General features: G+C 63.0%; 57 protein-coding genes, 1 tRNA gene and 2 pseudogenes (1 of these 60 cut by a window edge). 34 read left to right on the forward strand and 26 right to left on the reverse strand.

What is annotated here, in order from left to right; all coding sequences use genetic code 11:
- Together KBY99_RS06855 and KBY99_RS06860 are read left to right on the forward strand one after the other, a co-directional pair.
- Positions 1-275: pseudogene (locus KBY99_RS06855) on the forward strand (photosystem II q(b) protein); the annotation flags it as partial.
- Positions 276-447: 172 nt separating this feature from the next.
- Positions 448-1056 (forward strand): AAA family ATPase, encoded by a 609-nt coding sequence (locus KBY99_RS06860; protein WP_254998194.1) that lies wholly within the window; start codon positions 448-450, stop codon positions 1054-1056.
- 46 nt (positions 1057-1102) lie between these two features.
- Here KBY99_RS06860 and KBY99_RS06865 read toward each other — a convergent pair.
- A tRNA-Thr gene (locus KBY99_RS06865) sits at positions 1103-1174 on the reverse strand.
- A gap of 51 nt (positions 1175-1225) precedes the next feature.
- Here KBY99_RS06865 and KBY99_RS06870 point away from each other — a divergent pair.
- Positions 1226-1480 carry a DUF3493 domain-containing protein gene (locus KBY99_RS06870; protein ID WP_254937322.1) on the forward strand — a complete coding sequence of 85 codons (255 nt, stop codon included), beginning with the start codon at positions 1226-1228 and terminating at the stop codon, positions 1478-1480.
- On the opposite strand, the gene KBY99_RS06875 is transcribed toward KBY99_RS06870, so the two are convergent.
- From KBY99_RS06875 to KBY99_RS06900, 6 genes are all read right to left on the reverse strand, one after another.
- A complete protein-coding gene (locus tag KBY99_RS06875) occupies positions 1397-2164 on the reverse strand; it encodes a low-complexity tail membrane protein (protein WP_254998195.1) in 768 nt (255 codons plus the stop codon). The two genes, KBY99_RS06870 and KBY99_RS06875, sit on opposite strands and share 84 nt — an antisense overlap.
- A 5-nt stretch (positions 2165-2169) precedes the next feature.
- The gene (gene infB / locus KBY99_RS06880; RefSeq protein WP_254998196.1) at positions 2170-5574 is read right to left on the reverse strand and encodes a translation initiation factor IF-2; all 3405 of its coding nucleotides are present in this window, start codon (positions 5572-5574) and stop codon (positions 2170-2172) included.
- A gap of 83 nt (positions 5575-5657) precedes the next feature.
- A complete protein-coding gene (locus KBY99_RS06885) occupies positions 5658-5936 on the reverse strand; it encodes a YlxR family protein (protein WP_106502372.1) in 279 nt (92 codons plus the stop codon).
- Entirely contained in the window at positions 5933-7321 is a 1389-nt protein-coding gene (nusA, locus tag KBY99_RS06890) for a transcription termination factor NusA (RefSeq protein ID WP_254998198.1), read from the reverse strand. Before nusA ends, KBY99_RS06885 begins: the two co-directional genes overlap by 4 nt.
- Positions 7322-7352: 31 nt before the next feature.
- Complete coding sequence (gene rimP, locus KBY99_RS06895; protein WP_254998201.1) at positions 7353-7826, reverse strand: ribosome maturation factor RimP; 474 nt, start codon at positions 7824-7826, stop codon at positions 7353-7355.
- A 183-nt stretch (positions 7827-8009) separates the two neighbouring features.
- Entirely contained in the window at positions 8010-8288 is a 279-nt protein-coding gene (locus KBY99_RS06900; RefSeq protein WP_254998204.1) for a hypothetical protein, read from the reverse strand.
- Positions 8289-8388: 100 nt separating this feature from the next.
- On the opposite strand from KBY99_RS06900, the gene KBY99_RS06905 reads away from it, so the two are divergent.
- Positions 8389-9564, forward strand: coding sequence for a trypsin-like peptidase domain-containing protein (locus KBY99_RS06905; protein WP_409996542.1), 1176 nt, complete (start codon positions 8389-8391; stop codon positions 9562-9564).
- A 36-nt stretch (positions 9565-9600) separates the two neighbouring features.
- Positions 9601-10314: a ribose-5-phosphate isomerase RpiA gene (gene rpiA, locus KBY99_RS06910; protein ID WP_254940942.1), complete on the forward strand. Its 714-nt coding sequence runs from the start codon at positions 9601-9603 to the stop codon at positions 10312-10314.
- Between the two features lie 3 nt (positions 10315-10317).
- Here the strand turns inward: rpiA and KBY99_RS06915 are convergent, their stop codons facing one another.
- Positions 10318-10779, reverse strand: coding sequence for a secondary thiamine-phosphate synthase enzyme YjbQ (locus tag KBY99_RS06915; RefSeq protein ID WP_254998205.1), 462 nt, complete (start codon positions 10777-10779; stop codon positions 10318-10320).
- A gap of 21 nt (positions 10780-10800) precedes the next feature.
- A complete protein-coding gene (hisD, locus tag KBY99_RS06920) occupies positions 10801-12117 on the reverse strand; it encodes a histidinol dehydrogenase (protein WP_409996543.1) in 1317 nt (438 codons plus the stop codon).
- 120 nt (positions 12118-12237) lie between these two features.
- Between hisD and rpsT the strand changes: the two genes are divergently transcribed.
- The 7 genes from rpsT to rlmN all read left to right on the forward strand — a co-directional run bounded on the left by rpsT (position 12238) and on the right by rlmN (position 24319).
- On the forward strand, positions 12238-12546 hold the full coding sequence (gene rpsT / locus KBY99_RS06925) for a 30S ribosomal protein S20 (protein ID WP_254998207.1): 309 nt from the start codon (positions 12238-12240) through the stop codon (positions 12544-12546).
- Between the two features lie 47 nt (positions 12547-12593).
- The gene (locus KBY99_RS06930) at positions 12594-13385 is read left to right on the forward strand and encodes a TatD family hydrolase (protein ID WP_254998208.1); all 792 of its coding nucleotides are present in this window, start codon (positions 12594-12596) and stop codon (positions 13383-13385) included.
- 212 nt (positions 13386-13597) lie between these two features.
- Entirely contained in the window at positions 13598-16888 is a 3291-nt protein-coding gene (gene rpoB, locus KBY99_RS06935) for a DNA-directed RNA polymerase subunit beta (protein WP_254940945.1), read from the forward strand.
- Between the two features lie 83 nt (positions 16889-16971).
- Positions 16972-18876 carry a DNA-directed RNA polymerase subunit gamma gene (locus tag KBY99_RS06940; protein ID WP_254940946.1) on the forward strand — a complete coding sequence of 635 codons (1905 nt, stop codon included), beginning with the start codon at positions 16972-16974 and terminating at the stop codon, positions 18874-18876.
- A gap of 70 nt (positions 18877-18946) precedes the next feature.
- Positions 18947-23062 carry a DNA-directed RNA polymerase subunit beta' gene (locus KBY99_RS06945; protein WP_254998209.1) on the forward strand — a complete coding sequence of 1372 codons (4116 nt, stop codon included), beginning with the start codon at positions 18947-18949 and terminating at the stop codon, positions 23060-23062.
- Entirely contained in the window at positions 23055-23228 is a 174-nt protein-coding gene (locus tag KBY99_RS06950; RefSeq protein WP_254940948.1) for a chlorophyll a/b-binding protein, read from the forward strand. Before KBY99_RS06945 ends, KBY99_RS06950 begins: the two co-directional genes overlap by 8 nt.
- Positions 23229-23269: 41 nt before the next feature.
- The gene (gene rlmN / locus KBY99_RS06955) at positions 23270-24319 is read left to right on the forward strand and encodes a 23S rRNA (adenine(2503)-C(2))-methyltransferase RlmN (protein ID WP_254998409.1); all 1050 of its coding nucleotides are present in this window, start codon (positions 23270-23272) and stop codon (positions 24317-24319) included.
- Positions 24320-24331: 12 nt separating this feature from the next.
- On the opposite strand, the gene KBY99_RS06960 is transcribed toward rlmN, so the two are convergent.
- The gene (locus KBY99_RS06960) at positions 24332-25603 is read right to left on the reverse strand and encodes an AmpG family muropeptide MFS transporter (protein ID WP_254998211.1); all 1272 of its coding nucleotides are present in this window, start codon (positions 25601-25603) and stop codon (positions 24332-24334) included.
- Between the two features lie 67 nt (positions 25604-25670).
- Here KBY99_RS06960 and KBY99_RS06965 point away from each other — a divergent pair, with 67 nt between their 5' ends.
- The 5 genes from KBY99_RS06965 to KBY99_RS06985 all read left to right on the forward strand — a co-directional run bounded on the left by KBY99_RS06965 (position 25671) and on the right by KBY99_RS06985 (position 27730).
- Positions 25671-25796, forward strand: a complete 126-nt coding sequence (locus KBY99_RS06965) for a hypothetical protein (RefSeq protein ID WP_254931229.1) — start codon at positions 25671-25673, stop codon at positions 25794-25796.
- Between the two features lie 96 nt (positions 25797-25892).
- Positions 25893-26648, forward strand: coding sequence for a HEAT repeat domain-containing protein (locus KBY99_RS06970; protein ID WP_254941030.1), 756 nt, complete (start codon positions 25893-25895; stop codon positions 26646-26648).
- Between the two features lie 49 nt (positions 26649-26697).
- Positions 26698-26901: a DUF2997 domain-containing protein gene (locus tag KBY99_RS06975; RefSeq protein WP_254998214.1), complete on the forward strand. Its 204-nt coding sequence runs from the start codon at positions 26698-26700 to the stop codon at positions 26899-26901.
- Positions 26902-26924: 23 nt separating this feature from the next.
- Complete coding sequence (locus KBY99_RS06980; RefSeq protein ID WP_254998216.1) at positions 26925-27314, forward strand: DUF1257 domain-containing protein; 390 nt, start codon at positions 26925-26927, stop codon at positions 27312-27314.
- A gap of 20 nt (positions 27315-27334) precedes the next feature.
- The gene (locus KBY99_RS06985) at positions 27335-27730 is read left to right on the forward strand and encodes a ferredoxin (protein WP_254998218.1); all 396 of its coding nucleotides are present in this window, start codon (positions 27335-27337) and stop codon (positions 27728-27730) included.
- Here KBY99_RS06985 and rsmG read toward each other — a convergent pair.
- Positions 27696-28445: a 16S rRNA (guanine(527)-N(7))-methyltransferase RsmG gene (gene rsmG, locus KBY99_RS06990; protein WP_254998220.1), complete on the reverse strand. Its 750-nt coding sequence runs from the start codon at positions 28443-28445 to the stop codon at positions 27696-27698. The two genes, KBY99_RS06985 and rsmG, sit on opposite strands and share 35 nt — an antisense overlap.
- A gap of 68 nt (positions 28446-28513) precedes the next feature.
- Here rsmG and KBY99_RS06995 point away from each other — a divergent pair, with 68 nt between their 5' ends.
- Together KBY99_RS06995 and KBY99_RS07000 are read left to right on the forward strand one after the other, a co-directional pair.
- Entirely contained in the window at positions 28514-28975 is a 462-nt protein-coding gene (locus KBY99_RS06995; RefSeq protein ID WP_254998223.1) for a J domain-containing protein, read from the forward strand.
- Positions 28972-29238 carry a DUF3143 domain-containing protein gene (locus tag KBY99_RS07000; protein ID WP_106502354.1) on the forward strand — a complete coding sequence of 89 codons (267 nt, stop codon included), beginning with the start codon at positions 28972-28974 and terminating at the stop codon, positions 29236-29238. Before KBY99_RS06995 ends, KBY99_RS07000 begins: the two co-directional genes overlap by 4 nt.
- Here KBY99_RS07000 and KBY99_RS07005 read toward each other — a convergent pair.
- From KBY99_RS07005 to KBY99_RS07025, 5 genes are all read right to left on the reverse strand, one after another.
- Positions 29235-29390 carry a hypothetical protein gene (locus tag KBY99_RS07005; protein ID WP_254998224.1) on the reverse strand — a complete coding sequence of 52 codons (156 nt, stop codon included), beginning with the start codon at positions 29388-29390 and terminating at the stop codon, positions 29235-29237. The two genes, KBY99_RS07000 and KBY99_RS07005, sit on opposite strands and share 4 nt — an antisense overlap.
- On the reverse strand, positions 29387-30061 hold the full coding sequence (gene bioD / locus KBY99_RS07010) for a dethiobiotin synthase (protein ID WP_254998225.1): 675 nt from the start codon (positions 30059-30061) through the stop codon (positions 29387-29389). Before bioD ends, KBY99_RS07005 begins: the two co-directional genes overlap by 4 nt.
- Entirely contained in the window at positions 30058-30795 is a 738-nt protein-coding gene (locus KBY99_RS07015) for a methyltransferase domain-containing protein (RefSeq protein ID WP_254998226.1), read from the reverse strand. Before KBY99_RS07015 ends, bioD begins: the two co-directional genes overlap by 4 nt.
- An 83-nt stretch (positions 30796-30878) precedes the next feature.
- Positions 30879-31562 carry an alpha/beta fold hydrolase gene (locus tag KBY99_RS07020; RefSeq protein ID WP_254998228.1) on the reverse strand — a complete coding sequence of 228 codons (684 nt, stop codon included), beginning with the start codon at positions 31560-31562 and terminating at the stop codon, positions 30879-30881.
- Entirely contained in the window at positions 31553-32710 is a 1158-nt protein-coding gene (locus tag KBY99_RS07025; RefSeq protein WP_409996546.1) for an aminotransferase class I/II-fold pyridoxal phosphate-dependent enzyme, read from the reverse strand. Before KBY99_RS07025 ends, KBY99_RS07020 begins: the two co-directional genes overlap by 10 nt.
- 191 nt (positions 32711-32901) lie before the next feature.
- On the opposite strand from KBY99_RS07025, the gene KBY99_RS07030 reads away from it, so the two are divergent.
- The 3 genes from KBY99_RS07030 to KBY99_RS07040 are packed head-to-tail and all read left to right on the forward strand — an operon-like array spanning position 32902 to position 36553.
- On the forward strand, positions 32902-35658 hold the full coding sequence (locus KBY99_RS07030; RefSeq protein WP_254998230.1) for a DEAD/DEAH box helicase: 2757 nt from the start codon (positions 32902-32904) through the stop codon (positions 35656-35658).
- 22 nt (positions 35659-35680) lie between these two features.
- On the forward strand, positions 35681-36121 hold the full coding sequence (locus tag KBY99_RS07035) for a 23S rRNA (pseudouridine(1915)-N(3))-methyltransferase RlmH (RefSeq protein WP_254941032.1): 441 nt from the start codon (positions 35681-35683) through the stop codon (positions 36119-36121).
- A gap of 27 nt (positions 36122-36148) precedes the next feature.
- Entirely contained in the window at positions 36149-36553 is a 405-nt protein-coding gene (locus KBY99_RS07040) for an OsmC family protein (protein ID WP_254998231.1), read from the forward strand.
- A gap of 13 nt (positions 36554-36566) precedes the next feature.
- On the opposite strand, the gene purB is transcribed toward KBY99_RS07040, so the two are convergent.
- Together purB and KBY99_RS07050 are read right to left on the reverse strand one after the other, a co-directional pair.
- Complete coding sequence (purB, locus tag KBY99_RS07045; protein ID WP_254998232.1) at positions 36567-37862, reverse strand: adenylosuccinate lyase; 1296 nt, start codon at positions 37860-37862, stop codon at positions 36567-36569.
- Between the two features lie 44 nt (positions 37863-37906).
- Positions 37907-38119, reverse strand: coding sequence for a hypothetical protein (locus tag KBY99_RS07050; protein ID WP_254959861.1), 213 nt, complete (start codon positions 38117-38119; stop codon positions 37907-37909).
- A 113-nt stretch (positions 38120-38232) separates the two neighbouring features.
- Between KBY99_RS07050 and KBY99_RS07055 the strand changes: the two genes are divergently transcribed.
- The gene (locus KBY99_RS07055) at positions 38233-39186 is read left to right on the forward strand and encodes a TlyA family RNA methyltransferase (RefSeq protein ID WP_254998234.1); all 954 of its coding nucleotides are present in this window, start codon (positions 38233-38235) and stop codon (positions 39184-39186) included.
- 22 nt (positions 39187-39208) lie between these two features.
- On the opposite strand, the gene KBY99_RS07060 is transcribed toward KBY99_RS07055, so the two are convergent.
- A complete protein-coding gene (locus KBY99_RS07060; protein ID WP_106502346.1) occupies positions 39209-39547 on the reverse strand; it encodes a P-II family nitrogen regulator in 339 nt (112 codons plus the stop codon).
- Between the two features lie 186 nt (positions 39548-39733).
- On the opposite strand from KBY99_RS07060, the gene queF reads away from it, so the two are divergent.
- Positions 39734-40159, forward strand: coding sequence for a preQ(1) synthase (queF, locus tag KBY99_RS07065; RefSeq protein WP_254940965.1), 426 nt, complete (start codon positions 39734-39736; stop codon positions 40157-40159).
- Here queF and KBY99_RS07070 read toward each other — a convergent pair.
- The 7 genes and pseudogenes from KBY99_RS07070 to KBY99_RS07100 form a co-directional block, all read right to left on the reverse strand.
- Positions 40156-41454, reverse strand: a complete 1299-nt coding sequence (locus KBY99_RS07070) for a cytochrome c biogenesis protein ResB (RefSeq protein ID WP_254998410.1) — start codon at positions 41452-41454, stop codon at positions 40156-40158. The two genes, queF and KBY99_RS07070, sit on opposite strands and share 4 nt — an antisense overlap.
- Positions 41451-42188: a cytochrome c biogenesis protein CcdA gene (locus KBY99_RS07075; protein WP_254998235.1), complete on the reverse strand. Its 738-nt coding sequence runs from the start codon at positions 42186-42188 to the stop codon at positions 41451-41453. Before KBY99_RS07075 ends, KBY99_RS07070 begins: the two co-directional genes overlap by 4 nt.
- 9 nt (positions 42189-42197) lie before the next feature.
- Complete coding sequence (locus tag KBY99_RS07080) at positions 42198-43340, reverse strand: FtsW/RodA/SpoVE family cell cycle protein (RefSeq protein ID WP_254998411.1); 1143 nt, start codon at positions 43338-43340, stop codon at positions 42198-42200.
- A gap of 212 nt (positions 43341-43552) precedes the next feature.
- Positions 43553-43753: a phycobilisome linker polypeptide gene (locus KBY99_RS07085; RefSeq protein ID WP_106502342.1), complete on the reverse strand. Its 201-nt coding sequence runs from the start codon at positions 43751-43753 to the stop codon at positions 43553-43555.
- A 33-nt stretch (positions 43754-43786) separates the two neighbouring features.
- Positions 43787-44275, reverse strand: coding sequence for an allophycocyanin subunit beta (gene apcB / locus KBY99_RS07090; RefSeq protein WP_106502341.1), 489 nt, complete (start codon positions 44273-44275; stop codon positions 43787-43789).
- Between the two features lie 42 nt (positions 44276-44317).
- Positions 44318-44803, reverse strand: coding sequence for an allophycocyanin (locus KBY99_RS07095; protein ID WP_106502340.1), 486 nt, complete (start codon positions 44801-44803; stop codon positions 44318-44320).
- Positions 44804-45196: 393 nt separating this feature from the next.
- A pseudogene (locus KBY99_RS07100) lies at positions 45197-47518 on the reverse strand (phycobilisome rod-core linker polypeptide); the annotation flags it as partial.
- 198 nt (positions 47519-47716) lie between these two features.
- Here KBY99_RS07100 and KBY99_RS07105 point away from each other — a divergent pair.
- The 10 genes from KBY99_RS07105 to KBY99_RS07150 all read left to right on the forward strand — a co-directional run.
- Complete coding sequence (locus KBY99_RS07105) at positions 47717-48889, forward strand: class I SAM-dependent methyltransferase (RefSeq protein WP_254998412.1); 1173 nt, start codon at positions 47717-47719, stop codon at positions 48887-48889.
- 59 nt (positions 48890-48948) lie between these two features.
- Positions 48949-49431 (forward strand): ATP synthase subunit I, encoded by a 483-nt coding sequence (locus KBY99_RS07110; RefSeq protein ID WP_254937413.1) that lies wholly within the window; start codon positions 48949-48951, stop codon positions 49429-49431.
- 54 nt (positions 49432-49485) lie between these two features.
- Positions 49486-50205: a F0F1 ATP synthase subunit A gene (gene atpB / locus KBY99_RS07115; RefSeq protein ID WP_396093617.1), complete on the forward strand. Its 720-nt coding sequence runs from the start codon at positions 49486-49488 to the stop codon at positions 50203-50205.
- A gap of 159 nt (positions 50206-50364) precedes the next feature.
- Positions 50365-50613, forward strand: coding sequence for an ATP synthase F0 subunit C (gene atpE, locus KBY99_RS07120; RefSeq protein ID WP_106502337.1), 249 nt, complete (start codon positions 50365-50367; stop codon positions 50611-50613).
- 99 nt (positions 50614-50712) lie between these two features.
- Entirely contained in the window at positions 50713-51183 is a 471-nt protein-coding gene (locus KBY99_RS07125; protein WP_254937414.1) for a F0F1 ATP synthase subunit B', read from the forward strand.
- On the forward strand, positions 51180-51704 hold the full coding sequence (locus KBY99_RS07130) for a F0F1 ATP synthase subunit B (RefSeq protein WP_106502335.1): 525 nt from the start codon (positions 51180-51182) through the stop codon (positions 51702-51704). Before KBY99_RS07125 ends, KBY99_RS07130 begins: the two co-directional genes overlap by 4 nt.
- Complete coding sequence (atpH, locus tag KBY99_RS07135; RefSeq protein ID WP_254998237.1) at positions 51704-52252, forward strand: ATP synthase F1 subunit delta; 549 nt, start codon at positions 51704-51706, stop codon at positions 52250-52252. The genes KBY99_RS07130 and atpH overlap by 1 nt, the downstream gene beginning before the upstream one ends.
- A gap of 102 nt (positions 52253-52354) precedes the next feature.
- Positions 52355-53872: a F0F1 ATP synthase subunit alpha gene (gene atpA / locus KBY99_RS07140; protein WP_254937417.1), complete on the forward strand. Its 1518-nt coding sequence runs from the start codon at positions 52355-52357 to the stop codon at positions 53870-53872.
- Positions 53873-53887: 15 nt separating this feature from the next.
- A complete protein-coding gene (locus KBY99_RS07145) occupies positions 53888-54841 on the forward strand; it encodes a F0F1 ATP synthase subunit gamma (RefSeq protein ID WP_254998239.1) in 954 nt (317 codons plus the stop codon).
- A 14-nt stretch (positions 54842-54855) separates the two neighbouring features.
- Positions 54856-54982 carry the start of a TIGR02466 family protein gene (locus KBY99_RS07150; protein WP_254998242.1) on the forward strand. Its footprint extends 566 nt past the window's final position, so only the first 127 of its 693 coding nucleotides appear in the window; the start codon lies at positions 54856-54858; its stop codon lies off the right edge, out of view.

The raw sequence follows: 54982 nt of genomic DNA on the forward strand, positions 1-54982 counted from the left end.
GTAGCCTCCACTTCTTCCTGGCTGCCTGGCCCGTGGTTGGCATCTGGTTCACCGCCCTTGGCGTGAGCACGATGGCCTTCAACCTGAACGGTTTCAACTTCAACCAGTCGATCCTCGACGGCCAAGGTCGTGTGGTGAACACCTGGGCAGACGTTCTGAACCGCGCTGGTCTGGGTATGGAAGTAATGCACGAGCGCAACGCTCACAACTTCCCGCTTGACCTGGCTGCTGCTACTGCCACCCCCGTGGCACTGACCGCACCTGCAATCGGTTGATAGTCAATAGCCCAGCTACGGCTGGGACATAACGAAATCCCAAAAGCTCCCTCTCACGAGGGAGCTTTTTTATTGCCTGGGTGGTGGGCTTGGTGGGCAGGATGAATATCAACCGCAAATAGGAAAAACATCAGAGCAGCCCCTACGCTGAAGGCGCAAGTTGGCGCCGGCCATGCGGATTGCTATTTCTGGATCCCATTCCCTCGGGAAGTCCACGGTCGTAAATGATTGGGTTGCGCTTAATGGCGACTACATGCGCGAGGAGGAGCCATATCGAGTTCTTAGCTTGCGGGGTCCCTATGAGATTCTTTTTCGCGATGCCTCCACGCGATTGCATAACGGGATTCAGCTTTACTACAGCATTAGCCGTCTTAATCGCTATTCCACGCCTGCCCAACAGGTCATCTTTGACAGGGCACCAGTTGATTACATTGCCTATTCCCAGTACACGGCAAACCAGCGTTCGACTGATATTGATGACGACTTCGTCCAGTCAATGGTCTCTGCGGTAAGGGAATCTTTAGATCGTCTTGATATCTTGGCCTTCGTGCCTCAGTCTGATGATTGGCCGGTGGCCATGGAGGATGACGGTATTCGTCCGGTCGATCATTTCTACCGCGACGAGGTAGACGCTATTTTTAAGCAGATTTATCGAGATGGTCGTTTTGATATTTTGCCGAAAAAGAGCCCGCCGTTGTTAATTGAGCTGGTGGGCTCGCCCGAGCACCGTTTGCTGCAGTTGGCCCAGGCGGTTGAACAAGTGCAGGTCGAAACCCGCTGACGATAATGAGCTGTGCTCAGGCTGTCACTATTAATTTTATTTCTTAAGCCGGTGATCGGATTTGAACCGACGACCTACTGATTACGAATCAGTTGCTCTACCCCTGAGCTACACCGGCAGCTCAATGAAATTAGCATTCAGGGGTTGGCCTTGATTGGACGGGTAAGTGATGGGATCCAAGCCAGATTCAATTGATCCCGCCCTTAAGGCGAGGTTGCTCCAAGAAGCTCGTACCCCCTGGCGTGGTCTGCGGCGCGGTCTCTGGGTGGCCTTGGCCGCTTCTGGTGCTGTGGGGTTAGCCACGATGGCAATGCGATTGGCAAGCGGAGCTGAAGTTGCCTCAACTGACCTGCTGATCCAGGTCGGTGCTCTCAGCTTGTTCGGCAGTCTCTTCTGGTTGGATCGCAACCGTGCCGGCGATTGAAGAAGCTTCAGGTTGGACGAGAGCCTCTGCAGCTGGAGCAGCAGGCAAGTCGTCAATTACCGGTTTGGCTGGTGCTGCCTGTCTAGCAGTCGGCTGGGTTGTCAGAAGCGGGTTCAGCAGCAACAGGGGCAGCCCTAGGGACATTCGCTGGCTGACGAGCTGCTGCAGGCTCAGGGGTGGATGCTCAGGGATCGTGGCTGGGTTGCGGATTAGCAGGGCGCTTGCCTGGATCAGTTGTTGCCACTGCCAGGTGATTACCCCTAACAGGGGGCATGCCACTAGCAGACCCACGAAGCGAGGGCTGGCGGCCAGTGGGGAGAGCGGCGTAGCTAGGGCGGCGTGCTGGTCTATCCACCAAAAAAGGGGCAGCAGGGCTGCAGCGCCAGCTGCCATCAGAAGCTTGAGCACCAGGCTGCTCTGCAGTGCCGCCAAGCTGAGCTGGGCCCCGCTCCTGGCTTTGATTGGTACCTTGATTACCAGCAAAGAGCAAACGTCGGCTGGGCGCTGCCAGAGCAGGATGGCTGGCCCTAGGGCGCCGATTGCCCAGGCCAGTAACCGCTCCAGCCCAGGCAGGGGGCCAGGATCAGCACCCGCCAGCACAAGTACCAACCCCAAAAGCTCCAGTGGCAAGGCCCCAAGGGCTACCAGCTGGAGCCAGAGCAGGGGCTCGCTGCGGGGGTTCACGGAGGTCAGATGGTGAGGGTTCGGCGCTGGGTGGCCAGTTTGAACGCCTCCACCCGATCCCCTTCCTGCCAGCCGGTGTAGCGGTCGGTGCCGATGCCGCACTCGAAGCCGGTGGCAACTTCCTTGACGTCGTCCTTGTTGCGACGCAGGGAGTCGAGGTCGCCCTCGAACACCTTCTCCTTGCCGCGCCACACCCGCACTTTGCAGTTGCGTTGCAGCTTGCCGCTGGTCACATAGCAACCAGCCACGGCACTGCGGCCAATGGTGAATACGGCGCGCACCTCGGCTTCTCCGAGGGACTCCTCCACCAACTCCGGCTCCAGCAGGCCTTCCATAGCCATCTGGATGTCTTCCAGCAGCTTGTAGATGACGTCGTAGTCGCGCACGTCGACGCCGGTGGCATCGGAGGCGCGTTTGGCGCCAGGGGCCATGGAGGTGTTGAAGCCAACGATCACGGCGCCGGAGGCGGCGGCTAGATCGACGTCGGTTTCGGTGATCTCGCCCGGTGCGGAGAGCAGAACCCGCACCTGCACCTCGCCCTGAGGGAGCTGCTCCAGGGAGCCGAGAATTGCTTCCACGGAGCCCTGCACGTCAGCTTTGAGGATCAAGTTGAGTTCCTTGAGCTCGCCCTCGCTGGCCTGGCCCGACATCGAGGCTAGGGAAACCCGGCGTGAAGCCATTTGCTGGGCAAGACGGGTGGCCCGTGCCTCGTTGGCGCGGTCGCCCACCACCGAGCGGGCGGTCTTCTCGTCGGGATAGACCTCAAATTCGTCGCCAGCGGTTGGGACTTCGCTGAAGCCGAGGGCTTCAACGGCATAGGAAGGACCTGCCTCCTTAACCCTCTTGCCGGTGTCATCCACCATGGCTCGCACCTTGCCCAGTACCGGGCCGGCCGCCAGCACGTCACCAGCTTTCAGGGTGCCGTTCTGAATCAGCAAGGTGGCAACAGGACCCTTGGCCTTGTCGAGGTGAGCCTCGATCACGGTGCCCCGAGCCATGCGGTCCGGGTTGGCCTGAAGGTCTTCCACCTCGGTGACCAGCAGGATCATCTCCAGCAATTTGTCGACGTTCTCACCCCTGAGGGCGCTCACAGGCACCATCACCGTGTCGCCACCCCAGTCTTCAGCCACAAGTTCGAGGCCGGAGAGCTCCTGTTTGACCCGGTCGGGGGAGGCTCCTTCCTTGTCGATCTTGTTGATCGCCACCACGATCGGCACCTTGGCGGCCCGGGCATGGCTTATGGCTTCCAGGGTTTGGGGCCGAACACCATCATCGGCTGCCACCACCAGCACAGCCACGTCTGTGACCTTGGTGCCGCGGGCCCGCATGGCAGTGAATGCCTCGTGGCCAGGGGTGTCCAGGAAGGTGATCTTGCGTTGTTCGCCTGCGTGGGGGATCTCCACTTGATAGGCGCCGATGTGCTGGGTGATGCCGCCGGCTTCGCCCGCTGCCACCCTGGTTTTGCGGATTGCGTCCAGCAGGCTGGTCTTGCCGTGGTCGACGTGGCCCATCACGGTCACCACGGGTGGGCGACGGATCAGGTGGGCGCGATCGCTTTCCTCGATCATCTCGACCGTCTTGGCGGCCGCTGCCTCGACGTCGTCTTCGAGTACCGGTACGCCGAATTCCTCGGCCACCGCTTCGATTGTGGAGAGATCAAGGCTCTGGGTCACCGTGGCGATGACGCCCTTGAAGAAGAGGCTCTTGATGATCTCGGAGCTTTCCACGCCGAGCTTTTCGGCCAGCTCCTGCACGGTGAGGTTGCCCTCCGGCACGATCAGCATTTCGGGCCGAACGGCCTTGGCCTCGCGGGTTGCCCGCAGTTCCATGGCCCGGCGGCGCTGCCTCTGGCGGGTGGTTTCCTTCTTGCGCTTGCGCATCGCCGCCATGGGTTTGGCGGCAGGGGCGGGTGCGGTGCGTGGCTTGGCCGGGCGGGCCAGGCTGGCCTGCAACACATAGGCCTCCTGTTCACCGGCGTAGCCACCGGTTTCAGCCGTGAGCGCATCATCGTTTTCGCCGATGATGTGAACCTTGGTGCGCTGCTTTTGCGGCGTGCGGCTGCGCAGGGCCTCCAGTTTGGCGCTGTCGTCCCAGTCAGGGCGACGGGGGCGTCCGGCTGCACCAGCGGGAGTTGGCGCCCGGAATCCAGGCCTTCTGGGGGCTGCTGGCGGGGTTGCGCTAGGTCGCACCAGTTCCGGGGTGCCGCCTGGGCTGCTGGGTGCACCTGCTGGGGCTTCACTGCGGTCGCCGGGGCGCCGCGGCGGCGGAGCTGTGGGGCGCCCGGAGGGCTTCTGGAGCTGCATCAGCTCGCCAGGAGCCATTGGCTTGCGCATGCCGGCAGGCATACCCGGACGGCCAGGTGCAGCCGGGCGACCGGGAGCTCCCAGGCCAGTAGGTGCTCCAGGGGCTGCGCTATCGCGGCGAATCGGCTTGCCGACAAGCTCCAATGGGGTTGGGCCAGGACGGCCCCCAGCTCCAGGCTGGCCGGGACGGGTTGGAGCTGGCACGCCAGCGCGTTGGGGGCTGGCGGGACGCTGACTCAGGGGCGCCCTGCCTGCAGGCGGAGCCGGGCGGCTGCTGGTGGTGCCCGCAGGGGTGCTGATGGGCCTACCCACCAGCTGGGGCTTGCCGGGCGCTGGCCGCATCGGCAATTCCGGTTTGCGGCTCGCAGCTGGTGCCGGGGCTGCAGGGGCCGGGCGGGACGGGGCTGGGGTTGCGGGGCGAGCTGGTTTGGATGCAATCACCACAGGCTTGCTGGGCGCAGCGGGCTTGCTGGGTGAGGCAGGCTTGCTGGGTGAGGCAGCGGCGGGCCTGGCTGGTGCCGGCGGCTTGCTAGGTGCCGGTGGCTTGCTCACCAAAATGGGCTTGCTGGCAGCCGCCGGCTGTTTGACAGCTTCTGGTGCTTTTACAAGCTCAGGCTGTTTTGCAGCCTCTGGCTGCTTAGAGACCAGCTGAGGTTTGGCGACGACTTGCGGCTTGGCAACCACTAGTGGCTTGGAGGCCAGGGGTGGCTTGCTTGCCAAGGGCGGCTTGTTTGGCTGGGCTGGCTTACCCGCAGGAGCTGCGGCAGGACGGGCCGGTGGCATGACCGGCTTGGCTGCCGCCGGAGCGACCGGCCGGGGGCTGGTGGCTGGCTGGGGAGGGGCGGGCGATGCGACAGGGACGGTCTCAGCCTTTTTGACTGAGAGGATCGCTTTCGGTGGAGCTGCAGAGGCCGGCGCCGCCGCCTTGCTGCCGTTCGAGCCGTCCTCGATCAAGGAGCGAATCCGTGTCGCTTCGTCGTCGCTGATAGAGCTGCTATGGCTCTTTGCCGCAACCCCCAGCTTCTCGGCGGCGTCGAGCACGTCCTTGTTCTCCAGGCCTAAGTCCCGGGACAGCTCATAAATTCTGACTTTGCCGCTGCTGGTCATTCAGGTCTCCATGGGTCGGGGCCCAAGGGCCGCCATGCGGGGCCGAGGGGCACACCAGGCCGCACGCGCGCTGCGGCCAATGTTCATCTTGCCTCAGAGGCGAGATCGGCGCCTGGGGTCAGGCGCTTTTCCAGCGTTTCGACAATTGCATCTGCAACCTGGCAGCGCAGGGCCCGCTGCAGACGCTTACGTCGTTTCGCCTCTTCTAGACACGCCTGGTTGGGGCAGAGATAGGCCGAGCGGCCCATGCCCTGATCCAACCCGAGTCCCCCTTCGGCCAGCCGAATTACCCGCCAAAGCTGCTGGCGATCCAGCAGCGCGCGGCAGGCAACGCAGCGCCGAAGCACGGCACGGCGACTCACCGGGCCTCTGCCTCGGTTGCCTGGGGCGCCTCCTCTGGAGCGGGCTCATATTCGGCCTCGGCCACCTCCTCTTCCTCGTAGTAACCGGCTTCGTCTTCTGGCAGCGGATATAGCTCCCGCAGACGGGCATCCTCCTCGGCCCGGGCGGCCTGTTCGATTTCGAGGCGGGCTTCGGCTTCGGCCTGAAGAGCCTCCTCCTCTTGCCGCTGGGCAATCAGCTCAGCTACCACCGCATCTTCCGAGGCCTGGTCGTATTCGCCGGCGTTTTTGATGTCGAGCTTCCAGCCGGTAAGTCGGGCGGCTAGACGCACGTTCTGGCCTTCGCGGCCAATGGCGAGGCTGAGCTGATCGGAGGGAACAAGCACGTGGGCGTGCTGGCCTTCAGGGTCGACCAGGCGCACCATCTCAACCCTTGCCGGGCTGAGGGAGTTGGCGATGTACTGGCCCGGGTCGGGCGACCAGCGAATCACGTCAATTTTCTCGCCACGCAGCTCGTTGACCACTTGCTGAATGCGGGAGCCGCGGGCTCCAATGCAGGCACCCACTGGATCAACTTCGCGCTCCACTGAGTCGACTGCCACCTTTGTGCGCGGGCCGACTGAGCGGGAAGGGGGATTGGCTTCCCTGGCTACTGCGACGATTCGGACTGAACCCTCCTGGATCTCGGGAACTTCATTTTCGAACAAATAGACCACTAGGCCCGCGTTGGAGCGACTCACGAATAGCTGGGGGCCGCGCCGCGCCACCTCGCTCACTTCCTTGAGGAACACTTTGAAGGTGGCATTTGCCCTGTAGTTGTCGTTCGGTAGCTGGTCGCGGCGGGGCAGCTCGGCCTCGACCTCGGGACGACCCAGGCCAGAACTCACGGCCATGATCACGCTTTGGCGCTCGAAGCGGATCACCCGAGCGGTGAGCACGGGGTCTTCCAGGTCGGCGAACTCCTCCTGGATCATGCGGCGCTGCTGGTCACGCAGCTTCTGAGCCAACACCTGCTTGGTGGTGGCGGCGGCCATGCGGCCGAATTCTTCTTTCTCCGGGGTGACATCAAGCACCACCGTGTCGCCGATCTGGGCGTCATCGGCAACCTGCTGCACTTCGGCAAGGGCGATCTGGTGGTCTTCGCTCTCAACTTCCTCAACAATTATCTTCGAGGCCAGAACTCGGTAGCCCTCCTCCTCCAGGTCCAGGCCCACATCGAAGTTGGAGAAGTAGTCCTCTTCGAAGGGGTCTTCGCTGATCCCGAGGTAGAGGGTGCGGCGGTAGCGCTCGTAGCCCTTGAGCAGGGCTTCCCGCAGGGCCGCCTCCACCACGGCGGGCGCAAGTTTCTTCTCGTCGCTGATGTCCTCGATCAGGTTATTCAGACCGGGGAGCAGAACCAGGGCCATGGATCAGGGGTGAGAAATGGTCAGGAAAAAATCAGTCGGACTCGGATGGGGTGACCAGGCAGACGCTGATCACGGAGTCTCGGGGGATGCGCTGAGTGCGGCCGCGGATGTTGATGTGAACATCCGTCGCATCGCGCTCTAGGAGGAGCCCTTCGCGCCGCACGTCGAGCCCTTGGTTGTCACGGCAGAGCACGACAACGGGAAATCCGCGAAATGAGCGGAAATCCCGATCGTCGCGCAGGTCGTCGCTGACGCCAGGGCTGCTGACCTCCAGCACATAAGCATCACCAAGCAGCTCGGCTGCCTCGATCGCCTCGGCCAGCGGTGCACTAAGGGAAGCGCACTCATCGAGGTTTATGTCACTGCCATCAGCTCGCTGCACCAGCACCTGCACCGTCATGGGGATGCGATGGGTGAAGACATGCACTCCTTTGAGCTCAAAGCCAGTAGCAACCACAGCCGCTTGGGCTAGGCGCTCCAGGTCGGGCAGGAGAGGGTGGGGCAATGGGGCGGGGAAGCTGGGGGCAGGCGGCCCGCCGGCTTGTGCAGTACTAAAACTGCCCTGCAAACCACAGCTGTTCAGTAAAAAACTGAACCCTTAGCGAAGCGCTGAATGCTCAGCGAGGCGCCAAACCGTGACTAGGGGGTATGCCCGCCGGGCAAGCATTCACCCTAGGGGATGGACGGCTCAGGGGCCAGGTGCCGCCGCCGGCGGTATTTCGATGATCGGGGCTTCGGCGAAGTAGTCGCTTTGTTGGACGGTGCCCCTTTGGCTGGCGTCCTGATTTAGGCACTGGGCCTGCTGCTCGCCGGTGCGCAGGTATTGGCATACCCGTGCCCAGAGCTTTGCCCGGGTGCCGGGGCCTCCCTGGCTGAAGTGGACTAAGTCGTTGCCGCCAACCATGCCCTGGATTTCCACCTCGCAAAGGCTGCATCGCTGACGCGTGCCGGGGGGAATTTCTGCCATTGCCGCTGTGCGATCTCGATTCAATTTAGGCCGTTGCAACAGCCTGCCTGCCCCTATCCCCATTCCCTGCCGTCTTGATGGGCTCCCTAGCCTCATAGCCATGCTTCAAAGAATGTCGATGAATTGGGTGTTGGGGGCGAGCTTGTCCCTAGTCAGGCTGGTTTGGACGGTCGGCCTCGGCCTAGTCCTGGGACTTGGATCTTTCAGCGCTCCTGCCCTAGCTCTGGACCCTGCGGTCGATCCCATTGCACAGGCCATTCCCCACAGCTTTGTGGCCGAGGCAGCTCGGGCAGTGGCGCCAGCGGTGGTGCGGATCGACACCGAGCGCGAGGTGGCTCGCCAAGCCTTTGATCCCGCCCTGCTCGATCCTTTGCTGCGCGATCTATTCGGCGATCCCTCCGGCAGCATGCGAGAGCGGGGGCAGGGGTCTGGCGTCGTAATCGATGCAGCCAAGGGCCTGGTGCTCACTAACGCCCACGTGGTCGATCAGGTCGACAGCGTCGAGGTCACCTTGGCCGATGGGCGCCATGTGGACGGTGCGGTGGTGGGCGCCGATTCGGTTACCGATCTAGCCGTGGTCAAAATCTCCGGCCCGCGGGATTTGCGCTCCGCCCGCCTGGGTGACTCCGAGGCCCTGGAGGTGGGCGATTGGGCCATTGCCATGGGCAGCCCCTATGGACTTGAGCGCACCGTGACCCTGGGCATCGTTTCTAGCCTGCACCGCAACATCAACAGCCTCGGTTTCTCCGACAAGCGGCTCGATCTGATCCAAACCGATGCGGCCATCAATCCAGGCAATTCAGGTGGTCCGCTGATCAACGCCAGTGGCGAGGTGATCGGTATCAATACCCTTGTGCGCTCTGGACCAGGCGCAGGGTTGGGATTTGCGATCCCTATCAACTTGGCCCGAGGTGTGGCCAGCCAGCTCAGCAGCGGCGGCCAGGTGATCCACCCCTATCTGGGCTTGCAGCTGGTGCCGCTCACTGCCCGCCGCGCTCGGGACAACAATCGTGATCCCGAGGCTCTGCTGCAGCTGCCAGAGCGGGATGGTGCCTTAGTGCAACGGGTGCTGCCCGCTAGTCCGGCGGAAACGGCTGGCCTGCGCCGTGGTGACCTGGTGGTGGCTGTGGCAGACCAGCCCGTGCCTGATCCGGCCAGCCTGCTGGAGCGTGTTGAGCGCAGCAGCGTTGGCGAGCCCCTGGCGCTCACGGTGGTTCGGGGTCAACGCGAACTCAGCCTGATGATCAAGCCGGCGGCCTTGCCCCACTCCGGTTGAGCACTGCTACGGTCGCGGCCGATTCAGGAATATTTGATGTCGGATCTGCAGGACCGGATGAAGCAGGCAGTGGCTGCTGCGGCCACTGAGCAGATCCAGAGCGGCATGGTGGTCGGTCTGGGTTCTGGCTCTACCGCAGCCCTAATGATCCAGGCCCTCGGCGCCAAGCTCAAAAGCGGTGAACTCAGCGATGTGGTGGGTGTCACCACCTCCTTCCAAGGCGAGGTGCTGGCAGCTGAGCTCGGCATTCCGCTCAAGAGCCTTAATGCAATTGAGCGCATCGATCTTGCAATTGATGGCGCAGATGAGGTGGATCCCGCTTTTCAATTGATCAAGGGCGGTGGTGCCTGCCACGTTCAGGAGAAATTGGTAGCAGTGCGGGCCGAGCGCTTTGTGGTGGTGGTGGATTCCACCAAGCTCGTCGACACCTTGAATCTCAGCTTTCTGTTGCCCGTAGAGGTCCTGCCTGGTGCCTGGCGTCAGGTGCAGGCCCAGCTAGCAGCGATGGGTGGCGATGCCCAGTTGCGCATGGCCGTAAAGAAGGCGGGTCCGGTGGTCACCGACCAGGGCAATCTCGTGTTGGATGTGAAATTCGCCGCAGGCATCAGCGATCCGGCGGAATTAGAGGCGGCGATCAACAACTTGCCGGGCGTGTTGGAGAACGGCCTATTCGTGAACATCACCGACCAGGTGCTGGTGGGCGAGATCGTGGACGGCGAACCCCGGGTGCGTGATCTGGTCAAGCGCTGAGGCTCAGCCCCCAACCCCGCTCCCGTCTCCGCACAGCTGCAGCAGCACCTGGCGCTGACGGGGGCCATCCAATTCCACCAGCAGCACGGCCTGGTAGCGGCCCAGGCCCAAGCGGCCGTCCACGACCGGCAGGGTGAGGTGGTTGCCCAGCTTCAGGGCGATCAGGTGGGCATGGGCGTTGCGCGGTTCATCGGCGGGAATGCCCGGCCGCAGATGCAGGTCGTTGTGGGCGTAAGCCCGGTTGGGGGGCGTCAGGGCCAGGAAATGGCGCTCGATGTCGCCCAGCAACCGTTCCTCGGCCTCGTTCACTACCAGGGCGGTGGTGGTGTGCTGGCCGGCGGCCACCAGCAGACCATTGCGGATCCCGGTGGCATCCACGAAGGCTTGCAGGTCGGCGCTGATGTCGTCGCAGCTGATGTTGGCCGTGGTGGTGCGTTCCAGCCGGGTGGAGTGAAACGTCACCATGGCGAGGCAAACTCCCCCATCTCAGTTCAGCCTGCGCTTGACGGACTCGGCGTGACTGTGGAGCCCCTCGCTTTCGGCCAGGGTGATCACCGCGGACCCGGTGGCCTCCAGGGCCTCCCGGTTAAAGCGGATCAGGCTGGTGTGGCGCATAAAGGTCTCCACGCTCAGGGCCCCGGCGAAGCGGGCCGTGCCCGCGGTGGGCAGGGTGTGGTTGGGGCCCGCTAGGTAGTCGCCGACGGCCTCGGGGGTGTATGGACCCATAAAGATGGCGCCGGCGTGCTGGATTTGTTCGGCCAGGATTTCGGGGTCTTCCACCAGCAGCTCCAGATGTTCGGGGGCGAAGCAGTCGCTGAGTTGGGCGGCGCGGCCAAGGCTGTCGCAGAGCACGATCAGCCCCCAGTCGTTGAGGGCGGTGCGGGTGATTTCAGCCCTGGGGTGGTTTTCAAGCTGGGCCTCCAGGGCTGCTGGCATGGCGGCGGCCAGCTCCGGGCTGGTGGTCAGCAGGATGGCGGCGGCCAGGGGGTCGTGCTCGGCCTGGGCCAGCAGGTCGGCGGCTACTTGGTCTGCCCTGGCGCTGTGGTCGGCGATCACCAGCACCTCACTGGGGCCTGCCAGGGAATCGATTGCCACGCGGCCGTAGACCGCCTTTTTGGCCAGGGTCACGTAGAGGTTGCCAGGGCCGCTGATCACGTCGACCCGGGGAATGGTGGCGGTACCGAAGGCAAGGGCGCCGATCGCCTGGGCGCCCCCAACCCGATACACCTCCTCGACCCCGGCCAGGTGGGCGGCCGCCAGCACGGTTTCATGGGGCTCGCCGCCGGGGCCTGGGGGTGTCACCATCACGAGCCGCTGCACCCCGGCTACCCGTGCCGGCACCGCATTCATCAGCACGGTGCTGGGGTACGAAGCCCGTCCCCCAGGCACGTAAATGCCGGCCCGCTGCACCGGCCGCCAGCGCCGGCCCAACAGTTCGCCATGGGGACCGGTGACGGCCAGGTCGGTCGGCAGTTGATGCTGGTGGAAAGCGAGGATTCGCTGGTGCGCCAGGCGCAGGGCGTCCTTAAGGGACTCCGGTGTGGCTTGCCAGGCGTCAGCCAGCCGCTGTGGCGGAATCCGCAGGGGATCGGGGCGCACGCCATCAAAGCGTTCGGTGAGCTCCATCAGGGCGGCATCGCCTTCCGCTTGCACCCTGGAGAGGATCTCCTCGACCCGAACCATCTCTTCGCGCAGGCGCCCGCCACTGGTGCGTTCAGCGATGGTTGCCAGTCGATCAGCGGCGGCGTTTGAACCGTCATCGCGCAGGCAGCTGATCGATAGGGCAACAGGCGTTGCGACCACGGATTGGCTCAGGGTTACGAGATTGTCAAGTTAGGCCGGCACAGCTCTTGCAGGCGGTGAGGGTCCTTAGGAGGGCCTGGCGTTAGGATCTACCTTCTCTGATCCAGCGTCCGTCCGCCTGTGGCCAATAACACCTCATCGAAGAAGCGCATTGAGGTTGCCGAGCGCAACCGTCTTCGCAACCGCACCTACAAGTCGGCCCTGCGCACCCTGATGAAGCGCTGCTTCACCGCTTGCAGCGCCTACTCCCAGACCCCTGGTGAAGACGCCAAGACAGCTGTTCAAACCACCATGAACGCTGCTTTCAGCAAGATTGATAAGGCTGTGAAGGTGGGTGTGCTTCACCGCAACACTGGAGCCCACCAGAAGTCGCGCATCAGTGCTGCTGTGAAGCAGGTGACCGCGCCGGCCGCAGCCGCCCAAGCCTGAACCAGGTCCCGTCCGTGATTGCCTCGCCAGCATCGACCGAATCGGGTTTGCCCGTTTTGGTTGACAGCCACTGCCACATCGTTTTTCGCAATTTCGACGACGATCTGGAGGAAGTGGCCCAGCGCTGGCGCGATGCTGGAGTTCGTTCCCTGGTGCATGCCTGCGTTGAGCCTGGAGAAATTCCAGCGATTCGCGCCTTGGCAGATCGTTTTGAGGAGTTGCGCTATTCCGTAGGGGTCCATCCGCTCGATACCGAGCATTGGCAGCCCGAAACGCCAGAGATTTTGCGTCAAGCCGCCCAGGCTGATAACCGGGTTGTGGCGATCGGAGAACTCGGCCTCGATCTGTTCCGTGAGCAGAATCTGGCTGCCCAGCTGGCCATGCTCGAGCCCCAGCTTGATTTGGCAGTAGAGCTGGACCTGCCTGTGATCGTCCACTGCCGCGACGCGGCAGAGCCGATGTTGACCTTGCTGAGGCAACGGGCCTCCCTAGGAGGCTGCCCTCGCGGGGTGATGCATTGCTGGGGCGGAGATCCTGGAGAGATGGCTGGTTTCTTAGAGCTCGGTTTCTTCATCAGCTTTAGCGGCACGGTGACTTTTCCCAAGGCGGAAGCCACCCATGCCTGCGCCCGCCAGGTGCCTGCCGATCGCTACCTAGTGGAAACCGATTGCCCCTTCTTGGCGCCGGTGCCCCGCCGCGGCAAGCGCAACGAACCGGCTTTTGTGGCGGCGGTGGCAGCCCGGGTCGCCGATTTGCGTGGGCAAACCCTCACAGAAGTGGCTAATACCAGCAGTTCCAACGCGGCGAGGCTGTTCGGACTGCCACTTCACAATGTATGATGTTTTATTGGTCTGGAAGCGGAAGCGCTGCTTGTTGTCGACGTCTGCATTCTTGAAGCGACCCCGTTGAGCATGCCCCCGCGGGCAGCCGTTCCCTACGAGGGGAGCGGCTGTTCGTGTGGGCGGTTGCGGAGCATTCAAGTCAGCGCCAATCGGCATCAGGTGCGTTCCACTGCCCAGTCCTTATCCACCCGTTCCTGCAGGTTCACCGCATGAGCAGCGCGATCCAGGTCGCCAAGACCGCCACTTACCTCCCCGATTTGGTGGAGGTGCAGCGCGCGAGCTTCAAATGGTTCCTGGAGAAGGGCCTGATCGAAGAGCTCGAGAGCTTTTCGCCGATTACTGACTACACCGGCAAGCTTGAGCTGCACTTCATCGGTAGCGAGTACCGCCTGAAGCGCCCGCGTCACGACGTTGAAGAAGCAAAGCGTCGTGACGCGACCTTTGCATCCCAGATGTATGTCACCTGTCGCCTGGTTAATAAGGAGACAGGGGAGATCAAGGAGCAAGAGGTTTTCATTGGCGAGCTGCCCTTGATGACCGAGCGAGGCACCTTCATCATCAACGGTGCCGAGCGGGTGATCGTCAACCAGATTGTGCGTTCACCTGGCGTCTATTTCAAGGACGAGCAGGATAAAAACGGCCGTAAAACCTTCAATGCCAGCCTGATCCCCAACCGGGGTGCCTGGTTGAAGTTTGAAACTGATAAAAACGACCTGCTGCACGTTCGTGTCGACAAGACTCGCAAGATCAACGCCCACGTGTTAATGCGTGCTATCGGCCTGTCTGACAACGACGTGCTCGATAAACTTCGCCATCCCGAGTATTACCAGAAGTCGATCGAGTCGGCCAACGACGAGGGCATTTCTTCCGAAGATCAAGCTCTCCTTGAGCTCTACAAAAAGCTGCGTCCAGGTGAGCCTCCCTCTGTCAGCGGTGGCCAGACCCTGCTGCACAGCCGCTTCTTCGATGCCAAGCGCTACGACCTAGGTCGCGTCGGTCGTTACAAGATCAATAAAAAGCTGCGCCTCACCATCCCCGATGCGGTGCGCACCCTCACCCCTGAGGACGTGCTCAGCACCATCGACTACTTGATCAATCTCGAGCTCGATGTGGGCGGCGCCAGCCTCGATGACATCGACCACCTCGGCAATCGCCGGGTGCGCTCAGTGGGAGAGCTGCTGCAAAACCAGGTGCGGGTCGGTCTCAACCGCCTCGAGCGCATCATCAAAGAGCGCATGACGGTCGGTGAAACCGAATCGCTTACCCCTGCCCAGCTGGTGAACCCCAAGCCCCTAGTGGCGGCGATCAAGGAGTTCTTTGGCTCCAGCCAGCTGAGTCAGTTCATGGACCAGACCAACCCGCTGGCGGAGCTAACCCACAAGCGCCGGATCAGCGCCTTGGGCCCAGGCGGTTTGACCCGCGAACGGGCCGGCTTTGCGGTTCGCGACATCCACCCTTCCCACTACGGGCGCATCTGCCCGATCGAGACACCGGAAGGACCAAATGCAGGCTTGATTGGCTCCCTGGCTACCCACGCCCGAGTAAATGAGTACGGCTTCATCGAGACGCCGTTCTGGAGGGTGGAAGAGGGCATCGTCCATAAGACCGGTGATCCCATCTACATTTCTGCTGATCTCGAGGATGAGTGCCGCGTAGCCCCTGGCGACGTGCCCACCAATTCCGATGGCTACATCACCGCAGATCTGGTGCCCGTGCGCTATCGCCAGGACTTTGAGAAGGTGCCCCCTGAGCAGGTCGATTACGTCCAGCTTTCGCCGGTGCAGGTGATCTCGGTAGCTACCTCCTTGATCCCCTTCCTGGAGCATGACGACGCCAACCGGGCCCTAATGGGATCGAACATGCAGCGCCAGGCCGTGCCCCTGCTGCGGCCAGAGCGTCCCTTGGTGGGTACCGGTCTGGAAACCCAGGTGGCCCGCGACTCCGGCATGGTGCCGATCACCCGGGTCAATGGCACGGTCACCTTTGTCGATGCCACAGCCATCGTGATTCGCGATGAGCAGGGCACCGACCATGTGCACCACCTACAGAAGTACCAACGCTCCAACCAGGACACCTGCCTCAACCAGCGTCCAATCGTCCGTCAGGGCGATCCGGTGATTGCTGGTCAAGTGCTGGCCGATGGTTCTGCCTGCGAGGGCGGCGAGATCGCCCTGGGGCAAAACGTGCTGATCGCCTACATGCCCTGGGAGGGCTACAACTATGAGGACGCGATCCTGCTGAGCGATCGTCTCGTGCATGACGATCTATACACCTCGGTTCACATCGAGAAGTACGAGATCGAAGCCCGTCAAACCAAGCTTGGGCCTGAGGAGATCACGCGGGAGATCCCTAATGTGGCCGAGGAGAGCCTGGGCCACCTCGACGAGATGGGAATTATCCGCATCGGCGCCTACGTCGAGAGCGGCGACATCCTGGTAGGCAAGGTGACCCCCAAGGGTGAATCCGACCAACCCCCCGAAGAGAAGCTGCTGCGTGCAATCTTCGGCGAGAAGGCCCGCGACGTGCGTGACAACTCCCTGCGAGTGCCTGGCACTGAAAGGGGTCGGGTTGTTGACGTGCGCATTTACACCCGCGAGCAGGGCGACGAACTGCCGCCCGGCGCCAACATGGTTGTGCGGGTCTATGTGGCCCAGCGCCGCAAGATTCAGGTTGGCGACAAGATGGCCGGCCGCCACGGCAACAAAGGCATCATCAGCCGGATCCTGCCCCAGCAGGACATGCCCTACCTGCCCGATGGCACCCCCATCGATATCGTGCTCAACCCCCTAGGAGTACCGAGCCGCATGAATGTGGGCCAGGTGTTCGAGTGCCTGATGGGTTGGGCGTCTTCCCATCTCGACTGCCGGGTCAAGGTGGTGCCATTTGACGAGATGCACGGCGCTGAAAAGTCGAAACAGACCGTGCAGGCTTACCTCGAGGAAGCTGCCAAATTGCCCGGCAAGGAATGGGTCTACAACCCCGATAACCCAGGCAAGATTCAGTTGATCGACGGCCGCAGCGGTGAGCCTTTTGACCAGCCCGTGACTGTTGGGTACGCCCACATCCTCAAGCTGGTTCACCTGGTGGACGACAAGATCCACGCCCGCTCCACCGGCCCCTACTCCCTGGTTACCCAGCAGCCCCTGGGCGGCAAGGCCCAGCAGGGCGGCCAGCGTCTCGGTGAGATGGAGGTCTGGGCTCTTGAGGCCTATGGCGCCGCCTACACCCTCCAGGAACTGCTCACCGTCAAGTCCGATGACATGCAGGGCCGCAACGAGGCCCTCAACGCCATCGTTAAAGGCAAGCCGATTCCCCGTCCTGGCACGCCGGAGTCGTTCAAGGTGCTGATGCGCGAGCTTCAGTCGCTGGGTCTAGACATCGCCGTCTATACCGACGCCGGCGAAGAAGTGGATCTGATGCAGGACGTCAACCCCCGCCGCAGTACCCCCAGCCGCCCCACCTACGAATCCCTCGGCGTCGCGGACTATGACGACGACTGATCGCTGATTGATCGCGGACCGCTCCTCCAGCGGGCGAAGCCGTGCCTCCCATTCCTTTCTCGATCTCCGCGAGCTGCAAGCCGATGTCCAACAGCAACCTCCGCACTGAAAACCACTTCGACTACGTCAAGATCACCTTGGCGTCGCCGGAGCGGATCATGCAGTGGGGGCAGCGCACGCTGCCCAACGGTCAAGTGGTGGGTGAGGTAACCAAGCCCGAAACCATCAATTACCGCACGCTGAAGCCCGAGATGGACGGGCTCTTCTGCGAGAAGATCTTTGGCCCCTCCAAGGACTGGGAGTGCCACTGCGGCAAGTACAAAAGGGTGCGCCACCGCGGCATCGTCTGCGAGCGCTGTGGTGTGGAGGTGACGGAGAGCCGGGTGCGCCGTCACCGCATGGGTTTCATCAAGCTGGCTGCCCCCGTATCCCACGTTTGGTATCTCAAGGGCATTCCCAGCTATGTAGCGATCCTGCTCGACATGCCTCTGCGGGATGTGGAGCAGATTGTTTACTTCAACTGCTACGTGGTGCTCGACCCGGGCGACCACAAGGACCTCACCTACAAGCAACTTCTTACGGAAGATGAGTGGTTGGAGATCGAGGACCAGATCTACGCCGAGGATTCGGATATTGAGAATGAGCCCGTAGTGGGCATCGGCGCCGAGGCTTTGAAGCAACTGCTGGAAGATCTTGAACTCAACGAGACCGCCGAGCAGCTGCGTGGGGACATTGCCGCCAGCAAGGGGCAAAAGCGCGCCAAGCTAATCAAGCGTCTGCGCGTGATAGACAACTTCATCGCCACTGGTGCCCGTCCCGACTGGATGGTGCTCGATGTGATCCCGGTGATTCCGCCCGACCTGCGCCCGATGGTGCAGCTTGATGGCGGCCGCTTCGCCACCTCAGACCTCAACGATCTCTACCGCCGCGTCATCAACCGGAACAACCGGTTGGCCCGTTTGCAGGAGATCCTCGCTCCTGAAATCATCGTTCGCAACGAGAAGCGGATGCTGCAGGAGGCGGTAGACGCCCTAATCGACAACGGCCGCCGTGGTCGCACCGTGGTGGGGGCCAACAACCGAGCTCTGAAGTCGCTGAGCGACATCATCGAGGGCAAGCAGGGCCGCTTCCGTCAAAACCTTCTTGGTAAGCGGGTCGACTACTCCGGTCGTTCCGTGATCGTGGTGGGTCCGAAGCTGAAGATGCACCAGTGCGGCCTGCCTAAGGAGATGGCGATCGAGTTGTTCCAGCCGTTCGTGATTCATCGCCTGATCCGCCAGAACATCGTCAACAACATCAAGGCCGCTAAGAAGTTGATTCAGCGCGCCGACGATGAAGTGATGCAGGTGCTTCAGGAGGTGATCGAAGGTCACCCGATCCTGCTGAACCGGGCTCCGACCCTGCACCGTCTTGGCATCCAGGCCTTTGAGCCGAAACTTGTTGATGGTCGCGCCATCCAGTTACATCCACTGGTGTGTCCGGCCTTTAACGCCGACTTTGACGGTGACCAGATGGCCGTGCACGTGCCGCTGGCGATCGAAGCTCAAACTGAGGCCCGCATGTTGATGCTGGCGAGCAACAACATCCTTTCGCCCGCCACTGGCGAGCCGATCATCACCCCGTCCCAGGACATGGTTCTTGGCGCTTACTACCTCACGGCCGAAAAGCCTGGAGCCATCAAGCCTGAATTTGGCGACCGGGCCAATACCTTCGCCAACCTCGACGATGTGATCGATGCCTTTGAGGAGAAGCACCTTCACCTCCACGATTGGATCTGGGTGCGTTTCAACGGCGAGGTGGAGAACGACGACGAGGACAAGCAGCCCCAAAAAGAAGAAACCCTCAGCGACGGCACTCGCATCGAGCAGTGGCTGTTCCGTCGCGATCGCTTTGATGAAGATGGTGCCCTTATCAGCCGCTACCTGCTCACCACCGTGGGTCGCGTAGTGATCAACCACACGATCATCGACGCCGTGGCTGCGACCTGACGGCCGTTCCGGATTCAATGTTCCGGGTTTCCGTTTTCCTTCCTCTTACGACTATCAACTGCGCGCAGCCATGACAGCCACACCTGCTAAGAAAACCACCAAGAAGAGCGCCAAGAAGGCCGCCGAGGCAGCCGCTCTCGAAATTGCTGCTGCTGCAGCACTAAAGGCGAGCAAGGCGCTTAGCAAGCAGGCGCCACCCTTCCGCAACCGCATCATCGACAAGAAGGCGCTGCGCAATCTGGTCGCTTGGGCCTACAAGCACCACGGCACGGCTGCTACGGCCTCACTGGCTGATGAGCTCAAGGATCTCGGCTTCCACTACGCCACCCAGGCAGCCGTTTCGATCTCCGTCGACGATCTGCGCATCCCTGGTGACAAAGCTGCCCTGCTGGCTGAAGCCGAGGAGCAGATCACTGAAACCGAAGAGCGCTACCGACTTGGCGAGATCACCGAGGTTGAACGTCACACCAAGGTGATCGACACCTGGACCGAAACCAACGAACGGCTCGTGGCTGCGGTTCGCCGCAACTTCAACGAGAACGATCCACTCAACTCGGTTTGGATGATGGCCAACTCCGGCGCCCGGGGCAATATGTCCCAGGTGCGCCAGCTAGTGGGCATGCGCGGCTTGATGGCCAACCCCCAGGGGGAAATCATTGACTTGCCGATTCGCACAAACTTCCGTGAGGGTCTGACGGTCACTGAATACGTGATCTCCTCCTACGGCGCCCGCAAGGGTTTGGTGGACACCGCCCTTCGTACAGCAGACTCCGGCTACCTCACCCGTCGCTTGGTAGACGTAGCCCAGGACGTGATCGTGCGGGAAGACGACTGCGGTACAACCCGCAGCATTCCTATCGATGCCGATGAGAAAGGCAGGTTTGGTTCCAGGTTGATCGGTCGCTTAGCAGCCGAGCCCGTGGTGGCAGAGGACGGCGAAATCATTGTTGATCGCGACGGTGAGATCGATCCGATCCTGGCGCGCCGGATCGAGGCAGGTGCTGTGAAAACGGTGAAGGTGCGTTCGCCGCTTACCTGCGAGGCCTCCCGCTCGGTGTGCCGTAAGTGCTACGGCTGGGCCCTAGCCCACAACCAGCTGGTTGATCTGGGCGAAGCCGTCGGCATCGTCGCTGCCCAGTCGATCGGTGAACCCGGCACCCAGCTGACGATGCGGACCTTCCACACCGGTGGTGTGTCCACGGCCGAATCCGGCGTGGTGCGCTCATTGGTAGATGGAACGGTCGAATTCGGGCCCAAGGCTCGGGTGCGCCCCTTCCGCACCCCCCACGGTGTGGAGGCCCAGCTAGCCGAAACAGACTTCACCCTCAGCGTTAAGCCCACGGGTAAGGGCAAGCTGCAAAAGCTCGATATTGTTAGCGGCTCGATCCTGTTTGTCGCTGATGGCGACACCGTGCCCGGAGATACGATCCTGGCCCAGATCGCTGCTGGCGTGACGGTTAAAAAGAGCATTGAGAAGGCCACCAAGGACGTGATCTGCGACCTGGCCGGTCAGGTTCGTTACGAGGATGCGATCCAGCCCAAGGAGGTCACCGACCGCCAGGGCAACATCACCCTTAAGGCCCAGCGCCTGGGCCGGATGTGGGTGTTCAGCGGAGACGTTTACAACCTGCCCCCCAACGCCCTGCCCGTGGTGGGCGGCAACAAGCCCGTCACCACCGGGGAAGTGCTGGCCGAAAGCCGCTTGGTGAGCGAGTACGGCGGCGCCGTGCGCCTGCGCGACAGCGCCGGTGACTCCCGCGAGGTACAGATTGTTACCTCCAGTCTCACCCTCAAAGATTGCAAGTTGGTTGGTGAATCCACCCACTCTGGCGAGATCTGGCACCTCGAGGGCAAGGACAACATCCGCTACCGCCTCAATACCGCTCCGGGCAGCAAGATCGCTAACGGTGAGGTGATCGCGGAGCTCGCCGACGACCGCTTCCGCACCCAGACCGGAGGCACCGTCAAGTTTGCCCCTGGCCTTTCGATCAAGAAAGCCCGTAGCGCCAAGAACGGCTACGAGGTGAGCAAGGGCGGCACCCTGCTGTGGATCCCCCAGGAAACCCACGAGATCAACAAGGATATCTCCCTGTTGATGATTGAGGACGGCCAGTGGATTGAGGCCGGCACCGAGGTGGTGAAGGACATCTTCAGCCAGACCGCAGGCATCGTCACGGTGACCCAGAAGAACGACATTCTTCGGGAAATCATTGTGCGCTCAGGCACTCTGCACCTGGTTTCCGATAGCAAAACCATCAGCAAATTCGCTGACGGCAAGATGGTTACCCCTGGCGAGGAGATCTCCAAGGGTCTTAAGGCAGAGGCGATTCTGTTTGTTGAGTCAGTTGAAACCCCCGACGGTGGGGCCCTGCTGCTGCGTCCCGTTGAGGAGTACGCCATCCCGGATGCTGCCCACCTGCCCGAATTGGGCGCGGTTAAGCAGTCTGGCGGCCCCTCTTTGAATCTCAAGGCCACCCAACGCCTGGCCTTTAAGGACGGCGAGCTGATCAAGAGCGTTGATGGAGTGGAGCTGCTGCGCACCCAGCTGATCCTGGAAACCATCGACACCACTCCCCAGATGACGGTGGATGTGGAAGCGGTGTCTGATAAGCGGGCTAAGACGATCGAGCGACTGCAGCTCACGATTTTGGAAACCCTGCTTGTGCGTCGCGACACCCTCTCCGATGCCAGCCACGGCTCCACCCACACCGATCTCCAGGTGGAAGACGGCATTGCTGTGAAGCGCGGCGATGTGGTGGCCACCACCCAAATCCTCTGCAAGGAGGATGGAGTGGTTCAGCTGCCTGATCTGGTCGATGGCGAGCCGATTCGCCGTTTGATCGTGGAGCGTGATGGCGACACCCGCAACATCGAGCTTGGTTCGGCCAAGTGTGAGGTTGGGGTTGACCAGCGCATCGTCGATGGGGACCGGCTGGCGGAAGGGGTCGAAGCCCCTTGCTGTGGTCAGGTGGAGGCCATCAACGGCAGCACCCTCACGATTCGCCTCGGTCGCCCCTACATGGTTTCGCCCGACTCCGTGCTGCACGTTCGCGACGGTGAGTTGGTGCAGCGCGGTGACGCCCTAGCACTGCTGGTGTTCGAACGTCAAAAGACAGGCGACATCGTGCAGGGTCTGCCCCGTATCGAGGAGCTGCTGGAGGCCCGCCGTCCGCGGGAATCCACAATTCTCTGCCGCAAGAGTGGCACCGTGCAGATCAAGCAGGGTGATGACGATGACTCCATAACCGTCTCGGTTATCGAGCACGACGATGCCATCACCGAGTACCCAATCCTGTTGGGTCGCAACGTGATGGTGAGTGATAGCCAGCAGGTGCACGCCGGTGAATCGCTCACCGACGGCCCGATCAATCCCCACGAGTTGCTGGAGTGCTTCTTCGAAGATCTGCGCAGCCGCAAGCCCACCATGGACGCGGCCCAGGAGGCGATCTCCAAGTTGCAGTTCCGGATGGTCACGGAGGTGCAGAACGTCTACAAGAGCCAGGGAGTTGCTATTAGCGACAAGCACATCGAAGTGATCGTGCGCCAGATGACCAGCAAGGTGCGCATCGAGGATGCCGGGGACACCACCCTGCTGCCCGGTGAGCTAATCGAGCTGCGTCAAGTGGAGCAGGTCAATAGCGCCATGGCAATCACCGGTGGCGCACCCGCCGAGTTCACACCGGTGCTGCTTGGTATCACCAAGGCTTCGCTCAACACCGACAGCTTCATCTCGGCTGCCTCCTTCCAGGAGACCACCCGGGTGCTGACTGAGGCGGCTATTGAAGGCAAGAGCGACTGGCTGCGCGGTCTCAAGGAGAACGTGATCATCGGCCGCCTGATCCCTGCTGGTACTGGCTTCAGCGGCTTCGAAGAGGAGCTGCGGGCAGAGGCGGGCCCCCATCCCGACATCCTCGAAGAGGAGGCCATGGGCTATCGCCGTATGCAGAACCTGCGTCCCGATTACACAGTCGAGATGCCTGCCCCGGCGGCGTCGATGGCCGTGCTGGATGATCCCTCCGATGAGGATCTTGAGGCAACTCGCAGCCGTCATGGCATCGAAGCCAGCGCCAGCGGCACGGCAGCATTTACCAGGCCATCCGTTGAGGAGGGTCTGGAGGAGGAGCTGATCGCTGATCCCGCTGCCCTCGAGGGCCTACAGGAAGAGGGTCTGCTCACCGATGAGTGATTCCGTCCGCACCAGCCTTAATACGCCGGTTCCCCAGCGCCGGTTGCCCCGCTTTGGCTTCCACACCCACACCGAGCTGCTCAATGGCCGCATGGCCATGCTCGGTTTTATTGCCCTGCTGGTGGCGGAGTGGAAGCTGGGCCACGGCTTGCTGATCTGGCCTTGAGCACATCGCCCGCTGCGCCGCTAGCCACTCCCCTGCTGGGGATGGGTTTGCCGGCCCTGGAGCAGTGGGCTGTTGGCCATGGTCAAGCCGCCTTCCGCGGCCGTCAGCTGCACGATTGGCTTTACGCCAAGGGAGCCCGCAGCCTCGATCAGGTAACGGTGCTGCCAAAGGCTTTCCGGGACCAGCTGGCCGGCCAGCCCCCCAGTGGTGCCTCCGACTGGATCGGTCGCTCGCGGGAGCTGCACCGCAGCGTCGCCCGCGATGGCACCACAAAACTATTGCTGGGTACTCACGACGGCCTCAGCCTCGAGACCGTGGGCATCCCCGCCGAAGGCAGGCTCACGGTTTGTGTGAGCAGCCAGGTGGGCTGCCCGATGGCCTGTCGCTTTTGCGCCACCGGTAAAGGGGGGCTGCAGCGCTCCCTGGCGGTGCACGAGATCGTTGATCAGGTGCTGAGCGTGCGTGAGGTGATGGACCAGCGCCCCAGTCACGTGGTGTTTATGGGTATGGGTGAGCCCCTGCTCAACAGCGAGGCGGTGCTGGCAGCGATCGATTGCCTCTGCACCGATCTCGGTATGGCCCAGCGCCAGATCACCGTGAGCACCGTGGGGGTGCCCAAAAGCCTGCCCACCTTGGCGGAGCAGGCCCTAGAGCGGCTGGGTCGGGCCCAGTTCACCTTGGCGGTGAGCCTGCATGCCCCTGACCAGCAGCTACGGGAGGAGCTGATCCCCACGGCCCATGCCTATCCCCTGGAGGCGTTGCTGGCCGATTGCCGCCACTACGTTGAGCTCACCGGCCGGCGGGTGAGTTTTGAATACATCCTGCTAGGCGGGCTAAACGACCAGCCCCGCCATGCGGAGGCCCTTTCGCGGCTCCTGCGTGGCTTCCAGAGTCATGTGAATCTGATCGCTTACAACCCAATTGCCGAGGAGGAATTCCAGCGTCCGGCGCCTGGCGCAGTGGAAGCGTTTCGACAGGCCCTGATCGATCGCCACGTGGCTGTAAGTGTGCGGGCTAGCCGCGGCCTCGATGCCGATGCAGCTTGCGGCCAACTGCGTCGCCGGCTCGAGGGCAGCCTGGAGCCGGCGTGAGCTAGAGCTTGATCAGGTGGAGTCGCGGCTGGGATCGAAGGCGCCGCGTGCTTCCTGTTCCCCCCAGGGGGTGAGCTGCAGCATCAGCAGAAAAGCGGGTATGGCGGCAGCGGCCGTAGCCAGGAAAAACATGGGCCAGCCCACGTTGCCCGCCACCACGCCGGCCGGGGCCGACAGCAGCGAGCGGCTCAGTGCGTAGATGCCGGAAAGTAGGGCGTACTGGGTGGCCGAAAAGCGCGGGTTGCAGAGGCTCATCAGCAGCGCCACAAACACCGCGCCCACCATGCCTCCGCTCAGGTTCTCCAGGCTCACGGCGGCGATCAGCCCGCCGAAGCCCCAATTGAACTGGGCCAGGGCCCAATAGGTGAGGTTGCCGCAAACGCCGGCGATTGCGAACAGCCACAGGGAGCGGTTCATGCCGATCCGGGCAAACAGCACGCCGCCAATCACGGTGCCGGCCATGGTGGCGGCAATCGCCCAGCCCCCCTGCACCAAGCCGATCTGGGCATCGCTGAACCCCTGCAATTTCAGAAAGGGGATGGCCATGGCGTTCAGTAGGCCATCGGGCCAGCGGTAGAGCAGCACCAGCAGCAGCAATTGCCAGGCCCGGTTTGGTCCCGCCCGGAACAGGAACTCCCGCGTTGGACCAAGCACCGCCTGCCGCAGGCTCGTGACCGGGTGTTGCACCGGTTGCAGGGCCGGGGCCCAGATGGTGAAGGGCACTACGGCCGCCAGCAGAGCTGCGGCGGCAAGGAAGGCGGCAGGCCAGCCAAAGCGATCAGCCAGCAGGAAGCCACCGGCACCCACCGCGAGCATGGCGGCCCGGTAGCCGAGGGTGGCTCCGGCAGCACCTGGCCCCCGCTCCGCCTCGGGCAGGAGGTCGGTGCGATATGCGTCGACAGCGATGTCCTGGGTGGCACTGCAGACGGCCAGCACCAGGGCCGCGATGCCGATGGCGGTGAGGCTGGCTGGATTAGTGCTGGGTTGCAGCAGGGCCATCGCCGCAATCAGTGGCACCAGGATTAGCTGCATCAGCAGCAGCCAGCCGCGGCGGCGATCGGGCCAGGCGATCGGCCAGCGGTCTAAAAGTGGCGCCCAGAAAAGCTTGAGGGTGTAAGGCAGCTCAGCTAGCGGGATCAGGCCGATGAGGGCAAGAGGAACTCCGCTAGCGGTGAGCCAGCCCTGCAGCAACTTGCTGCCCACCATCAGCGGGGTGCCGCTGGCTACTCCCTCGGCGGTCACAGCTGTTAGACGCAGCCAGCGGCCGGAACTCTTATCTGCCATCACATAGGCGTTGTTCGGCGAACCCTAGGGGCGATGATGGAAGCCAGCACTCGCAAATGCCTCGGCTGTGCAATTTTTTCGCTCCACCCTGCTGCCGGCCGCGATTGTGGTGTTGTTTGGTCTGGCCCTGTTTGCCGTGAGCGCCCGCATCTGGTTGCCAGGTGACATGGCGGCCCCCGCCCCGATTGGCTGATTCAACGTTGTGAGCGTTTCTCCCCAGTCCGATCAGCCGTCCGGTGGGGAGAGTCCCTTCGGTGGCAGTCCCCAGGAGCTGTACCTCGACCCCGAGATGCTGGCTCAGGAGCTGGCAGAAGAGCTGCGCGGTGATCCGCTCGACGATCTTGATAGCAGTGATCCAACGGCCAGTGATGTGGCGGCCGAGTGCGATCTGGGCTTGGCGTTGTTGCGGGGCGATGCAGGGGCAGACAGTCACGGGCAGTGCATGCAGGGGTTGCGCATTTTTTGTGAACACCGTGATCCCCGGGCCCTGCCCCTGTTGCTGCCGCTGCTGACGGAGAGCTGCCCGATCCTGCGGATGAGCGCGGTCTACGCCTTGGGCCGCAACCCCAGCCCCCAGGCGGTTGAGCCCCTGCTGGGCCTGCTGGTCTCAGATGACAACGGCTACGTGCGCAAGGCCGTGGCCTGGAGCCTGGGCAACTACCCCGACGCTCCCATCCTTAATCCCCTAATCCGCTCCCTGCAGGTGGATATCTCCGCGGTGCGTCTCTGGGCTGCCAGCTCCCTGGCTGAGGCGGGCTGCACCGGGCCGGCAAAGGCCGATCCAGCTGCTGCCCAGCTGTTGCTCAGCATGCGCATCGACAGTGAGCCGGCGGTGCGCAGCAACAGCGCCTGGGCCCTCGGTCGCCTCTTCGGCGAGTTGGTGGAGCCCCGGCAGCAGCTGGTGGTTGAGTCCCTTTTGCACGCCATGCTCAACGATTTCGAATCGGGTGTGCGCGATGAGGCCCGGCTGGCCCTTGAGCAGCTCGAGCAGCCGGAGGTGTTGGAGCGTCTGCAGACCCTGGTGGAGGAGGGGTTGCTCAGCTGAACGGGAGCTGGATTTCCTGGTTAACATCTTCAGATCTTTCCAGCGTGGGATGGAACAGCTCACCATCCGTTATCGAATCCACCCCGATGGGCGCGTCGATGAGCTGGTGGAAGGGCTGAATGGCATGGCGTGCGAGCAGCTCACTGAGCGCATTGAGGCCAGGCTTGGAGTTGTGCAGCAGCGCCGGTCAACGGCTGAGGCATTTCTCTGCGAGCAACCGGCCCAGCAAAGCCAGGTCCAGTCCCTCTCCTGAACCGATTACCTCTTCCTAGATCGATGTCGCACTTCAGCACCATCAAGACCGAGCTCCGTGATCGCCAGTCCTTGCTCGAGGCTCTCGAGGATCTGGGCCATGGCCCAAGGCAGGGAAGTCTGATGGTGCGCGGTTATCGCGGCCAAACCGTGGAGGCCCAGCTGGCTGTGGCCCAGGCCAATGGCGCTGACATCGGTTTTCGCCTCAATCCCGAGACCGGTAGCTATGAGCTCGTGACCGACCTCGACCTCTGGAATCAGGCCGTGCCGGTGGAACGCTTCTTGGCCCAGCTCAATCAGCGATATGCCCTGCGCAGCATCCTGGCCGCCACGGCTGAGGAGGGTTTCCAGGTGAGCGAGCAAGCCCAGCAGCAAGACGGCTCCATTGAATTGGTGGTTACCCGTTGGGCCTAGATCCGGGAGCTCACCCCGGCATGGTTGATCCCTCCCTGGCATTCACCGCTACCGCCCTTTCCCCTGAGTCACGGCGTAGTGGTCACGAACCACTGCTGGGTGGAGCTTTGGGTCAGAAGGCCGTATGGGTTGACGAGGCTGTCTGCATTGGCTGCCGCTACTGCGCCCACGTGGCCGTCAACACCTTTGCGGTTGAGCCCGACTGGGGCCGCTCCCGGGCGATTCGCCAGGACGGCGACTCCACCGAGCTGATACAGGAGGCGATCGATACCTGTCCCGTTGATTGCATCCATTGGGTTGCTTATGAGCAGTTGCCCGAGTTGCAGCAGCAGCTAGACGGCCAGGAAATTCTTCCCCTTGGTGTGCCTTCGCCGGTGCGGCTCAAGCGCACGTTGCCGCGCCCAGGGGCTGCTTAGCCGGCAGCCCCACGGCCCTGGGATAGGTGCGCGGGCAGGGGGCCAGCGGTTTAACCACCAGGGCGTGGCGGCTACCCCGGCCACTAGGTAATTCCCTGGCCAGGCACTGGTCGATGCCAGCCTTCAGGGGGATCAGGGCGGCGTTGAGGTCCCGTTGGTCATCGGCTGACCACTGGCCGCGATAAAGCAGGGCTCGCCCCTGGGGTTGCAGCAGCGGTACCAGGTATTCGGCCACCACCGGCGCGCTGGCCACGGCCCGGGCCAGGGCCCAGTCGAACTGGCCCCGACAGGCCTGCTGCTGGCCGGTGCGCTCGATCCTCTCGCAGCGCAGCTGCACTCGCTCCCCAAGCCCTAGCGCTGCGGCCATGGCCTGCACCGCCTCCACCTTGCGCCCCACCGAATCCACCAGGGTCAACCGGGCCTGGGGAAAGGCGATCGCTAGCGCTAGGCCGGGGAAGCCACCGCCGGTGCCCACATCGATCAGCCGCAGCGGTGCCTGGGCTGCCCCCGATTGCAGCAGGGGCACCAGGGGCCAGAGGCTGTCAAACACCTGGGCTATCCAGAAGTCGTCGTCCTCCACCAGCCGGGTCAAGTTGAGCTTGCTATTCCATTGGCGCAGCTGCTCCTGCAGGTCGCCCAGCGACTGTTCTTGGGCTGGGCTGGGCTGCCAGCCGAGCTCCTGCCAGAGGGCATTGCCGGTGAGGGTGCGAGCCATCCAGCTTGGCGACGGGTTTCTGATCTCTAGGATCCCGCAGACCGGATCGTTTTCCCGGTGCCCTGCCATTGGCCAGCTCCCCACCCAGTTATTACACGTTGCTCCAGGTGCAGCAGAGCGCCTCGCCCCAGGAGCTACGCCAAGCGTTCCGGGGGCTGAGCAAGCGCTACCACCCCGATACAACCGTGCTGCCGCCTGGGGAGGCTGCATTGGCTTTCCAGCAGCTGCAGCAGGCCTATGGGGTGCTGAGCGACCCGGCCCTGCGCCAGCGCTACGACGACCAGCTGCGCCCGCCTTCAGTGCCCAGTAGCCCTGTTGCACCGCCCCCGATCATCATTACTCGGCCTGCTTCGGTGCGGCGTGATCTTTCTGGTGGCGAGTGGCTGGCGCTGCTGCTGCTGGGTTTTGCCCTGGTGTTGAGCTTGGTTCTGGGTGTGGGAGTCGCCTGGATGCGCGGCGCCCAATTGGTGCAATTGCCTAGCTGGTGGCCTGAGGGCTCACCCACCAACGTGACAGGGTTGGTTTCATGACCGAGATGCCCAGTTCCCAGACACCGCTGTACCACCACCCCCTGCCGGCTTTGGAGCACTGGCTGGAGCAGTTGGGTGCCAAGCGGCAGCGCGCCAATCCCTGCCTCTGGGACCTGCACCGCCCCGAATGGAGCGCCCAGATTGAGCTGGAGGTGGACGAGCTCAAAGTGAGCTGGCACAGCGACGGCCAGGTGTGCGTGCGTCACTTTCCCTATGGCTTGTCGCGGGCCGATGCCGAGGCGGTGATTCTGGCGGGGCCTTAACGGCAGATGCGGCTCTGGCGCTCCCCAGCGGTGGAGAGCGGCCCGCAGTTGACCCAGCGAACCAGGGAGGTTTCCACGTCGGTGAACAGCACCAACACCCCGCCGCAAAGCAGTACTAGGGCGCCACTTACCAACCAGTGCTGCTTGCTCATCTGTGGGGGTTGGGGGCTGCGCCCATGGCTATGGCTGCCGTCAGGGTACGGCCCAGGTCTTGCGCCTGCCATTGGGCAGCCAGCCCGGAGGCGGTGAGCGGTTCTAAAGGTGGCAGTTGGGCTAGCACCGGCGCTTGGGCCAAGGCGGCCAGGGTGGCGGGATTGTCGGGATGGAGCGGGCCATTAAGCACCAGTCCCAGCAGGGGAATGGAGCGCTGGCGCAGGGCCTCCACCGACAGCAGGGTGTGGTTGAGGGTGCCCAGGCCGCTGCGGGCCACCAGCAGCACCGGCAGCCCCCAGGTGGCTAGCTGATCGATTTGCAGCCAGTCGCGGCGCAGGGGCACCAGCAACCCACCGGCGGTCTCAACTACCAATGCTCCGGCCACTGCCGGCAGGGCCAGCCGGGCCGGGTCGATCGTGATGCCCTCTAGTTCGGCGGCCCAGTGGGGTGACACCGGCGTCTGCAGCCGGTAGGCCTCCGGTAGCAACCGCTCCGCTGGCAGCTGCAGCAGGGCCTGCAGGCGGCCCGAGTCGCCGCCGCCTTCCAGTCCGCTTTGTACCGGTTTCCAGTAGGTGGCCCCGAGCCCCTGGACCACAAGGGAGCTCACCACGGTTTTGCCCACGTCGGTGTCGGTGCCGCAGATCACCAGGGCGTTGCTGCAGCTGCTCATGGGCCGGGTCGCTGACCAACTAGCACTAATACTTCCCAGCTGACGCAGCCATCTGCTGGCCAGCAGTGCAGCAGCCGGCGCAACTGGGCCGCACTGAGGCGGTTGGCTCGGCTAGCGCTGGCCCCGAGGCCCTGTAGCTGCTGCAGAAAGCCGAGGCCGCTGCCGTAGGCGCGGCTGAAGCGCAGCCGGCGGCTGTAGTGAGCCATCAGGCCGCCCCTGCTGGCGGCGGCCAGCAGGGCTTCGGCGTCGGGCAGGCTCAGAGCTGTGCAGGGCACCCCTGCAGCCGCGGCGGCCTGGTGCCACTGGGGAAAACTGGCGCTTGTCGGCACTGCCAGGCCGAGCCAGCCCCCTGGCCGCAACTGCTCGCACCAGTGCTGTACTTGGGCTGGGGGATTCTCCAGCCACTGCACCGCGAAGCTGGAGGTGAGCAGGGAGGCCTGGCCCAGTTGCTCCGGCAGCCCCAAGTTGAGGTCCCAGCTGAGCTGGCCGCCGGCAGTGGTTTGGGGGTTATGGGCCAGCAGTTCGGGGCAGATATCAAGCTGCAGGAAGGCTTCCTGGCATCCCTGAGCCCGCAGCGCCTGGCCCACCAGCCCTGAGCCGGCGCCCAGATCGGCCCGGGGGCCGGCGGCAAGGGGAAGGGGCGCGCACAGGTGGGCCAGGCGCCAGGCCACCCCCTGCTGCAGGCGGGCATGGCGGGCATATCCGGCGGCGTGGCGGCCGAAGCGGCTGCTCACTCGCGAGCTGAATACTGAGTCTTGTAAAAGCGTGTCATTTAAAAGTGTGTCACTTAAAAACGTGTCGCGTACTGGATTTGCGTTCATGCCAGGCCCTCGATCCAGCCACACACGGTGGGCACGAGGGCCGGGCTGAGCAGGCAATGCCCCACGCCCGCCAGCACCAGGTTGTCGGCGGCAGGTAGGAGGTTGCGCAGCTGGTGGCGGGATTGCGGACTCACGATCTGATCCTCGCCGCCCTCCACTATCAGCACCCGAGCCTGGAGCGGGAAGCCAGGCGGTAGCCCCGCCGTGGCCGCCAACAGGTTTAGATCTTCCGCCAGCCGCTGGCGGCCGGAGGCAGCAATAGGGGCGGCGGCGATGCCAGGGGGCAACAGGCTGGGGGGCTGGGGGGCTGCGGCGCGTTCCATGAAGGTTTGCAGCATGGTGCTGGCTTCGGGGCCGGCCAGCTGGCTTGCCATGGCCGCCACGGCGCTGCGCAGCCGGCGGCCGCTGGCCCCCCCTGGCAGGAATGCTCCGAAGCTGGCGAGCAGCACCACCGCATCGGCCTGGGCCAGCACGGAGGCGGGCAGCAGATGGGGGCCCAGCGAGTGGGCGATCACCAGCTTCAGCCCCTGGCCGCTCTGCCAGGCCACCGGCTTGGGAGCTTGCCTGCCGTAGCCCCGTTCGCCGCACTGCCACGTCCAGCCGCGGGCGCTCCAGGCGCTGTGGAATGGTTCCCATCCCTGGGCATCGCCGGCCCATCCGTGCATGGCGATCAGCTGCATGCAGGACTCCCCAGAGCTGTGAGCAATCGCTCCAATGTGCCCGCCGGTAGGTCGTGGCGCAGCACCAGCCGCAGTCGCGCCGTGCCTTCAGGCACGGTGGGGGGGCGGATGGCGACGCTCAATAGGCCGGCTGCTTCTAAGCGTTGTTGCAGCTCGAGAGCCCGGTGATCGTCGCCCACCAGCAGCGGCAGGATCGGCCCGGTGCCTGGCGGCCGCGGCCAGCCGGCCGCTTCCAGACAGGCGCGCCAACGGGCGGCTCGCTGCAGCAGGGCCTCGCTGCGGGGTTCGGCCTGAATCAGGGCCAGGGCGGCCAGGGCGCCGGCGGCCAATGGTGGGGCTAGGGCCGTGGTGTAGCGGAAGGCGCCGCTGGATTGCAGCAGCCATTCCCCCACCAGGGCATCGCCGGCCAGAAAGGCCCCGCCGCCACCAAAAGCCTTGCCGAAGGTGCCGCTGATCAGGGCGATTTCGGGCTGGTTGTGGCCCAACCCCCGTCCGCCGGGGCCGAGCACTCCCAGGGCATGGGCCTCATCGAGCAGCAGGGCGGCGCCGTGTTCGGCGCAGAGGGCCGTCAGGACCGCCACATCCACACTGGTGCCCTGCATCGAGAAGAGGCTCTCGCTCAGTACCAGCAGCCGCTGTCCGGGAGCGCGCCGGCGGGCTGCTTGCAGCTGGGAGTCGAGCTGGGCCAGGTCGTTGTGGGCGAAGCGCTGCAGCCGGGCACCGCTGGCGCGCACCCCGGTGAGCAGGGAGTGGTGGATCAGTCGGTCGGCCAGCACCAGGCTGTGGCGATCAGCTAGGGCCCCTACCGCCGCCAGGTTTGCCTGAAAGCCGCTGGGAAATAGCAGCACCTGCTCGCGCCCCAGCCAGGCCGCCAGCGCTGCCTCCAGCTCGCCATGCACCGGCCGACTGCCACTCACCAGCCGCGAGGCTCCGGCCCCTAGTCCCTGGCTGGCCGCGGCGGCCTGGGCGGCTGACACCACCTCGGGGTGACGGCTCAGACCTAGGTAGTCGTTGCTGGCTAGATCCAGCAGGGGGGCACTCCTGCTACGGGGAGTTGCCAGATCAAGGGTGGCGGCGGTTGCGGCGGGGGCAAAGCTGCGCAGGCCGCGGCGGCGCTGGGGGGGAATGGCTGCAAGTTGACGCCGCAATTCATCCCGCCAGCTGGCGGCTCTTTCCCCTGAGGGGGGAGAGGTGGTGCCGGGTTGTGTCAACGACCGGACAGTGCTGCGCAAACGCTAAATCCGAGCTTGTGCCACGGCCTGTTGCTACTAGAGCTGGCCTGAGGCGGAACAGGCTCCTCCCTCATAGGATGGCTTCATGATCCAGCTCAAATAGCAGCGTGCCTGAAACGGCGCCCAATGGGCTGGATCCTGCAGCAATTTTCCCCTTCCCGCTCGACGACTTCCAGCTCGAGGCGATCGACGCGCTCAACCAGGGCCACTCGGTAGTGGTGAGCGCCCCCACGGGCTCCGGTAAGACCCTGGTGGGTGAGTACGCCATCTACCGCGCTCTGGCCCATGGCCAGAAAGTTTTTTACACCACGCCGCTGAAGGCCCTCTCTAATCAGAAACTGCGCGATTTCCGGGAGCAGTTTGGTGCCGACAAGGTGGGGCTGCTAACCGGTGATATGAGCCTCAACCGGGAGGCCCAGGTGGTGGTGATGACCACCGAGATCTTCCGCAACATGCTCTACGCGGAAGCCGATGCGGGAGATGACCCGCTGGAGGGCGTGGAGGCGGTGGTGCTCGATGAGTGCCACTACATGAACGATTCCCAGCGCGGCACCGTCTGGGAGGAGTCGATCATTCACTGCCCGCCGCCGATTCAGTTGGTGGCCCTTTCGGCAACGGTGGCCAATGCCGGTCAGCTCACCGACTGGATAGAGAGAGTGCATGGGCCCACCCAGCTGGTGCTCAGTGACCACCGGCCGGTGCCGCTGGCCTTCAGCTTTTGCAGTGCCAAGGGACTGCACCCCCTGCTCAACGACGAGGGCACCGGGCTCCATCCCAACTGCAAGGTGTGGCGCGCCCCCAAGGGCAGCCAGCGCAAGGGTCCGAAAACTCCGAAACCACCCCAGCCCGAGGCTCCGCCCCTGGGTTTTGTGGTGGCCCAGATGGCGGAGCGCGACATGCTGCCGGCCATCTACTTCATCTTCAGTCGCCGCGGTTGCGATAAGGGCGTCAAGGAGCTGGGCAAGGCCGCCCTGGTGACGCCTGCTGAACAGGCGCGCATCAAGGCCCGCCTGGATCTGTTTATGGCAACGACCCCCGAGGCGGTGCGGGAAGGCGGCCACGCTGAGGCCCTGCTGCGGGGCATTGCCGCCCACCATGCCGGTGTGCTGCCGGCCTGGAAGGAGTTGATCGAGGAGCTATTCCAGCAGGGGCTGATCAAGGTGGTGTTTGCCACCGAAACCCTGGCGGCAGGCATCAACATGCCGGCGCGCACCACGGTGATTTCGGCGCTGAGCAAGCGCACCGAGCGAGGCCACCGCCCTTTGATGGGCAGTGAGTTTTTGCAGATGGCGGGCAGGGCCGGCCGGCGCGGCCTTGATACCCAGGGCTACGTGGTGACTGTGCAGAGCCGCTTTGAAGGCGTGCGGGAGGCGGGCCAGCTCGCTACTGCGCCGGCAGATCCGCTGGTCAGTCAGTTCATGCCCAGCTACGGCATGGTGCTCAACCTGTTGCAGCGCTACGACCTGGCTAAGGCCAAGGAGCTGGTTGAACGCAGTTTCGGCCGCTACCTGGCCACCCTCGATCTAGTCGAGGACGAGGCCCGCATCGGCCAGTTGATGCAGCAGCTCGAAGGCCTGGAGGATGGCTCCGGCGAGGTGCCCTGGGACGACTTCGAGGACTACGAAAAGCAGCGAGCTCACCTGCGCGAAGAGAGGCGCATCCTGCGGATCCTCCAGCAGCAGGCCGAGGAAACCGTCGCCCATGAGCTCACCTTGGCGCTGCAATTCGCCAGTGAGGGCACTTTGGTGAGTCTCAAGGCGCCCCAGCTACGCGGCCGGGTAACGCCGGCGGTGATTGTGGAGAAGGTGAAGGGGCCGGGGCAGTTTCCTTTGCTCAAGTGCCTCACCGACGAGAACCTTTGGCTGTTGCTGCCCTGCCACGGGGTGGTGAGTCTCCATGCCGAGCTCAGTTGCCTCCAGGTGAGCCAGGTGGATCCCCCCGAGTTGCGCCAGCTTGGCGAGTTGCGCCACGGCGATCAGGCCAGCGGCGGCTTGGCCCTTGCCGTTGCCCACATGGCCAGTCGCCACGACATGGCCACGCCCCAGTACGACCTGGCCGGTGAGGTGCAGGACCAGGCCCAGCAGGTGCATCAGCTGGAGGAAAGCCTGGAGCTGCATCCGGCCCACCGCTGGGGCGACCGCCGCCAGCTCAAGAAGCATCGCCGCCGCATGGAGGAGTTGCAGCTGGAGATCGAGGAGCGCCAGAAGCTGCTGCACTTCCGCTCTAATCGCCACTGGGACACCTTCCTGGCCTTGATTGAGGTGTTGCGCTTTTTCGGTGCTCTGGCGGGGGCTGATGGCCTGGAGCCCACCGAGGTGGGCCGCACCGTGGCTGCCCTGCGTGGCGACAACGAGCTTTGGCTGGGACTGTCGCTGATGAGCGGCCACCTCGATGAGCTCGATCCGCCCCAGCTGGCGGCGGTGTTTGAAGCAATCTCCACCGAAGTCAACCGGCCCGATCTGTGGTGCGGCTACCCGCCGCCACCGGCCGCCGAGGAGGCCCTGCATGATCTGCGCGGCCTGCGCCGCGAGCTGGAGCGTCAGCAGGAGCACGCCAAGGTCAACTTCCCGCTTTGGTGGGAGCCCGAGTTGATGGGCCTGGTGCACGCCTGGGCTAAAGGTGCCAGCTGGAGCGACATGATTGCCAATACCTCCCTCGACGAGGGTGATGTGGTGCGGATCCTGCGCCGCACCGTGGATTTGCTGGCCCAGGTGCCCTACTGCGAGGCGATCAGCGAGCAGCTGCGCAGCAAGGCCCGCGCTGCCCTCAAATCGATCAATCGCTTCCCGGTTTGCGAGATCGAGGATTTGGTGGCTAGTGGCAACGGTCAGTTGGATCCGGCGATCGAGCGCCCCCAGCCTTGAGGTTGGTGGGCCGTAACCCGTGATCAATCCCGCCCGCATACGCATCATTGCCGTCGGCAAGGTGCGCAAGGGCTGGGTGAGCGAAGGGGTAGAGATTTATCGCAAGCGGCTCCCGGGCCTGGAGATCGTGGAGCTGAGGGACGGTGGCATGGCCCGCGAGGCGGAGGCCATATCGGCTGAGCTGCGCGGCGGCGAGCAGTTGGTGGCCCTGTGCGAGGAGGGCCAGGGCTACGACTCGTTGGCCTTCGCCAAGGCGCTTGAAGGTTCTGGCTCGGAGCGGCTGGCGTTTGTGATCGGTGGGGCCGATGGTCTCGACCCGGCGCTTAAGGGGCGGGCCCACTGGCGCCTGAGCCTCTCACCGATGACCTTCCCCCATGAGCTGGCGCGGCTGCTGCTGTTGGAGCAGCTTTACCGGGCCAGCTCGATTCAGCAGGGCGGGCCGTATCACCGCGCCGGCGCTTGAGTGGGGTGCTGCTTACGCCGCCAAGCGATGACCACCACGATCGACAGCCGCTACGAGGGAGCCCTGCGCTGCCACTCCAGCCACGGTCCTTCGGGCTGCGAGCTCGAGACCGATGCACCCACCGACAACCAGGGCAAGGGGGAGCGTTTCTCGCCCACCGATCTGGTGGCCACGGCCCTGAGCACCTGCATCCTCACGATCCTGGGAATCGTTGCCGAGCGCCATGGCTGGCCGCTGCAGGGGGCCAGCGCTCGGATTGAAAAAACCATGACCCCCGAGGCGCCACGGCGCATTGCCCTGCTGGAGGTGTGGATCAGCTTGCCGGCGGGTCTCAGCGAGCAGCAGCGGGCCGTGCTTCACCGGGCCGGAGAGACCTGCCCGGTGAAGCTGAGCCTGGAGGGGGCTGTGCAGATGCGACTGCACTGGGCCTGAACTGCCTGCGAGCTCAAATCCCCAGTCGCTGCCAGATCACGCCCAGGTTGGCCTGATGCAGATCGGTGCTGAAACACTCAGCCAGCTGCTCAGCACTGAGCTTGCTGGTCACCTCTGCATCGGCTTCAAGGTTGGCGCGGAAGTTGCCGCCATCTTTGTTCCAGGCGCTGTGGGCGTTGCGCTGCACAATCCGGTAAGCGTCTTCGCGGTTGATGCCGGCTTCCACCAGGGCCAGCAGCACCCGCTGGCTAAACACCACGCCGCCGTAAACGTTCATATTGCGGGCCATGTTGTCTGGGTAGACCCCTAGGCCCTTCACTACCTCGGTCATCTCCCGCAGCATGAAGTGCAGGGTGGCGGAGCAGTCGGGCAGCATCATCCGCTCCACCGAGCTGTGGCTGATGTCGCGCTCGTGCCAGAGGGCGCAGTTTTCCAGGGCCGCCACCACATAGCTGCGCAGCACCCGGGCCAGGCCACTGATCCGCTCGCTGCGGATCGGGTTGCGCTTGTGGGGCATGGCCGAGCTGCCCTTCTGCCCCTTGGCGAAATTTTCCTCCACCTCGAGCACGTCGGTGCGCTGCAGGTTGCGGATCTCGGTGGAGAAACGCTCAAGAGCCGCGCCCACCAGGGCCAGGGTCTGCACGTATTCGGCGTGGCGATCGCGGGCGATCACCTGGGTGCTGGCCGTATCTGGCTCCAGGCCAAGCTTGGCGCAGGCGATCGCCTCCACTTGGGGGGCGGTGTTGGCGTAGGTGCCCATGGCGCCGCTGATCTGGCCCACGCTCACCACCCGCTCGAGCCGCTCGAGGCGCTCGCGGTTGCGTTCCACTTCCGCCAGCCAGCCGGCCACCTTGAAGCCGAAGCTGATCGGCTCGCCGTGGATGGCATGGCTGCGGCCGATCATCACCGTGCCCTTGTGCTCGCGGGCTAGCGCCCTGAGGGCATCGGCGAGTGCGTCGAGCTCGGCTCGCAGCAGACCCACCGAGCCTTTCATCTGCAGGGCCAGGCCTGTGTCGAGCACATCTGAACTGGTCATGCCCACGTGGATGTAGCGGCCCGCATCCCCCACGTGCTCGTTCACATTGGTGAGGAAGGCGATCACGTCGTGGCGAACCTCGGCCTCGATCTCGAGGATCCGCTCTACCGAAAATCTGGCCCTCGCCTTAATCGTCGCAACCGCCTCAGCGGGCACTCGCCCTAACTCACAATTGGCCTCGGTGGCAGCGATCTCCACATCGAGCCAACTTTGGAACTTCGCCTGCTCGCTCCACAGGGCGCCCATCTCGGGCAGGGTGTAACGCTCGATCAAGGCCGCGCCTGGCTCACTGCCAGACCAATGTATGGGTGCGCCCCTTAGGCAGCGGTAGTCAGGCGTTGGTGCTCCACCTCCCAGTGCACCTGATGGCCCCAGGCCTGCTGCCGCACCCAGCAGCGGCCGCCGCGGCACTGGATCAGCTGGAAGGGGGGCAGGTCGGAGGGTTGATTGCGCAGTTTGACGAAGCTGCCGGGATAGAGCAGTTCCAGCACATTGGCTGCAGCATTCGCGGTCCGGATTGAGGTGGCCATCGGTGCCAGATCAACTTATGGGCGCCATCCTCTGCCGGGTTTTGGTGCGGAGGCAGAGATGCTTGGAATCTGTTCCGTTTGCGTTGTGGTTTGATCACAAAAGGTGGAGCGCCATGGCTCGCAAGCAACGACTGGATTTGGAGCTCGTGGCCCGCGGCCTGGCGGCTAGTCGTCAGCAGGCCCAGCTGTTGATTAGGGCCGGGCGGGTGCGCCACGGCGACAAAGTGCTCGATAAACCAGGCACCGAGGTGTTGCCTGAGGCCGAGCTGCTGGTACAGCAACTTCCTCGCTATGTATCAAGGGGTGGCGAAAAGCTGGTGCGGGCCCTTGAGGCCTTCCCCATCGCCGTGCAGGGGCGCGTTTGCCTTGATGGCGGCATCTCCACTGGCGGCTTCAGCGATTGTCTGCTTCAGCACGGGGCCTGCCGCATTTACGGAATTGATGTGGGCTACGGCCAGACGGCCTGGAGCCTGCGCAGTGATCCGCGGGTAGTGCTCAAGGAGCGCACCAACCTGCGTCACCTCACCCCGGATGCTCTTTACGGCCCCGAAGACCCCTGGCCCGATCTAGCGGTGGCCGATGTGTCGTTTATTGCCCTGGCCTTGGTGCTGCCTGCCCTGCTGGCGCTGCTGCAACCCCAAGCACCCGTGGATCTGCTGTTGCTGGTTAAACCCCAGTTTGAGGTGGGCAAGGGCCGGGTGGGCAAGGGCGGGGTGGTGCGTGATCCGGTTGCCCATTGCGATGCCATCGAAGGGGTTATCTCCGCGGCCTCTGGCCTGGGCTTGGTTGCTTGCGGCCTGGTGGCATCACCGATCACCGGGCCTGCCGGCAACCACGAATACCTGCTCTGGCTGCGGCGCTCCGATTGCGATGGGCAGGTCGGAATGGGTGATGTTGCCGGGGATGTTGCTGGGGATGTTGCAGAGGATGTTTTTGAGCCTGTTGAACAGCTTGTTGAACCAGCCCAAAGCGACCCGAAATTCAGCTCTGCGCCAATCCGCTCTGCGCCAATCAGCCCAGAGCAAATAAAAACCCTGGTAGCCAGCACACTGACTCCCAGGGAATAAAAATCAAAAGGGGTGCTGGCGCTCAGATGGCGCCGCTGTCCCGATCACCGGTGCGGATTCGAACCACCGAATCAATCGTGCTCACGAAGATCTTGCCGTCGCCGATTTCGCCGGTGCGGGCCGCGTCTTGAACGGCGCTCACCACGGTATCGACCTTGTCGTCATCGACAACGATCTCAAGTTTCAGCTTCTGGAGGAATTCGACGGTGAATTCAGAGCCGCGATAGCGCTCCACCTGGCCCTTTTGACGGCCAAAACCCCGCACTTCGCTCACGGTCATGCCCACGATCCCCGCATTGACCAGGGCGACCTTGACGTCCTCGAGCTTGAAGGGACGAATGATGGCCTCAATTTTTTTCATAGGAGCAGCTCGGGCTAGGTAGGAAGTCTCTCAGGAAATCCCTGCCGATGGTAGGGAGTAAAGCCATTACGCCCGAGCTTTGCGGGGGTCGTCGTAGCGATTGCTACCGGCTCGGGCAGCCGTTGGCTGCGGCCACTTTCCTTAAGATCACCTAGTGGCACTGGCCCTTTCCCTTTCCTTGCTCCGATGTCTTCCAGCCCCGCTTCTGCCAGCGCGTCCTCCCTCACCCAGACGCCCATGTATGGCGAGCGCGCCATCGCTGAAGCGGAGCTGATCTGTTTTGACAATCCCAGGCCTGGCCGTGCCTACGAGATTTCGATCGAGCTACCGGAGTTCACCTGTAAGTGCCCATTTTCCGGCTACCCCGATTTTGCGGTGTTGCGCCTGATTTACCAGCCCGGCCCCCGGGTGGTGGAGCTCAAGGCGATCAAGCTCTACGTGAATAGCTACCGCGACCGCTCCATTTCCCATGAAGAGGTGACCAATCGCATCTTGGATGATCTGGTTGCCGCCACCGATCCCCAGTGGATGCAGCTGGAGGCTGATTTTCACCCCCGCGGCAACGTTCACACCGTGGTGCGCGTCAGCCACGGCACGCGGCTGGCTTGTTAGAGCTGGGCGAGCATCTGGGGTAGCTCGGCAGCGAAGCCGGTGAGATTGCGGTTGCAGAGGCCCGCAACGTGCAGCTGACCCGCTTGGCCGTCCGGCTGCTCAGCGATGGCCCAAAGCTGACGCGTAGCAAGCAAGCTGAGACCACCGCCGGCTAGGGCGATTGCAAATCCTGCATAAACCAGTGGAACCCCCGGATCACGCTTCAGCAGGATGCCACTGGCGGGGAGCACGCTTTCAACCCGTATCGGTAGCCCTTTCACTTCCACAGCTGCGCCGCCTGGGGCTAGGCGGGCTAAGGAGATTCCGTCGGCGCCGTAGATCTCCACAGGGCCTTGTTCGCTGCCCAAGCTGAGCAGCACCGGCTCGCTGCCATCGGGACGGGTGGGCAGCACGATTCCCCAAATCTGTTCGCCTAGCTGAGGAAAGCTCTGCAACGGCAGCTCCAGTAGGGGGCTTTTACCGAGTTGCAGGCTGATGGTGGCCAGGGCCCAGTCGGCTTGATAAAGGGTGACTCCCTGGAAGCGCAGCGGATGGTTAACGCTGATCTCAGCCTGCTTCAGCAGGCTGCCGCCGCTGCCATCGCCCTCCAAGATGCGCAACTGGGAGGTGAATTGCTCAGGTCGTCCGGCGGGATCGCGCTGGATTGAAAAGTGGTCGAGGGCGAGGGTGAGTTGGCTGCTGCCCCGGCTGTCCATCAGCTCCAGGCTGCGGCCGGGGGCGAGGTATTGCTCAGCCCTTTGCCCACCAAGTGCCCCCCAGGCTGCTCCGAGCATCAGCACCACCATTCCGGCGTGCACCAGCAGGGGCCCGACTCGGCCTAGCAGCCCCTTGCGGGCGGCTAGGCGGTCGTCGTGGCGCTGAATTTGCCAGCCCTGGCTCTGCAGAAGTGCGGCCAGCTGATCGAGGCTCGCCTTGGGGGTGTTGGTGCTGAGGGTTTCGGCCACGCTCAGCTTGCTGAGCTGGCGGGGGGTGCTGTAGTCGATCCAGCGCAGGGCGGCCTGCAGGGCGGGCCACTGGCGGCGCCAGCTGCATAGCAGCAGGGCTAGGGCCAGCCAGGCCAGCAGCCCCAGGAACCAGCCGCTGGAATACACATGGTCGAGCTGCAGCGCCAGCACCCCATCACCGTTCAGCAGTCCAAGCCAGGGCTGGGGGTCGTAGAGCCGGTGGTAAAGGTCGGCTGGTTCCCGCTGGGGGATGGCCGTGCCGACGCCACTGGTGACGGCAATCACCAGCAGAAGCACGATCGCTACCCGCAGATCGGAAATCCAGCCCACCACCCGCAGCAAGGCTTTCATCGCCAGTTGGCCACCAGGGTGAGGGCGCCGGTGGTCACCAGCACCACGCCGCTGATCGGGGGAACCCATTGGCCCAGCCGCCTCAGGCTCAGCAAGCCCGGCAGGCTGGCTGCTGCTGTACCTGCCAGCAGCAGCGGCACCACCTGACCGGCTCCGAAGCTGGTGAGCAGCAACATGCCGACCATTGGTTTGCCGTTCTGGGCCATCCAGGCCAGCAGCACAGCCAGCACTGGCGTTGTGCATGGGGTTGCGGCCAATCCAAAAGCCAACCCTGCTGCCAAAGGAGCTAGGGGGGCTGGCACCCGGCGACGCCAGACTTCAGGATCGGGTCCGGCGGGCAGGGGCAGCTTCAGCAGGCCCAGCAGGTTTAGGCCCATCAGCAGGGCAAGCACAGCCACCACCGTGGGAATCAGCCCGGGGATTTGGCCGTAGATCCGGCCCAGTAGGCCGCTAACCAGGCCCAGCAGCACCAGGGAGGCCACGATGCCGGCCGCAAAGCTGAGGCTGCGCTGCCAGGGAGCCTGGCTGGGCTTAACGCCGGGCGTGCCGCCAAAACCAGCCAGATAGGCAAGGGTGACCGGCAAAAGCGACAGGGAGCAGGGCCCCAGGCTCGTGAGCAGGCCGCCAGCAAAGACAACCCCAACGGTGGTGGGGGTGGGGCTGGCCAGGGAGTGCTGCAGCAGCGTCTCGCTGCTGCGGGCCCAATCGGCCAGTTGGGGCCCAAAACTGATCATCCAATCAGCCTATCGGGCAGCTGCGGTGCGCCGGCGCCTGGGGGTAGGGGCAAGGCCGCCTGCCTCCAGCGAGCAGCGGATCAGCAGGCCGCAAATAAGCAGGCTGGCCATCAAGGAGTTGCCGCCATAGCTGATTAGTGGCAGTGGCAGGCCGGTGGTGGGCATGGCACCGCTGGCTACGGCGATGTTGAGGATGGATTGGCCCACCAGCAAGGTTGTGCAGCCGATGGCGATCAGGCGCTGCTGGTTGCTGCGGCAGCTGAGGGCAACCCTCAGGCCCACAAAGCCAAACAACAGCAAAAACAGCAGCAGCACCAGCGAGCCCACGAAGCCAAATTCCTCTGCAAACACCGCAAAAATAAAATCGGTGCTCTGGATCGGCAGGTATTGCAGCTTCTGGGTTGAAAGGCCAAACCCCTCGCCTAGGAAGCCTCCTGAGCCGATTGCCATCAAGCTCTGCACCAGTTGGTAGCCGTCCCCCTGGGCGTCCCGCCAGGGATCCAGGAAGGACACCACCCGCAAACGCTGGTATTCGTTGATCATGATGCTGGCGCTGCCAAGCAGCCCTCCCGCTCCTGCTGCACCTAGCAGCATGGGCAGGGAAAGGCCCCCGGCCAGAGCCATCAGCCAGAGCAGCAGCCCGGATAGGGCGGCGGTGCTGAGGTTTGGTTGCTTGAGGATCAGCAGGATCAGGGCCCCAAATGCCCCTAGCCAGAGCAGTTTCTGGTCGTTGCCGATGCGCTTCCAGTGGGCAAAAAGGGCAGCGCCCTGCAACACCACAAAAGGCTTGACCAATTCCGATGGCTGCAGCTGTACCGGTCCAAGCACCAGCCAGCGACTGGCGCCGTTGACAGTGCTGCCCATCACCAGGGTGGCTGCGACCAGAATGATCCCAACCCACAACCCAAGCGGAGCTAGGTGCAACCAGCGCCGCAGGCTGGTGCGCATGCCAAACCAGAGCAGCCCCCAGCTGGCAGCCATCCAAACCAGCTGGCGTTTGAGATAAAAGGCGCCGTCACCCATCTCCCGTTCAGCTACCCACCAACTGGCGGAGGTGAGCACCAGTAGTCCGATCACGCTCCAGACCGCCACCATGCCCAGAAGCAATCTGGCCTCTGCAGGCCACTGGGACCAGGGCAACGGCAGCAGCACCCCAGCCTTCGGAGGACCGCCGACAGCGTCGCGGTGGGGGGTGTGAGTTGCGGTGGGGGCCAAGGCTGGAATTGGGGAGTGGCAGAGGTAGGGCCATCTTCAACCCATTGAGCCGTGCCCGGGGGGGTGTTGTCGACCCCTGGCAGCCAGAGTAAAACAACAAAAAAGCCCGGCATCTGCCGAGCTTGGGAAGAAACGAAGGTACTGAATAATCAGTTGCCGACGTTCTGTTGGCGACGCCCAGCGGCTAGTTCTACTTTGAGGATCTTGCCGCCCTGTTTCATGATCCGCTGCTGCTCAGCGAACCAGCTGTCGTAGGGCACCCATTTGGTGAAATAGGTGTTTTGAAGCTCACGCTGGGAGCGGCTCTTTTCCGGGCAAGGAATGCAAGCCGTGATCTTGAACAGACGCATGGAGATGATCCTCGGGTGTGCCGATGGCAGGGATCAGTTGCCCAGGCCGGAGCAGATGTAGTCGAAGTAGACGGCCATTTCACGACCGGCATCAGGACCCACCAGTGCAGCGGTGGTTTCCTTCATGGCCTGGATGGATTGCACGGTGGCACCAATGGGTACACCCAGGGAGTTATAGGTCTCCTTGAGACCATTCAGCACCCGCTCATCGAGGATGGAGGTGTCCCCAGCCAGCATGGCGTAGGTGGCGTAACGTAGGTAGTAGTCCAGATCGCGGATGCAGGCTGCATAGCGACGGGTGGTGTACATGTTGCCGCCCGGACGGGTGACATCCGAATACAGCAGCGACTTAGCTACGGCCTCTCTGATGATCGCCGAACCATTGGCGCTGATGGTGGCAGCGGCGCGGACGCGCAGTTCACCACTGGTGAAGTACTGCTCCAGGCGGCCCATGGCGGAGTCGTCCAGGTACAGGCCCTGAACGTCGGCCTGGTTAATGACGTTTGTGATCGCGTCTTGCATGAATCCAGCTGTGGTGGCGGGGAGTAGTAAAAGAACGCTGCCTCAGGAGAGGGCGCCAATGACGTAGTCGAAGTAGAAGCCGGCTTCTTCAGCGTCAGAGCCGGTGAGTAGGCCCATGGCGGCGTTCTTCATTTCCCGCACGGACTCAGCCATGGCATCGAGGGGAGTGCCGAGGGAGCGATACATCTCCTTGGCTCCGATGATGCCAACCTCTTCGATGGGGGTCACATCGCCGGCGATGATCCCGTAGGTCACCAAACGCAGGTAGTAGTCCATGTCGCGGAGACACGAAGCGGTCATCTCCTCGCCGTAGGCGTTGCCGCCGGGGGAAATCACGTCGGGACGCCGCTGGAACAGGGCGCCACCAGCGGTCTTGACGATGCGCTCGCGGCTTTCTCCGAGAACCTGGGCGACGCGGATACGACGTTGACCAGCGCCCACGAAGGACTTGATCTGGTCGAGTTCGCCAGGGCTGAGATAGCGGGCTTCCGCGTCCGCGTTGATGATCGAGTTGGAGACGATGCTCATGCAGTTCTGCCTCGAAACAAGCGGCCGCCTTGACGGAGACCGATATCCGGTGGGTAAGGGAAAGGATCGACTTGCGCCGATCGCCAAATCATTCTGCGGCAAAGCCCCTCGCTGCTCCCCTGGCGGTAACAGTTCTTCATGGCGTTTGTGGCTGAAAAACCCCTTGCGGCGCAATGGCTTTGGGCGATATTGTTAATAGCGGCTTGGCGCAGCAATTATTCATCATTTTGCTTCGCTAATTGCTCCACTTGTTTCGGCTTGCGGCTCAACTTTTGCGACAATTATTATCTTGATCATAAAAAAGCCCCCGATGTGTCTTCGGGGGGCTCGAAGTCGCTGAAGCAGCGCGCAGGGGTGGCATGCGGTTGAGGCGCCGCTGGACGTAGGGGCCTACTTCCAGCGGCGAGTTGGGGCAGGTGCTTGGCGGATGCTGCCCGGCCCTGCGATGAAGTTGTCTTCGGGCTGAGATGCCGTCATGGTTTCTCCCCCTACGGTCTGAGCTGTCCAGCTCCCCACGACAATCTGCCGGCGCCCCGATAGATTTCGATTGGTTATGTCCCCGGTAGTGCGTATGGTCTGCTCAACGGGCACGTTTGGACGTTTGGCCTGGGCAAATTCATTGGCATAGGCAGATGCATCGAAGGGGCGGTTGAGGCCGGGCACCTTACGCGCATTGCGATCAGTAGCGGTGACAAAACGCTCGTAGGGGACTGTGTCTTCGCCGTAGGTTTCGTTGTATTCGACGCTGTTCAGGATCCCGTCGACGACGCCGTAGAAGCCGGTGCGGGCAGCGGTATCGAAGTAGGCGTCAATTTCCCATCTCCCGAAGGTTGGCCGACCCAGCAGCCGGCGATGGATCACCTCGATGGCCTTGGTGATGTAAAGACCGCTCCAATAACGGCGGCGGAAGGCCTTGGAGCGGGCGACCTGGCGGATGAATTCCCGCAGGCTGATATCGCCGTTCTCGAGCTTGATTTCTTCAACCTTATTGCGCTCTCCGGCATAGCCAGCAGTGCCTAAAACTTGCACATAGACCGCATTAATAACGGCCTGGGTGCTGGCTTCAGTGCCACGGATGCTGGGTTGGCCGCCGCGGCGTGGCATGGAGCTGCCGCCGGTAGCAATCTGCTGGAGGCGTACAACCTTGGGCCCTACCCGGCGGGGCTTGGCCTTACGGAACTGGGCGCTGTCCATCTGGCCAGGCTGGGCCATGCCATTGCCGATCAGGATGCGGCGGCTGTCGTATCCGTAGGGCGCTGGCCGGGTGGCCACTGAGGCGGTGCCGGAAGGGAAAATCGCGCCGAAGTTGAGGGCCAGGGGATCGTTGCCGCCGCCGTAGACGTGCTGATCGGCGAAGGGTTGGCGATAGGAGGCGTAGAGGGTGACGTATTGGGGTGCGCCTTCAAAAGGAGCGCTGAAGCGGAATAGCTTGCGGTTTGATCCCCAGCCGGCACTCTCCTGGGCTTCTTCACCGAGATCCCGCAGGTAGGGCACGGTTTCCTCGCCGAACACCCGCGCGTACTCAAGGGTATTGATCAGGGAATCCACTAGGCCATTCAGGCCTTGGACGCTGACGATGTCGAAGTAGCGGGTGAATTCCTCACGGGAGCTGATGCCTCGACCGAGGAAGTGGCGGAAGGCCAGCTCGACCGCCCGGCTATTGGAGAAGCGGCCGAAAAACTGTTGGCGATATTCCTTGCTGTGGCCGAGGGAGCGGATGAATTCCCGCATGGAAAGCTGGCCCTGGCGCACCTGGCTGGCTTCAACCGGGCAGGGCGTCTGGCTGTATGCCTTGGCGATGTCCCGTTCAAAAACCTGGCGGTAGGCGGCCCGAATCACTTCGGCCTTTTGGGCACCACTTAGGCGCGGCCGCATGATGAAGCGCTGCTTGCCGTCTGCGGCTAGGGCATAGGTGGCAGGCAGTTGCAGGCCCTGACTTTCAGGGCTGCCGAGGCGCTGCCGGGTGCTTGGTGTGGCCACCTGCAGTTCGGCGAGCAGCACGTTGAAGTACTGGATCACCAGCTCGCGGGCCTGGGGATTGTCTTTGCAGAGGCCGGCGGCTGCGGCGCGCATTTCCTGCAGGGCCACATTGGTAGCCGCCAGGGAGCAGGCCTTCTCCAATATGTCGCGCAGGCCGCGGGTGTTCACGGCCAGGATGCTGGGGTCTCCTGCCACCAGGGCGTAGCCCACATAGCGGAGGAACCAGCCCATGTCGCGCAGCGACTTGCGCATCCGATCGGTGCCGTAACGGCCCACGGCAATCGGGCTGAAGCCAGTGGGCAGCACAACCCTTACATCGGCGTCGCCACCTGTGCTTTCGAGCAAGCGAGTGATCAGGTTGCCGCTGGAGTTGCCGGTGCCCTGGGCGAAGGTCTGCACCGAACGCTGGAAGGCGGCCTGGTCAGCGGCCAAGGGGGTGGCGTCGCTGGACCCACCGCTGACGACGCTCAAAGGAGCATCTAGGTAGGAGAGGGGCGTGCCGCCGGAGAAGATCCGGTTGGCCGCCTTGGCCACGATGAAATCAGCGTTTTCTGAGATGCGGCGTGCAGCTTCTAAGCGCTGCTGGCCACTCTGGAAAAACGCCACCAGGGTTTCAAGCTCGCCGCCGTCGGGGAAGCGATCCTGTTGCTCCGCCTGACGGACGCTGGAGAGCGGCAGGGTGTCGTAGCGCTGGGGTGAAACCCTGGTGCTGCCGCTGCTGGCGGTCACGGTCATTGACGAGAGCGAACCGGGCTGGGCCACGTTACGGCGGGCCCTCGGGGCCTTTGCCCAGCCATGAACAAATGTTTGCAGCTTCGCTGGCTTGCTGATGCCAATTGACCCGTTTTGACTCGTTCCAGTGGCCGCTGGACGTGAAAAGCTCAGCCGGTTGCCGCTGATCCGTCCTTGCCTGCCAGTGATGCCGCCACGCCCATGGTGAGCGCCTTTTACGACCGTTTCCCCTACCCGGGAGACCCCCTCCAAGACGGCCCACCCCCTGGATACAACTGGCGCTGGTGCGTCGATAGCGCCTGGGCTGCTGCTACCGGAGCCCTACCGCCGCGCTCCGACCAAGGTGAACGGCCTTGGCGGATTCTCGACGCCGGCTGCGGCACCGGCGTCAGCACCGATTACCTCTGCCACCTCAACCCCGGTTCCTCGGTGCTGGCGGTAGATATCAGCGCCGGAGCGCTTGAGGTGGCACGGGAGCGCACCCGACGTTCAGGGGCTGCAAAAGCAGTGCGGGAGTTGCGTATCGAACAGCGCAGCCTGCTGGATCTGGCGGGGGAGGGACCCTTCGACTACATCAATTCCGTTGGCGTTCTGCACCACCTGCGCGAGCCAGAGGCTGGTTTGCAGTCATTGGCTGGCTTGCTGCGGCCAGGCGGGCTACTGCATCTCTTTTTGTATGCGGATGGCGGCCGCTGGGAAATTCACCGCACCCAGCGGGCCTTGACACGGCTGGCCGTCGGTTCAGGAGCGGAGGGGCTAAGGCTGGGTCGCCAGCTGCTAGCTGAGTTGCCTGAGGGAAACCGACTGCGACAGCATCACGAGCGGCGCTGGATCGTCGACACGGCAGCCGATGCCAATTTTGCGGATATGTATCTGCACCCCCAAGAGACCAGCTACAACCTCGAACGTCTGCTGGCTTTTGTTGCCTCAGCCGGTTTGGAGTTTGCTGGGTTTTCCAATCCGGAGGTGTGGTCGCCCGCGCGCTTGCTTAGTGGTGAGCTGCTGGAGCGGGCCCAGGGCCTCAGTCAGCTTGAGCAGTGGAGCCTGGTGGAGGAGCTTGATCCCGATATCAGCCATTTCGAATTTTTTCTCAGCCATGGTGCGGTGAGGGCACCTGATTGGGGCGACGACGAAGTTCTGCTGGCAGCGCGGGGTGAAATCAACCGCTGCCTTTGGGGTTGGCCAGCCACCCGCTTGATGGGGCCAGACCTAATGCCCCTTGACGTCAGCGAGGAGGGGCTCAATTTGATGGCTGCCATTGAGAGCGCGCCGGGTGTGGCGATCGGGCAGCTTCCATCGGATTGGCCTGCAGCGCAGCGGCTTGCCGTGGCTCGCCAACTGTTGAAGCAGAGGGTTTTGCTGCCGGTGCTCTGAGGGGTCGGGGATCAGCACCGTGATAGATTCCGCGCGCCTTTTCAGGGATTTGAGCGCGCTTGTCGGTATCTCTCCCCTGCCCCCTACTTCCCGACCCTGAACCCACCGTTTCAACGGCAGTTCAGGCTGGTGAAGCGGTCGAGCAGTTGGATGATGCCACCGGTGCATCAACCCTGCCAGCGCTAACCGCCGATGTCAGCAATGGCATGGATGGTTATTTCCGGCTCCAACGCCGGCTTTTGCTAGCAACCTTGCTGCTTTCGGCAGTGGCGGTGGCAGGAACAGCCGTTTTTGGCTCCATCTCCACGGCTTCTAGCCTGTTGGTGGGTGCTTTAGCTGGCCTTCTTTACCTGTGGCTGCTCAGCCGCAGTGTCACCAAGCTGGGAGAAAATGCCCGGCGGGTTAGCAAGGTTCAGCTGCTGGTGCCGGTCGTCCTGGTGCTGATCGCAGCCCGGACCCCCCAACTTTCGATCCTGCCGGCTCTTTTGGGCTTTCTGCTCTACAAGCCGGCCGTGATCCTTCAGGCAGTCTTCGACACCTGACCCCGTTTCCGTTCCGTCGCCCTGGCGACCCCGAACTCCCCTTCGCTGGCTCCGATGCCTCTCCTTCTCCCCTTTGCTGAACTGGAGGTTGGTAAACACCTCTACTGGCAACTTGGCAACCTCAAGATTCACGGTCAGGTCTTCCTGAGCTCCTGGGTGGTTATCGGTGCCTTGCTTGCCCTTGTAGTGGTTGGCACCCGCAAGCTGGAGCGTGATCCCCGAGGCACCCAGAACCTGCTGGAGTTCCTCTGGGATTACATCCGCGATCTCTCCCGTGAACAGATTGGTGAGAAGGCTTACCGCGATTGGATGCCCTTCATCGGCACCCTGTTCCTGTTCATTTTTGTGAGCAACTGGGGCGGAGCTCTTGTGCCCTGGAAGCTGATCCACCTGCCTAGTGGCGAGCTTGGTGCACCAACGGCTGATATCAACACAACCATTGCTTTGGCTTTGTTGGTATCTCTTGCCTACTTCTATGCCGGCTTGAGCCGTAAGGGACTGAGGTACTTCGAGTACTACGTGGAGCCGACACCGATCATGCTTCCATTCAAGATCGTTGAAGATTTCACCAAGCCCCTTTCCCTTTCCTTCCGTCTTTTTGGCAACATCTTGGCGGATGAACTGGTGGTAGCAGTTCTGGCATTTTTGGTGCCATTGATTGTGCCCCTGCCTGCAATGTTCCTGGGTCTTTTCACCAGTGCTATTCAGGCTCTGATTTTTGCCACCCTCGCTGCCTACTACATCGGCGAGGCGGTGCACGAAGAGCACCACTAGAAGCTCTTCACCAGCAGCTCCGCTCCGGCGGTCTGCTAAATCTCCCTCGCGCAGGTCCGGCAGCATCCCGGGCCCATCCTTGAAAGGATGTCCTCAGCGCAGGGTTTTATTCCCGGTCCATAACGCGCCACAACCGCGACCCCAATCCCCCACTCCACCATGGATTCCATCACCTCCGCTGCGTCTGTTCTGGCCGCTGGTCTGGCTGTAGGCCTCGGTGCCATCGGCCCCGGCATCGGCCAGGGCACCGCAGCTGGCGGCGCCGTTGAAGGCATTGCACGTCAGCCTGAAGCCGAAGGCAAGATTCGCGGCACCTTGCTGCTCTCCCTGGCCTTCATGGAAGCGCTCACCATCTACGGCCTTGTGGTCGCCCTGGTGCTGTTGTTTGCCAACCCCTTCGCTGGTTGAGCGTTGTTGTGAGTGGAAGGAGGGCTGGGGCTTGTTGCTCCTGCCCTCCCAGGCTCACAAACCTCAATCCCGACCGATCGTTCCAGCGCCCTCGCCCAAATGACCAGCTGGCTTCTGCTCGCCGAAGCAGGTGTCCCTGAGGGAGGTCTTTTTGACCTCGATGCCACCCTGCCGCTGATGGCGGTTCAGGTTGTTCTCCTCACTTTCATTCTGAATTCGCTGTTCTTCCGCCCCGTAGGACGGGCCGTGGAGGAGCGTGAGAGCTTTATCTCCACTAGCCGCGCCGACGCCAAGCAGAAGCTGGCTCAAGCTGAGCGGCTGGAAGCCGATCTCAAGGAACAGCTCAAGGACGCGCGTCAGCAGTCCCAAAAGCTGATCCTCGAGGCCGAGCAGGAAATGGATCGTCTCTATCGCGATGCCCTTGCCGCGGCTACGGCCGATGCCAATGCTTCCCGGGAGCAGGCCCGCCGTGAGATTGATTCTCAGCGAGACCAGGCGATGGACCGGCTTAATAAGGACGCCGACAAGCTCGGCGATCTGATCGTGACCCGCTTGCTGGCTGCTTCATGACTTTCCTGCTCCCCTCCTTGCTAGCAAGTCACGGCGGATTTGGTTTCAACCTCAATCCGTTTGAGACCAACATCATCAATTTGGCGATTGTGATCGCCGGCCTTTGGAAGTTTTTGCCAGGTTTCCTTGGCAGCATCCTGGAGCGCCGTCGTGCAGCCATCCTCAACGATCTACAAGATGCTGAGCAGCGTCTTCTCGCAGCAACATCTTCGTTAGCTCAAGCCCAGCAGGATTTGTCGGCAGCACAACAAAAGGCTGAGCAGATTCGCGCTGATGGTTTGGCCCGGGCCCAATCTTTGCGCTTGGAGAGCGAAAAGCGCACGATCGATGAAATGGCTCGTCTCAAGCAGGGAGCCATGGCCGACTTGAATGCAGAAGCAGCTCGAGTCACCGACCAGTTGCGCCGCGAAGCCGCCAACCGGGCTATTGCCCAAGCACTTGCCACCCTCCCCGGCAAGCTCAATGCAGATGCCCAGGCCCGACTGATCGATCAGTCCATTTCAACCCTGGGTAAAGCCTGATGCCACTCCTCAACTCGATCGCAACCCCATACGCCGAGGCGTTGCTGCAGGTAGCTGAATCTCGTAAGGAGACTGATGCTGTTGCCGAACAGGCAAAATCCCTTCTTGCCGTATTGAATTCGAGCCCCGAGCTAAAAGCTGCTCTGGCGTCGCCCGTGCTTGAGCCGGAAGCCAAGAAGGCTGCTTTGGCAAAGCTTTTCGACGATCAGGTCACCCCTGCGGTGCAAAACCTGCTCAAGCTCTTGGCCGATCGCCAGCGCCTGCCCATGATGGAGGCTGTTTTGATGCGTTTCCTGGAGCTTTATCGGGAGCTGCGCAACATCACTTTGGCCAAGGTGACATCTGCTGCTGCCCTCAGTGAGGAGCAGCAGGCTGAGCTCAACCGCAAGGTTCAAGCGATTGCAGGCTCTAAATCGGTGGAGTTCGACCTAGTGGTTGACCCCTCCTTGATAGGAGGCTTCATCGTCAGCATGGGCTCCCAAGTCATTGACGCCAGCCTTTCTGGTCAGGTGCGCCGTCTCGGATTGGCGCTGGCCCAGGTGAGCTAGCTCCTCTGTCCGCCCAAGCTACCGGAACCTTCTTGCTCCGGTAGCCCTCTCCCCGCTTCCCCGTCTTCCCCTCCATCAGCCCCCCTGTGGGGACTTCCTCCCATGGTTTCCATCCGCCCCGACGAGATCAGCGCCATCCTCAAGCAGCAGATTGAGGACTACGACAAGTCGGTTTCGGTTAGCAACGTTGGCACCGTGCTGCAGATCGGCGATGGCATCGCCCGCGTGTATGGCCTGCAGCAGGTGATGGCCGGTGAACTGGTGCAGTTCGAGGACGGCACCGAAGGCATCGCTCTCAACCTCGAAGACGACAACGTCGGCGTGGTGTTGATGGGCGAAGGTCGCGGCATTCAGGAGGGCAGCACCGTCAAGGCAACCGGCAAGATCGCCGCCGTGCCCGTTGGCGACGCCATGCTTGGCCGGGTTGTGAATTCGCTGGGCCAGCCCATCGACGGCAAGGGTGACATCGCCACCACCGAAACCCGCCTAATCGAATCGATGGCGCCTGGCATCATCCAGCGCAAGTCGGTGCACGAGCCCATGCAAACGGGCATCACCGCCATCGACGCCATGATTCCGATCGGCCGGGGCCAGCGCGAGCTGATCATTGGCGACCGTCAGACTGGCAAAACAGCTATCGCAATCGATACGATCATCAACCAGAAGGGCGAAGACGTCGTCTGCGTTTATGTGGCCATTGGTCAGAAGGCCGCATCCGTAGCCAACGTGGTTGAAGTGCTGCGGGAGAAGGGAGCCCTCGACTACACCATCGTGGTTGCTGCGAGTGCTTCCGAGGCTGCAGCCCTTCAATACCTGGCTCCCTACACCGGCGCGGCGCTGGCCGAATCGTTCATGTACAAGGGCAAGGCCACCTTGGTGATTTACGACGACCTCACCAAGCAGGCCCAGGCCTATCGCCAGATGTCCCTGCTGCTGCGTCGCCCCCCTGGTCGTGAGGCTTACCCCGGCGACGTCTTCTACTGCCACAGCCGTTTGCTTGAGCGTGCCGCCAAGCTCAGCGATGCCATGGGCAAGGGCTCGATGACCGCACTGCCGATCATCGAAACTCAGGCCGGTGACGTATCCGCCTACATCCCCACCAACGTGATCTCGATCACCGATGGCCAGGTGTTCCTGAGCTCCGACCTGTTCAACTCCGGTCTACGCCCCGCCATCAACGTTGGTATTTCCGTGAGTCGGGTGGGCGGTGCCGCCCAGACCAAGGCGATCAAGAAGATTGCCGGCACCTTGAAGCTCGAGCTGGCTCAGTTCGATGAACTGGCCGCTTTCTCCCAGTTCGCCTCCGACCTCGATGCTGCAACACAGCAGCAGCTCGGCAGGGGTAAGCGCCTGCGCGAGATTCTCAAGCAGCCCCAGTTCAGCCCCCTAATTCTGGCGGAGCAAGTTGCTGTTGTTTATGCCGGTGTCAAGGGCCTGATCGACGAGGTTCCTGTCGAGTCTGTGGTGCAGTTCTGCCGCGAGCTGCGCGAATACCTCAAGAGCAACAAGGCCGAGTTCATCTCCAAGGTGCAGACCGAGAAGCAGCTCAGCGACGAAGCTGAAGCCATGCTCAAGGATGCCATCAACGAGGTGAAGTCGACCATGCTCGCCTCCGTTTGAGGAGGGGCATAACTAATGGCAAACCTCAAAGATATCCGCGACCGGATTGGTTCGGTCAAGAACACTCGCAAGATCACTGAGGCCATGCGCCTGGTGGCAGCCGCCAAGGTTCGCCGCGCTCAGGAGCAGGTGCTGCGCAGCCGTCCTTTTGCTGACCGGCTCGCCCGCGTGCTGGAAAATCTTCAGTCACGCATGCGCTTTGAAGATGCCGACGCTCCCCTGCTCGAGCAGCGCGAGGTTGGCACCATCACCCTGCTTGCCATTACCGGTGATCGGGGATTGTGCGGTGGCTACAACGCCAACATCATCAAGCGCACCGAACTGCGCACCGCTGAATTGGTTGGCCAGGGCTACAAGGTGGATCTGGTATTGATTGGTCGTAAGGCGATCACCTACTTCCAGAATCGCGCTAATCAGTACACGATTCGCGCCACCTTTACCGGTCTTGACCAGGTGCCCAAGGCCAGTGAAGCGATGGGTATCGCCAACGAAGTGCTGGCGGAATTTCTCTCCGGCAGCACCGATCGTGTCGAGATCATCTTCACCAAGTTCATCAACCTGGTGAGCTCCAAGCCCGTGATTCAGACCCTGCTGCCCCTCGATCCCCAGGGCATTGCTATCCCTGAAGACGAGATCTTCCGCCTCACTACCCGGGACGGACGGCTGGGAGTTGAAGTGGGTACGGCTGCCAACTTGCAGCCCAAGCTGCCCTCCGACATCGTGTTTGATCAGAGCCCAGATCAGCTGCTCAATGCCCTGCTGCCCCTTTATCTGGAAAACCAGCTTCTGCGTTCTCTGCAGGAGTCAGCAGCTTCGGAGTTGGCCAGTCGGATGACGGCAATGAACAACGCCAGCGATAACGCCAAGGCTCTCGCTAAGAGCCTCACGCTCGACTACAACAAGGCCCGCCAGGCCGCCATTACCCAGGAAATTCTGGAAGTGGTCGGCGGTTCTGCCGGTATGTCCTGAGTCTGGGGGCCGGTTTGCAGATCGAGCCTCTGTTCCCGGTGGCTCTTGGCAGGGTGCAGCTATCGCCTGACCCCCTTGATACGGCGCTGCAACTTCAGGCCCTGCACGAGCTGCGGGGCCAAGCCAGCTCCAACCCCGATC

Origin of the sequence: Cyanobium sp. Maggiore-St4-Cus, assembly GCF_024345615.1 — a bacterium.
GTDB classification, from domain to species: Bacteria; Cyanobacteriota; Cyanobacteriia; order PCC-6307; family Cyanobiaceae; genus Cyanobium_A; species Cyanobium_A usitatum.

Bases quoted from the DNA above. Each gene is read 5' to 3' on its own strand.
- KBY99_RS06860 (WP_254998194.1), top strand. From the start codon at position 448: ATGCGGATTGCTATTTCTGGATCCCATTCCCTCGGGAAGTCCACGGTC.
- KBY99_RS06870 (WP_254937322.1), top strand. From the start codon at position 1,226: ATGGGATCCAAGCCAGATTCAATTGATCCCGCCCTTAAGGCGAGGTTG.
- infB (WP_254998196.1), bottom strand. From the start codon at position 5,574: ATGACCAGCAGCGGCAAAGTCAGAATTTATGAGCTGTCCCGGGACTTA.
- nusA (WP_254998198.1), bottom strand. From the start codon at position 7,321: ATGGCCCTGGTTCTGCTCCCCGGTCTGAATAACCTGATCGAGGACATC.
- KBY99_RS06900 (WP_254998204.1), bottom strand. From the start codon at position 8,288: ATGGCAGAAATTCCCCCCGGCACGCGTCAGCGATGCAGCCTTTGCGAG.
- KBY99_RS06905 (WP_409996542.1), top strand. From the start codon at position 8,389: ATGCTTCAAAGAATGTCGATGAATTGGGTGTTGGGGGCGAGCTTGTCC.
- rpiA (WP_254940942.1), top strand. From the start codon at position 9,601: ATGTCGGATCTGCAGGACCGGATGAAGCAGGCAGTGGCTGCTGCGGCC.
- KBY99_RS06915 (WP_254998205.1), bottom strand. From the start codon at position 10,779: ATGGTGACGTTTCACTCCACCCGGCTGGAACGCACCACCACGGCCAAC.
- rpoB (WP_254940945.1), top strand. From the start codon at position 13,598: ATGAGCAGCGCGATCCAGGTCGCCAAGACCGCCACTTACCTCCCCGAT.
- KBY99_RS06940 (WP_254940946.1), top strand. From the start codon at position 16,972: ATGTCCAACAGCAACCTCCGCACTGAAAACCACTTCGACTACGTCAAG.
- KBY99_RS06945 (WP_254998209.1), top strand. From the start codon at position 18,947: ATGACAGCCACACCTGCTAAGAAAACCACCAAGAAGAGCGCCAAGAAG.
- KBY99_RS06950 (WP_254940948.1), top strand. From the start codon at position 23,055: ATGAGTGATTCCGTCCGCACCAGCCTTAATACGCCGGTTCCCCAGCGC.
- rlmN (WP_254998409.1), top strand. From the start codon at position 23,270: ATGGGTTTGCCGGCCCTGGAGCAGTGGGCTGTTGGCCATGGTCAAGCC.
- KBY99_RS06960 (WP_254998211.1), bottom strand. From the start codon at position 25,603: ATGGCAGATAAGAGTTCCGGCCGCTGGCTGCGTCTAACAGCTGTGACC.
- KBY99_RS06970 (WP_254941030.1), top strand. From the start codon at position 25,893: ATGCTGGCTCAGGAGCTGGCAGAAGAGCTGCGCGGTGATCCGCTCGAC.
- KBY99_RS06975 (WP_254998214.1), top strand. From the start codon at position 26,698: ATGGAACAGCTCACCATCCGTTATCGAATCCACCCCGATGGGCGCGTC.
- KBY99_RS06980 (WP_254998216.1), top strand. From the start codon at position 26,925: ATGTCGCACTTCAGCACCATCAAGACCGAGCTCCGTGATCGCCAGTCC.
- KBY99_RS06985 (WP_254998218.1), top strand. From the start codon at position 27,335: ATGGTTGATCCCTCCCTGGCATTCACCGCTACCGCCCTTTCCCCTGAG.
- rsmG (WP_254998220.1), bottom strand. From the start codon at position 28,445: ATGGCTCGCACCCTCACCGGCAATGCCCTCTGGCAGGAGCTCGGCTGG.
- KBY99_RS07000 (WP_106502354.1), top strand. From the start codon at position 28,972: ATGACCGAGATGCCCAGTTCCCAGACACCGCTGTACCACCACCCCCTG.
- KBY99_RS07005 (WP_254998224.1), bottom strand. From the start codon at position 29,390: ATGAGCAAGCAGCACTGGTTGGTAAGTGGCGCCCTAGTACTGCTTTGC.
- bioD (WP_254998225.1), bottom strand. From the start codon at position 30,061: ATGAGCAGCTGCAGCAACGCCCTGGTGATCTGCGGCACCGACACCGAC.
- KBY99_RS07020 (WP_254998228.1), bottom strand. From the start codon at position 31,562: ATGCAGCTGATCGCCATGCACGGATGGGCCGGCGATGCCCAGGGATGG.
- KBY99_RS07040 (WP_254998231.1), top strand. From the start codon at position 36,149: ATGACCACCACGATCGACAGCCGCTACGAGGGAGCCCTGCGCTGCCAC.
- KBY99_RS07050 (WP_254959861.1), bottom strand. From the start codon at position 38,119: ATGGCCACCTCAATCCGGACCGCGAATGCTGCAGCCAATGTGCTGGAA.
- KBY99_RS07055 (WP_254998234.1), top strand. From the start codon at position 38,233: ATGGCTCGCAAGCAACGACTGGATTTGGAGCTCGTGGCCCGCGGCCTG.
- KBY99_RS07060 (WP_106502346.1), bottom strand. From the start codon at position 39,547: ATGAAAAAAATTGAGGCCATCATTCGTCCCTTCAAGCTCGAGGACGTC.
- queF (WP_254940965.1), top strand. From the start codon at position 39,734: ATGTCTTCCAGCCCCGCTTCTGCCAGCGCGTCCTCCCTCACCCAGACG.
- KBY99_RS07070 (WP_254998410.1), bottom strand. From the start codon at position 41,454: ATGAAAGCCTTGCTGCGGGTGGTGGGCTGGATTTCCGATCTGCGGGTA.
- KBY99_RS07075 (WP_254998235.1), bottom strand. From the start codon at position 42,188: ATGATCAGTTTTGGGCCCCAACTGGCCGATTGGGCCCGCAGCAGCGAG.
- KBY99_RS07085 (WP_106502342.1), bottom strand. From the start codon at position 43,753: ATGCGTCTGTTCAAGATCACGGCTTGCATTCCTTGCCCGGAAAAGAGC.
- apcB (WP_106502341.1), bottom strand. From the start codon at position 44,275: ATGCAAGACGCGATCACAAACGTCATTAACCAGGCCGACGTTCAGGGC.
- KBY99_RS07095 (WP_106502340.1), bottom strand. From the start codon at position 44,803: ATGAGCATCGTCTCCAACTCGATCATCAACGCGGACGCGGAAGCCCGC.
- KBY99_RS07105 (WP_254998412.1), top strand. From the start codon at position 47,717: ATGGTGAGCGCCTTTTACGACCGTTTCCCCTACCCGGGAGACCCCCTC.
- atpB (WP_396093617.1), top strand. From the start codon at position 49,486: ATGCCTCTCCTTCTCCCCTTTGCTGAACTGGAGGTTGGTAAACACCTC.
- atpE (WP_106502337.1), top strand. From the start codon at position 50,365: ATGGATTCCATCACCTCCGCTGCGTCTGTTCTGGCCGCTGGTCTGGCT.
- KBY99_RS07125 (WP_254937414.1), top strand. From the start codon at position 50,713: ATGACCAGCTGGCTTCTGCTCGCCGAAGCAGGTGTCCCTGAGGGAGGT.
- KBY99_RS07130 (WP_106502335.1), top strand. From the start codon at position 51,180: ATGACTTTCCTGCTCCCCTCCTTGCTAGCAAGTCACGGCGGATTTGGT.
- atpH (WP_254998237.1), top strand. From the start codon at position 51,704: ATGCCACTCCTCAACTCGATCGCAACCCCATACGCCGAGGCGTTGCTG.
- atpA (WP_254937417.1), top strand. From the start codon at position 52,355: ATGGTTTCCATCCGCCCCGACGAGATCAGCGCCATCCTCAAGCAGCAG.
- KBY99_RS07145 (WP_254998239.1), top strand. From the start codon at position 53,888: ATGGCAAACCTCAAAGATATCCGCGACCGGATTGGTTCGGTCAAGAAC.